54 protein-coding genes, 1 tRNA gene and 1 pseudogene (1 of these 56 cut by a window edge) are annotated in these 57,172 nt (G+C 56.0%); 27 read left to right on the top strand and 29 right to left on the bottom strand.

Annotated elements, in window-relative coordinates; translation table 11 throughout:
- Window positions 1-8: 8 nt before the first annotated feature.
- The 4 genes from AC2FLZ_RS11560 to AC2FLZ_RS11575 all read right to left on the bottom strand — a co-directional run bounded on the left by AC2FLZ_RS11560 (window position 9) and on the right by AC2FLZ_RS11575 (window position 5,051).
- Window positions 9-686, bottom strand: a complete 678-nt coding sequence (locus AC2FLZ_RS11560) for a TRAP transporter small permease (protein WP_209504065.1) — start codon at window positions 684-686, stop codon at window positions 9-11.
- Between the two features lie 116 nt (window positions 687-802).
- Window positions 803-1,804, bottom strand: coding sequence for a DctP family TRAP transporter solute-binding subunit (locus tag AC2FLZ_RS11565; protein ID WP_209504066.1), 1,002 nt, complete (start codon window positions 1,802-1,804; stop codon window positions 803-805).
- Window positions 1,805-2,091: 287 nt separating this feature from the next.
- Window positions 2,092-3,321, bottom strand: a complete 1,230-nt coding sequence (locus tag AC2FLZ_RS11570; RefSeq protein ID WP_480553379.1) for a sigma-54-dependent transcriptional regulator — start codon at window positions 3,319-3,321, stop codon at window positions 2,092-2,094.
- Window positions 3,318-5,051, bottom strand: coding sequence for a sensor histidine kinase (locus AC2FLZ_RS11575; RefSeq protein WP_496714451.1), 1,734 nt, complete (start codon window positions 5,049-5,051; stop codon window positions 3,318-3,320). The genes AC2FLZ_RS11570 and AC2FLZ_RS11575 overlap by 4 nt, the downstream gene beginning before the upstream one ends.
- Before the next feature lie 46 nt (window positions 5,052-5,097).
- Here AC2FLZ_RS11575 and AC2FLZ_RS11580 point away from each other — a divergent pair, with 46 nt between their 5' ends.
- Window positions 5,098-6,279, top strand: coding sequence for a cytochrome P450 (locus AC2FLZ_RS11580; protein WP_496714449.1), 1,182 nt, complete (start codon window positions 5,098-5,100; stop codon window positions 6,277-6,279).
- A 45-nt stretch (window positions 6,280-6,324) separates the two neighbouring features.
- On the opposite strand, the gene AC2FLZ_RS11585 is transcribed toward AC2FLZ_RS11580, so the two are convergent.
- Entirely contained in the window at window positions 6,325-6,807 is a 483-nt protein-coding gene (locus AC2FLZ_RS11585; RefSeq protein WP_480472511.1) for an Lrp/AsnC family transcriptional regulator, read from the bottom strand.
- Window positions 6,808-6,981: 174 nt separating this feature from the next.
- Here AC2FLZ_RS11585 and cobA point away from each other — a divergent pair.
- The 7 genes and pseudogenes from cobA to infC form a co-directional block, all read left to right on the top strand.
- Window positions 6,982-7,728 (top strand): annotated as a pseudogene (gene cobA, locus AC2FLZ_RS11590) (uroporphyrinogen-III C-methyltransferase); the annotation flags it as partial.
- Entirely contained in the window at window positions 7,728-8,042 is a 315-nt protein-coding gene (locus AC2FLZ_RS11595; protein WP_480472509.1) for a DUF2849 domain-containing protein, read from the top strand. The pseudogene cobA and the gene AC2FLZ_RS11595, both read left to right, overlap by 1 nt.
- 65 nt (window positions 8,043-8,107) lie before the next feature.
- Window positions 8,108-9,772, top strand: a complete 1,665-nt coding sequence (locus tag AC2FLZ_RS11600; protein ID WP_480623100.1) for a nitrite/sulfite reductase — start codon at window positions 8,108-8,110, stop codon at window positions 9,770-9,772.
- Complete coding sequence (locus AC2FLZ_RS11605; protein ID WP_480909271.1) at window positions 9,762-10,523, top strand: phosphoadenylyl-sulfate reductase; 762 nt, start codon at window positions 9,762-9,764, stop codon at window positions 10,521-10,523. Before AC2FLZ_RS11600 ends, AC2FLZ_RS11605 begins: the two co-directional genes overlap by 11 nt.
- On the top strand, window positions 10,520-10,927 hold the full coding sequence (locus AC2FLZ_RS11610) for a DUF934 domain-containing protein (RefSeq protein ID WP_480472503.1): 408 nt from the start codon (window positions 10,520-10,522) through the stop codon (window positions 10,925-10,927). Before AC2FLZ_RS11605 ends, AC2FLZ_RS11610 begins: the two co-directional genes overlap by 4 nt.
- A 107-nt stretch (window positions 10,928-11,034) precedes the next feature.
- Window positions 11,035-11,868, top strand: a complete 834-nt coding sequence (locus tag AC2FLZ_RS11615; RefSeq protein ID WP_209504075.1) for a ferredoxin--NADP reductase — start codon at window positions 11,035-11,037, stop codon at window positions 11,866-11,868.
- Between the two features lie 245 nt (window positions 11,869-12,113).
- Complete coding sequence (gene infC, locus AC2FLZ_RS11620) at window positions 12,114-12,575, top strand: translation initiation factor IF-3 (protein ID WP_480481680.1); 462 nt, start codon at window positions 12,114-12,116, stop codon at window positions 12,573-12,575.
- Window positions 12,576-12,633: 58 nt separating this feature from the next.
- Here the strand turns inward: infC and AC2FLZ_RS11625 are convergent, their stop codons facing one another.
- Genes AC2FLZ_RS11625 through AC2FLZ_RS11635 form a run of 3 tightly spaced genes read right to left on the bottom strand, consistent with a single transcriptional unit; the run spans window position 12,634 to window position 15,186 of the window.
- Complete coding sequence (locus tag AC2FLZ_RS11625) at window positions 12,634-13,092, bottom strand: hypothetical protein (RefSeq protein ID WP_480553371.1); 459 nt, start codon at window positions 13,090-13,092, stop codon at window positions 12,634-12,636.
- A 7-nt stretch (window positions 13,093-13,099) separates the two neighbouring features.
- Window positions 13,100-14,416, bottom strand: coding sequence for an aspartate aminotransferase family protein (locus AC2FLZ_RS11630; protein ID WP_496822459.1), 1,317 nt, complete (start codon window positions 14,414-14,416; stop codon window positions 13,100-13,102).
- Complete coding sequence (locus tag AC2FLZ_RS11635) at window positions 14,413-15,186, bottom strand: beta-keto acid cleavage family enzyme (protein WP_480472495.1); 774 nt, start codon at window positions 15,184-15,186, stop codon at window positions 14,413-14,415. The genes AC2FLZ_RS11630 and AC2FLZ_RS11635 overlap by 4 nt, the downstream gene beginning before the upstream one ends.
- Window positions 15,187-15,272: 86 nt before the next feature.
- Here AC2FLZ_RS11635 and AC2FLZ_RS11640 point away from each other — a divergent pair, with 86 nt between their 5' ends.
- Window positions 15,273-16,172, top strand: a complete 900-nt coding sequence (locus AC2FLZ_RS11640; protein ID WP_496882192.1) for a MurR/RpiR family transcriptional regulator — start codon at window positions 15,273-15,275, stop codon at window positions 16,170-16,172.
- Between the two features lie 64 nt (window positions 16,173-16,236).
- Here the strand turns inward: AC2FLZ_RS11640 and AC2FLZ_RS11645 are convergent, their stop codons facing one another.
- Both AC2FLZ_RS11645 and AC2FLZ_RS11650 read right to left on the bottom strand, forming a co-directional pair.
- Window positions 16,237-17,238, bottom strand: a complete 1,002-nt coding sequence (locus tag AC2FLZ_RS11645) for a molybdopterin-binding protein (RefSeq protein ID WP_480472491.1) — start codon at window positions 17,236-17,238, stop codon at window positions 16,237-16,239.
- Window positions 17,235-18,203: an XdhC family protein gene (locus AC2FLZ_RS11650; RefSeq protein ID WP_480516848.1), complete on the bottom strand. Its 969-nt coding sequence runs from the start codon at window positions 18,201-18,203 to the stop codon at window positions 17,235-17,237. The genes AC2FLZ_RS11645 and AC2FLZ_RS11650 overlap by 4 nt, the downstream gene beginning before the upstream one ends.
- Window positions 18,204-18,427: 224 nt before the next feature.
- On the opposite strand from AC2FLZ_RS11650, the gene AC2FLZ_RS11655 reads away from it, so the two are divergent.
- The gene (locus tag AC2FLZ_RS11655) at window positions 18,428-18,934 is read left to right on the top strand and encodes a hypothetical protein (RefSeq protein ID WP_480472487.1); all 507 of its coding nucleotides are present in this window, start codon (window positions 18,428-18,430) and stop codon (window positions 18,932-18,934) included.
- Window positions 18,935-18,938: 4 nt separating this feature from the next.
- Here AC2FLZ_RS11655 and AC2FLZ_RS11660 read toward each other — a convergent pair whose 3' ends face one another.
- Together AC2FLZ_RS11660 and AC2FLZ_RS11665 are read right to left on the bottom strand one after the other, a co-directional pair.
- A complete protein-coding gene (locus AC2FLZ_RS11660; RefSeq protein ID WP_480553363.1) occupies window positions 18,939-20,198 on the bottom strand; it encodes a vWA domain-containing protein in 1,260 nt (419 codons plus the stop codon).
- A 58-nt stretch (window positions 20,199-20,256) separates the two neighbouring features.
- Window positions 20,257-21,165: an AAA family ATPase gene (locus tag AC2FLZ_RS11665; RefSeq protein ID WP_496808553.1), complete on the bottom strand. Its 909-nt coding sequence runs from the start codon at window positions 21,163-21,165 to the stop codon at window positions 20,257-20,259.
- A 163-nt stretch (window positions 21,166-21,328) separates the two neighbouring features.
- On the opposite strand from AC2FLZ_RS11665, the gene pyrC reads away from it, so the two are divergent.
- On the top strand, window positions 21,329-22,366 hold the full coding sequence (gene pyrC / locus AC2FLZ_RS11670) for a dihydroorotase (RefSeq protein WP_480472481.1): 1,038 nt from the start codon (window positions 21,329-21,331) through the stop codon (window positions 22,364-22,366).
- On the opposite strand, the gene AC2FLZ_RS11675 is transcribed toward pyrC, so the two are convergent.
- Window positions 22,363-23,655, bottom strand: a complete 1,293-nt coding sequence (locus AC2FLZ_RS11675) for an MmgE/PrpD family protein (protein ID WP_480553361.1) — start codon at window positions 23,653-23,655, stop codon at window positions 22,363-22,365. The two genes, pyrC and AC2FLZ_RS11675, sit on opposite strands and share 4 nt — an antisense overlap.
- Before the next feature lie 37 nt (window positions 23,656-23,692).
- A complete protein-coding gene (locus tag AC2FLZ_RS11680) occupies window positions 23,693-24,139 on the bottom strand; it encodes a type II toxin-antitoxin system RatA family toxin (RefSeq protein ID WP_480553360.1) in 447 nt (148 codons plus the stop codon).
- Window positions 24,140-24,211: 72 nt separating this feature from the next.
- On the opposite strand from AC2FLZ_RS11680, the gene hpt reads away from it, so the two are divergent.
- Window positions 24,212-24,754: a hypoxanthine phosphoribosyltransferase gene (gene hpt, locus AC2FLZ_RS11685; RefSeq protein WP_480516838.1), complete on the top strand. Its 543-nt coding sequence runs from the start codon at window positions 24,212-24,214 to the stop codon at window positions 24,752-24,754.
- A 120-nt stretch (window positions 24,755-24,874) separates the two neighbouring features.
- Window positions 24,875-25,231, top strand: a complete 357-nt coding sequence (locus AC2FLZ_RS11690) for a hypothetical protein (protein ID WP_480553359.1) — start codon at window positions 24,875-24,877, stop codon at window positions 25,229-25,231.
- A gap of 11 nt (window positions 25,232-25,242) precedes the next feature.
- On the opposite strand, the gene AC2FLZ_RS11695 is transcribed toward AC2FLZ_RS11690, so the two are convergent.
- Window positions 25,243-26,394, bottom strand: a complete 1,152-nt coding sequence (locus AC2FLZ_RS11695) for an amidohydrolase (RefSeq protein ID WP_496882193.1) — start codon at window positions 26,392-26,394, stop codon at window positions 25,243-25,245.
- On the bottom strand, window positions 26,391-27,341 hold the full coding sequence (gene lipA, locus AC2FLZ_RS11700; RefSeq protein WP_480472469.1) for a lipoyl synthase: 951 nt from the start codon (window positions 27,339-27,341) through the stop codon (window positions 26,391-26,393). Before lipA ends, AC2FLZ_RS11695 begins: the two co-directional genes overlap by 4 nt.
- Window positions 27,342-27,602: 261 nt before the next feature.
- Here lipA and AC2FLZ_RS11705 point away from each other — a divergent pair, with 261 nt between their 5' ends.
- On the top strand, window positions 27,603-28,151 hold the full coding sequence (locus AC2FLZ_RS11705; RefSeq protein WP_496714425.1) for a peroxiredoxin: 549 nt from the start codon (window positions 27,603-27,605) through the stop codon (window positions 28,149-28,151).
- A 51-nt stretch (window positions 28,152-28,202) separates the two neighbouring features.
- Here AC2FLZ_RS11705 and AC2FLZ_RS11710 read toward each other — a convergent pair whose 3' ends face one another.
- A complete protein-coding gene (locus AC2FLZ_RS11710) occupies window positions 28,203-29,285 on the bottom strand; it encodes a DUF6456 domain-containing protein (RefSeq protein WP_480472465.1) in 1,083 nt (360 codons plus the stop codon).
- 241 nt (window positions 29,286-29,526) lie between these two features.
- Between AC2FLZ_RS11710 and AC2FLZ_RS11715 the strand changes: the two genes are divergently transcribed.
- Window positions 29,527-29,826, top strand: a complete 300-nt coding sequence (locus tag AC2FLZ_RS11715; protein ID WP_480472463.1) for a DUF6477 family protein — start codon at window positions 29,527-29,529, stop codon at window positions 29,824-29,826.
- Here the strand turns inward: AC2FLZ_RS11715 and AC2FLZ_RS11720 are convergent, their stop codons facing one another.
- Entirely contained in the window at window positions 29,827-31,371 is a 1,545-nt protein-coding gene (locus AC2FLZ_RS11720; protein WP_480472461.1) for a trimethylamine methyltransferase family protein, read from the bottom strand.
- A 301-nt stretch (window positions 31,372-31,672) separates the two neighbouring features.
- On the opposite strand from AC2FLZ_RS11720, the gene guaA reads away from it, so the two are divergent.
- The 9 genes from guaA to AC2FLZ_RS11765 all read left to right on the top strand — a co-directional run bounded on the left by guaA (window position 31,673) and on the right by AC2FLZ_RS11765 (window position 41,074).
- A complete protein-coding gene (gene guaA, locus AC2FLZ_RS11725; RefSeq protein WP_480553353.1) occupies window positions 31,673-33,232 on the top strand; it encodes a glutamine-hydrolyzing GMP synthase in 1,560 nt (519 codons plus the stop codon).
- Window positions 33,233-33,443: 211 nt separating this feature from the next.
- Entirely contained in the window at window positions 33,444-34,349 is a 906-nt protein-coding gene (locus AC2FLZ_RS11730; protein ID WP_480553352.1) for a DMT family transporter, read from the top strand.
- 124 nt (window positions 34,350-34,473) lie between these two features.
- Window positions 34,474-35,613: an OmpP1/FadL family transporter gene (locus AC2FLZ_RS11735; protein ID WP_480516822.1), complete on the top strand. Its 1,140-nt coding sequence runs from the start codon at window positions 34,474-34,476 to the stop codon at window positions 35,611-35,613.
- A 100-nt stretch (window positions 35,614-35,713) separates the two neighbouring features.
- Window positions 35,714-36,610 carry a DMT family transporter gene (locus AC2FLZ_RS11740; protein WP_496714418.1) on the top strand — a complete coding sequence of 299 codons (897 nt, stop codon included), beginning with the start codon at window positions 35,714-35,716 and terminating at the stop codon, window positions 36,608-36,610.
- 47 nt (window positions 36,611-36,657) lie between these two features.
- Window positions 36,658-37,530, top strand: a complete 873-nt coding sequence (locus AC2FLZ_RS11745) for an ATPase (protein WP_480516818.1) — start codon at window positions 36,658-36,660, stop codon at window positions 37,528-37,530.
- Between the two features lie 36 nt (window positions 37,531-37,566).
- On the top strand, window positions 37,567-38,484 hold the full coding sequence (metA, locus tag AC2FLZ_RS11750; protein ID WP_480516816.1) for a homoserine O-acetyltransferase MetA: 918 nt from the start codon (window positions 37,567-37,569) through the stop codon (window positions 38,482-38,484).
- A complete protein-coding gene (locus tag AC2FLZ_RS11755) occupies window positions 38,474-39,427 on the top strand; it encodes an alpha/beta fold hydrolase (RefSeq protein ID WP_496882194.1) in 954 nt (317 codons plus the stop codon). The genes metA and AC2FLZ_RS11755 overlap by 11 nt, the downstream gene beginning before the upstream one ends.
- A 49-nt stretch (window positions 39,428-39,476) precedes the next feature.
- Window positions 39,477-40,346, top strand: coding sequence for a polyphosphate kinase 2 (gene ppk2 / locus AC2FLZ_RS11760; protein WP_480553346.1), 870 nt, complete (start codon window positions 39,477-39,479; stop codon window positions 40,344-40,346).
- 113 nt (window positions 40,347-40,459) lie between these two features.
- Entirely contained in the window at window positions 40,460-41,074 is a 615-nt protein-coding gene (locus AC2FLZ_RS11765; protein ID WP_480476721.1) for a TetR/AcrR family transcriptional regulator, read from the top strand.
- A gap of 6 nt (window positions 41,075-41,080) precedes the next feature.
- Here the strand turns inward: AC2FLZ_RS11765 and AC2FLZ_RS11770 are convergent, their stop codons facing one another.
- From AC2FLZ_RS11770 to pyrH, 11 genes are all read right to left on the bottom strand, one after another.
- On the bottom strand, window positions 41,081-42,139 hold the full coding sequence (locus AC2FLZ_RS11770) for an adenylate/guanylate cyclase domain-containing protein (RefSeq protein WP_480472441.1): 1,059 nt from the start codon (window positions 42,137-42,139) through the stop codon (window positions 41,081-41,083).
- Window positions 42,136-42,504 (bottom strand): group I truncated hemoglobin, encoded by a 369-nt coding sequence (locus tag AC2FLZ_RS11775; protein ID WP_480493317.1) that lies wholly within the window; start codon window positions 42,502-42,504, stop codon window positions 42,136-42,138. Before AC2FLZ_RS11775 ends, AC2FLZ_RS11770 begins: the two co-directional genes overlap by 4 nt.
- A 232-nt stretch (window positions 42,505-42,736) precedes the next feature.
- A tRNA-Ser gene (locus AC2FLZ_RS11780) sits at window positions 42,737-42,826 on the bottom strand.
- 142 nt (window positions 42,827-42,968) lie between these two features.
- On the bottom strand, window positions 42,969-45,395 hold the full coding sequence (locus AC2FLZ_RS11785; protein ID WP_480553344.1) for a DUF3772 domain-containing protein: 2,427 nt from the start codon (window positions 45,393-45,395) through the stop codon (window positions 42,969-42,971).
- The gene (locus tag AC2FLZ_RS11790) at window positions 45,395-46,429 is read right to left on the bottom strand and encodes a cysteine synthase A (RefSeq protein WP_480553342.1); all 1,035 of its coding nucleotides are present in this window, start codon (window positions 46,427-46,429) and stop codon (window positions 45,395-45,397) included. The genes AC2FLZ_RS11785 and AC2FLZ_RS11790 overlap by 1 nt, the downstream gene beginning before the upstream one ends.
- Window positions 46,430-46,497: 68 nt before the next feature.
- The gene (locus AC2FLZ_RS11795; RefSeq protein ID WP_480553341.1) at window positions 46,498-47,613 is read right to left on the bottom strand and encodes an NUDIX domain-containing protein; all 1,116 of its coding nucleotides are present in this window, start codon (window positions 47,611-47,613) and stop codon (window positions 46,498-46,500) included.
- A gap of 27 nt (window positions 47,614-47,640) precedes the next feature.
- A complete protein-coding gene (locus AC2FLZ_RS11800) occupies window positions 47,641-48,081 on the bottom strand; it encodes a TrgA family protein (protein ID WP_496882195.1) in 441 nt (146 codons plus the stop codon).
- Between the two features lie 11 nt (window positions 48,082-48,092).
- Window positions 48,093-49,304: a class I SAM-dependent methyltransferase gene (locus AC2FLZ_RS11805; RefSeq protein WP_480472431.1), complete on the bottom strand. Its 1,212-nt coding sequence runs from the start codon at window positions 49,302-49,304 to the stop codon at window positions 48,093-48,095.
- A gap of 69 nt (window positions 49,305-49,373) precedes the next feature.
- Window positions 49,374-50,798 (bottom strand): cryptochrome/photolyase family protein, encoded by a 1,425-nt coding sequence (locus AC2FLZ_RS11810; protein WP_496882196.1) that lies wholly within the window; start codon window positions 50,796-50,798, stop codon window positions 49,374-49,376.
- A gap of 48 nt (window positions 50,799-50,846) precedes the next feature.
- On the bottom strand, window positions 50,847-52,073 hold the full coding sequence (locus tag AC2FLZ_RS11815) for an aminotransferase class V-fold PLP-dependent enzyme (protein WP_496808562.1): 1,227 nt from the start codon (window positions 52,071-52,073) through the stop codon (window positions 50,847-50,849).
- Between the two features lie 263 nt (window positions 52,074-52,336).
- Window positions 52,337-53,089, bottom strand: a complete 753-nt coding sequence (gene pyrH, locus AC2FLZ_RS11820; protein ID WP_209504110.1) for a UMP kinase — start codon at window positions 53,087-53,089, stop codon at window positions 52,337-52,339.
- Between the two features lie 97 nt (window positions 53,090-53,186).
- Between pyrH and miaA the strand changes: the two genes are divergently transcribed.
- The 3 genes from miaA to AC2FLZ_RS11835 all read left to right on the top strand — a co-directional run.
- On the top strand, window positions 53,187-54,080 hold the full coding sequence (gene miaA / locus AC2FLZ_RS11825) for a tRNA (adenosine(37)-N6)-dimethylallyltransferase MiaA (protein WP_480553334.1): 894 nt from the start codon (window positions 53,187-53,189) through the stop codon (window positions 54,078-54,080).
- Between the two features lie 352 nt (window positions 54,081-54,432).
- A complete protein-coding gene (locus AC2FLZ_RS11830; RefSeq protein ID WP_480472425.1) occupies window positions 54,433-56,103 on the top strand; it encodes an ABC transporter substrate-binding protein in 1,671 nt (556 codons plus the stop codon).
- 123 nt (window positions 56,104-56,226) lie between these two features.
- Window positions 56,227-57,172, top strand: partial view of an ABC transporter permease gene (locus AC2FLZ_RS11835; RefSeq protein ID WP_480472422.1) — the 5' portion only. 101 nt of this gene lie beyond the right edge of the window; the window shows 946 of its 1,047 coding nt (coding positions 1-946); its start codon is at window positions 56,227-56,229; its stop codon lies beyond the right edge, outside the window.

Consider the following 57,172-nt stretch of genomic DNA (forward strand, 5'->3'; position numbering starts at 1 on the left):
AACGTCCATCAGTCATGCACCCCTTGTTGTGCGCGGACTTCCTCAATCTCGTCCTCGACTTCGTGGCTGGCGACAAGGCGATCGGTCTCACCACGCCAGATTTGAACGGCGACCTGCGTAAACCGGATCACCAGCAGCAGCATGGATACAGGCAGAACCAGGTAAGGTACGACCTTGGGCAGTTTTTCATACCCCTCGCCATAGTTGATCAGGTCTTCCAGAAAGCGCAGCGGCGCAACCATGGGGATGTCGTCCACCTCGTAGAAACTCTGGCTGCGTGCGCCGAAATCAAACCCAGTCGGGAACCAGCGGCCCGATGTTGGCGGCAGATCTGCAAAGACGGCCCAATAATCATATGCCCCCTTGAGCATCAGCAGCGAAAACACCAGACAGCATCCGACCGAGACTAACGCCATTAGACGCCTCGGTGCTGGCGCTAGCATGTTTAGGATTGCATCCACGCCCAGATGAGCATGTTTCTTGACCGCGTAAGACGCGCCCAGCAGCACCAGCCAGCCAAACGTGAACACTGTCAACTCAAGCGCCCATAGGATATTGGAATTAAAGACAAACCGCGCGATCACGTTGGCAAATGTAACGACCGTCATAAGGCCCAAAAGCAACGCGATCAGGGTTTCTTCGATATGGTCGATCAGCCCGCCCTGGCCGGAGTTCGCACCAGACATCTTTCAGTCCCCGCATTTTATTGAAGAGAGAGTTGAGAATGGGGCGGGCCATTTCAGCCCGCCCGGCCTGCGCGTCGAATACTCCCCAGTCCCCGGACGCGCGGTCTTTGACCGGATCAGAAGCCGGCGTTGATGGCCTGTGCCGCGTCGATCTTGTCCTGACCCACGTCACCGGCGAATTTGTCCCAAACCGGTTTCATCGCGTCGACCCAGGCCTGACGCTGTTCAGGGGTCAGTTCACGGATGACGCCGCCCGCATCGATGATCGACGCTTTGGCCGCTTCGTTCACAGCAAAGGCTTCTTTGTTCCGGGTCTCGGTAACTTCGGCCAGAATGGTCAGGAACTGATCCCGCACCGCCGGATCAAGACTGTCCAGCCAATCCACCGATGTCACGACCAGATAGTCGATGATGCCGTGGTTGGTTTCGGTGATACCGTCCTGCACCTCAAAGAACTTCTTGCCGTAGATGTTCGACCAGGTGTTCTCCTGCCCGTCCACCACGCCCTGTTGCAGCGCGCCATACACTTCCGAGAACGCCATTTTTTGCGGGCTGCCACCAATGGCCTCCATCTGAGCCACCAGCACATCTGACGACTGCACGCGGAATTTCAAACCGTTTGCATCCGACGGATCAACCAAAGCCTTGTTGGCCGACATCTGCTTCATGCCGTTGTGCCAGAACGCCAGCCCTTGCAGGCCGCGGCGCTGCATGCTGTCTTTCATCGCCTGCCCCTCGGCCGAGGCCTGGAACGCGTCTACAGCGTCGACGTTCTTGAACATGAACGGCAGGTCAAACAGGCGGAACTGTTTGGTGAACTTCTCGAACTTCGACAGCGAGGGCGCTGCCAGTTGCACGTCGCCCTGCAACATCGCTTCGAGAACTTTGTCGTCGTTGTAGAGCGTCGAGTTCGGGTAGACCTCGACACACATCGTGCCGTTCATTTCGTCGTTGACCCGCTGCTCCAGCAGCGATGCCGCGATGCCCTTGGGGTGTTTGTCGGTGTTCGTCACATGCGCGAACTTAACGACGATTTCACCTTCGTCGCATGCAGCCATACCAGCCGTTGCGGTTACAGTCAGAGCAAGCGCAGTTGCTGCCGTTGTCAGAAGCTTCATCTGATATCCTCCCAGAGTTCCTTGAAACTTGCAGTCGACGCCGGGTAAGCGCCGTATGGCGTGCAGTGAAGCGACTCAGGGTAAAGCACACAACTTTTGACTGCGATTGCGGAAAGTGTCTGATTACATGTTTAATACCAAAGTGTTACAGCTTTGTTGGTTCGGGTTCTGCGCTTCACAGTCCCGAGCCGTGCGAAAACTCGCACATCCTCAGTGCGGCTTGTGCGGAATTCCGCACATATTCCGAATCACTTCATTCGAATCAGAAGTGCCAATCCAGTTCCCGCTCATCTGCGGTAATCCTCGGGACGAATCTGATAGCGCGCCAGCTTGTCGTAAAAGGTCTTGCGCGGCAGCTTCAGCGCCTTGGCCGCATCTGACGCTTTTCCATTGTGGCGGCCCAAAGCTGCAATCAACAAAGATCGTTCCACACGCGCCATCTGTTCGCTCAACCCCAGATCCGTTGCTTGTGTAACCTCCTCGGGCATTCCAAGAACAAACCGCATTGCTGCCGACATCAGCGAACGGGCGTTGCCCGGCCAGTCGCTGGCCATCAAGGCGGCCAGATGTTCGGACGAAATCTCGGGAATTGCGATGCCTGCCTGTTCGGCCGCTTGCGCCACATAGTGGCGAAAAATCACCGGAATGTCGTCGGGGCGTTCCGCCAATGATGGAACACGCACCCGCATCACATCCAAACGATAGAACAGATCTGCGTTAAACCGCCCTTCCGAACATAAAGCGGACAGATCAGCGGTTGTCCCTGCAATAATACGCCCCCCCGGACCGCGCTCGATGATCTCCAACGCCGCAAACTGCGTGGCTTGGGGCATGGCGGACACTTCGTCCAGAAACAGGGATCCACCCACTGCATCGCCGCAGCTTTGGGCAAGATCATCGGGGCTTAGGCTTGAAGCCGGACGTTTGACAAAAGGCCCCTGACCAGCGGGCGACATCAGGTGAACCACTTCGGCAACTTTGGATATGCCGCTGCCCGGCGGGCCGGTAACAAGAACTTCGGCCCCAGTCGGTGCAACAGTTCGCACACGATCCCGCAGTGCCTCGGCTTGCGGCGACAGACCAAACAGCAAACGTGCGGCCGGATCCCCCCTTTCAAGTTCAGATTTCAGGGCGCGCTGTTCCAAAACCTGAGTGCGGGCCGCGAATGCGCGTTCAAGAACGTCCATCAGGTCAGACGCAGCGCATGGTTTCTCCAGAAAATCGAACGCGCCTTTTCCCATGGCTTCCACGGCCATTGGGATATCGCCTTCTCCGGTCAAAAGGATCACCGGAAGCTCGGGGTCGATATCCCGAGCATAGGTCAGCAGATGGAAACCATCCCGCCCGGGCATTCGGATGTCCGAAATAATCACACCGGGGAAATCCCGCCGAATATGATCCTTGGCCGCCACAAAAGATCCGGCTGTTGTCGGTGCATAGTCCGCCAGTTCAATGGTTTGCGCCAGTGCCTCGCGAACAGCTGCGTCATCATCGACCAACAGAACCCTGCGCATCATGCTGCCTCTTCTTTTCCATAGGGTTCCAGTTCGACGGTAAACACTGCGCCATCAGTCGTGTTTGCCCCACGGATTTCACCCCCAAAGCTTTGAACCAGACCATATGATATTGAAAGGCCGAGCCCCAGACCTTCAGAGGATCCTACGCTTTTTGTCGAATAAAACGGCTCGAACACACGGTCGGGGTCTTCAATCCCCGGGCCGGTATCCCGCACAGAAACGCGCAACCGGTCTTCTTCGTGCATCACAATCGAAATGTGCCGTTTGGGTCGCCCCAGCATCGCATCCGCCGCGTTATTGATCAGATTAACAAAGACCTGCACCAATCGGACTTCACCCCCCCAAACATAAACCGCAGACTGTCCCGGCTCCCATTCCAGCGTCACATCATCGTCACGCAAACGGGTTTCGGTCAACTCGACGGCGGTTTTCAGAACCTGCACCAGATCGACCCGGCCCATTGGTTCGCTTTCGTTGCGGGCAAACGCGCGCAGATTCTTGATGATCCGGGCCATGCGGGCGGCCATTTCCGAAATACGCCCAAGGTTTTCGCTGGCCCTGTCGCCTTTGCCGCGTTCAAGAAAGGCCGTGCCATTGTCGGCGAATTGCTGGATTGCCATCAAGGGTTGGTTGAGTTCGTGGCTGATCCCCGCCGACATTTGCCCCAATGCGCTGAGTTTACCTGCCTGCACCAGTTCGGCCTGCGCTTTTTTCAGGGCTGCTTCGGCCTCCTGACGTTCTGCAACTTCGCGGCGTAACGCAGTGTTCGCTTGGGTCAATGCACGGGTACGCTGCGCCACCCGGCTTTCCAGAACCATGTTGGCATTAGCCAGCGTCCGTCGCCGCTCCATGGCAAGATACAGCATGGCACCAAACGCCAGACAGATCGCTGCGACCGCCGCCGCCTGCAACCCCGCAAGTCGCCGGGCCGGAGCCACGTCCACCAAAACCTCGGCGGTCATATCGATCACAGGCAGTTCAAGCGTTAGGTGCAACGCGTCGCGTGGCAAATACCGCCCCCAGTTCAGCCGCCACAATTCATGCTGGCCGACCCGCGTCGCTGCAAAATCCACCGACGCACCTTCTGGCGGTGTCAGCCCGGACTGGCCAGCCTCGCGGCTCCAGAACAGCAAGTCTGATCGGTTCGAGATGAAGACGACACCGTCAGAATCAACAAAGAACACGGCTTCGGTACTGCCCCGCCAGGTTTGTTCAATGTCCTGGACGTCGGCAACCACCATCACTGCACCTTCGACTTGCCCAGACGGAGCAAAAGTCGGAGCGGCATAGGAATATATCCGGTCGCCACTCTCTGGAACCACCTCATGCGCGGTACCCACCGCACCCTGCATGGCGCGCCTGAACGCTGGATGTGCGGACATGTCTCGCTGTGCCACTGGCTGTGCGGTGACCAGAACCCGACCGCTGCGATCCAGATACATCATGTTGACGGCCGCTGTCTTGTCGGCGACGTCCAGCAACATCGCTTGCGCGTCATGTACGTGTGTTGGTGTATCCAACGCGTGCAAAGCGGGATGTGTCGCCATCAGAACCGCCAGTTCCTGATAGACCTGCATCTGGGTGCTGAGCCGATCCGCCGCCAGTTCAAGGTCTGCTTCGGCCTTGTCGCTTAGCTGAGACAGCGCCTGACGATAACCATAAGACCAAACAAAACCTGACAGCAGCCCGACAGCGGACAAAAAACCGACAATGATCCAAACTCTCTGCATAGACAGGGTCTTGCATTCAACGCGGCTCGTGGCAAGTGTGCGTCGCATGAAGTCATTCTCGCAATCCCCGACAGACCCGTGTTTCGTTCAGAACCCCTACCCTTTCTATGATCATGCCCGCACTGCTGGAGATCTATTCTATTGGCGCGACTACAATATGGTTGCTGCAACGTCTTGTCAGGCGGTGCGGACACTTCTTCGCGACCGCCGGTTTGGGCGGGAAGTTCCGCCTGAATGCGCGACACAGGGCCCTGCCCATCTGGCCCCCTGGCTGGCTATCGAAGCCCACTCGCTGCTTGAAGCTGAACCCCCTCGACATACCCGCCTGAGAGCGCTTGTCATGCGCGCTTTCACGTCGCGGGAAATTTCTGCATTGCAGCCTTCCATTGAATCGCTATGCCACAGTCTTATCGAGACGTTTCCGAATACACCTTTCGACCTGTTGAGTGCCTATTGCACGCAGGTCCCGGTGATAACCATCTGCCGACTGCTGGGCGTTCCCGAAGACATGGCACCCAACCTGTTGCAGTGGTCGCATGACATGGTCGCCATGTATCAGGCCAACCGGACGCAGGCGACCGAGGATAAGGCGGCCAAGTCGTCTCAGGAGTTCACGGATTTCCTGTTGGGATACATTAACCAGCGACGCAATGATCCCCGTGACGATTTGATCACCCGGCTTATCAGCGCCGAGGAAGAAGGTGAAAAGCTGACCATCGACGAGTTGGTCGCAACATGCATCTTGCTGCTGAATGCAGGTCACGAAGCAACTGTGCATTCGCTGGCGAACGGTGTGAAAACTCTGTTGCAAACTTATACCAGCCCCGGCGTTCTGGCACCGGACCAGATCGACGCAACGATTGAAGAAATTCTGCGCTATGACCCGCCTTTGCACATGTTCACACGTTATGCATATGAAGACGTTGACATATTTGGGCATTCGTTCAGGCGCGGTGATCAGGTCGCACTATTGCTTGGCGCTGCAAACCGCGACCCTGCTGTCTGGGATGAACCCGAAAGGTTTGTTCCGACGCGCTCGATTGAGGTCAACACAAGTTTTGGCGGAGGCATCCACTTCTGCGTCGGCGCCCCTTTGGCAAGGTTGGAAATGCGCATAGCCCTGCCCATTCTGTTCAATAGCTGCCCGAACCTGCGGCTCGCTACAGAGCCAACCTATTCAGACAGCTATCACTTCCATGGTTTGGAACGGTTAATGGTTCAGGTCTGACCTGTATAAGGCGCGGCTCGATCCGGCGTTGGAAGCACCTGCCTTTTACGCCCCTTCAACCAATGCGTTGAGGGGAAGCATCGTTGTGGACTTGATTTCTTCCATCGACAAAAGCGCGGTTACGTTGTGCACCCGCACCTCCGATATCAGCGACTGGTAGAATTGGTCATAGGCGCGCGCGTTCTTGACCCGAACCTTGAGGATATAATCAATGTCTCCGGCCAGCCGGTGCGCCTCTTGCACTTCGGGATGATCGCGCAATGCTTTAAGGAACTTTCGCTGCCACTCGGCCTCGTGCTCCGATGTGCGGATCAAAACAAAGAAAGTCGCTTCAAACCCGAGCGCTTCGGCATCCAGCAAAACCGTTTGCTGACCTATTATTCCTGCACTCTTGAGCTTGCGTATACGATTCCAGACAGGCGTCTTTGAACTGCCGACCCGAGCCGCTATTTCATCCAGTGACTGCCCTGCATCGCGTTGCAGCTCGGCCAGAATTTTCCGATCCGTATCATCTATCCGCACCGACATTCCAATTTCCCTTCCACATCGAAGCTTTCGTTCCATATTTTCGCATAGATGGAACGTTTATCCTTATTTTAGCGCCCATATGGCGCTTTGGTGGGAATATTTCCTATATTGAGGGTCAAGTCAAACCACACCCGAGATGATCCGATGCAGGACGTTCGCACAACAGGCCCCAAAGGACATGTCGACTTTGTCGGCGCAGGTCCGGGCGACCCCGAGTTGCTGACGCTCAAGGCGCTGACCGCGTTTGAGCGGGCTGATGTTGTGCTGCATGACCGCCTTATCAGTGAACCCGTTCTGGACATAGCCGGTCAAAGCGCCGCCTTGGTTGATGTCGGCAAAGCCGGGTTCGGCCCATCCTGGAAGCAAAGTGATATTGACGCGCTTTTGGTCGAATATGCCCTGAATGGTAACCGCGTGGTCCGCCTGAAGTCCGGTGATCCCACTGTCTTTGGCCGTCTGGATGAAGAGATCGAGGCCGTCGAGGCGGCTGGCATTTCGTGGCAGATCGTTCCTGGTATCACAGCGGCCTCTGCCGCAGTGGCTGGCATCGGCCAAAGCCTGACTCAACGCGGTCGAAATTCCTCGGTGCGGTTCCTGACCGGGCACGACATGAAAGGTTTTGCCGATCATGACTGGAATGCCCTGGCACGGGCTGGTTCGGTTGCTGCGATCTATATGGGCAAGAAATCTGCCCGCTTTATCCAGGGTCGCCTGATCATGCATGGCGCCGATCGCGCCACCCCTGTCACGCTGGTCGAAAACGCCTCGCGCCCGAACCAACGGATACTGTCCACCACACTGGATCAACTGCCCGCCGACCTGGCCGCCGCCGAATTGGACGGACCGGCCCTGACATTCTATGGCCTTGCCCCGCGCGAAGCGGCGCAGGCCGTAACCGAATTCAATAAGGAGCTTGCCTGATGGCCCGCGCTTTTACCCCCAAAGTCGTCACCGCAAATGATTTGCTGGTAGGTGACGTCATTTACCAGACCGAAGATGACAGTTGGACGCGTGATCTGTCCCAAGCGGAACTGATCACTGACGAAGCACATGCACAGGTGCGTCTGCTGGATGCGGCGCGTCAGGCAAATAAAGTCGTTGGCGCCTATCTGGCCGATGCCGTTGCTGGCAAGAACGGCCCCGAGCCCACCCATTTTCGGGAAGATTTCCGCCGGACTGGTCCGTCCAACTATGCCCACGGCAAACAGGAAACTTCCCCGCAGCCCCGGGCCTGACCTCTGGCCATATCTCTCCCCTTCAAGGCCCCTAGGTTCGGGGCTGCAAACAAGGACAGCTAGACATGTATCGCTACTCCGAGTTCGACACAGCATTTTTGGCAGAACGTAACGCGCAGTTCCGCGCCCAGGTCGAGCGTCGCATTGACGGCTCGTTGACCGAAGACGAATTCAAGCCGCTGCGCCTGATGAATGGGCTGTACCTGCAACTGCACGCCTACATGCTGCGTGTCGCCATTCCCTATGGCACGCTGAACAGTGCGCAGATGCGTCAACTGGCGCTGCTGGCCGAGAAGTGGGACAAAGGCTATGGCCATTTCACGACGCGTCAGAACATCCAGTACAACTGGCCAAAGCTGAGCGACGTGCCGGATATGCTGGACGCGCTGGCCGAGGTTGGCATGCACGCCATACAGACCTCGGGCAACACCATTCGCAACGTGACCGCCGACCACTTTGCTGGCGCCGCTGCGGATGAGGTCGCTGATCCCCGCCCTTACGCCGAATTGCTGCGCCAGTGGTCGACCGACCACCCGGAATTCCAGTTCATGCCGCGCAAATTCAAGATCGCCATCACTGGTAGTGAAAACGACCGCGCCGTGATCAAGGCGCATGACATCGGCCTGCAACTGGTTGAGCGTGACGGCGTTCTTGGCGCTCGCGTCATTGTTGGCGGTGGCCTTGGCCGTACGCCCATGATCGGCAAGGAATTGTCCGAATTCGTCGCCTTTGATGACCTGCTGGCCTATCTGGAAGCCACCGTTTCCGTATGGAACCAGATTGGTCGCCGCGACAACAAGTACAAAGCACGTATTAAGATCACCGTGCACGAGCATGGCATCGACGCTATCCGCGCCAAGGTTAACGAACGCTTCCTGAAGGTCCGCCCGCAGTTCAAAGGCGCGGACATGAACCTGCTGGAAGAGATCAAGGACCACTTTGCACCGCCTGCCTTCCGCCAAGCTTCGGTCGCGTCGTTTGAAAGCTCCTATACCAACGATCCAGTTTTCCGCTCGTGGGTCGATACCAACATCGCGCCGCACAAGGACGCGGACCATGCGATCGTCACGATCTCGATCAAGAAGCATGGGGCAACGCCGGGCGATGCAACTGCCGAGCAAATGCGCGTGATGGCCGATCTGGCCGAAGGGTTCGCCTATGACGAGCTGCGCATCAGCCACGAGCAGAACGTGATCCTGCCGCATGTCCACAAATCGGACCTGCCCGCGATCCACGCCAAGCTGAAGGAATACGAACTGGCAACCGCCAATATCGGTCTGATCAGCGATATCATCGCCTGCCCCGGCATGGATTATTGCGCGCTGGCGACGGCGCGTTCGATCCCGGTTGCTCAGGAAATTGCGACGCGGTTCGAGGACCTGAAGCTCGAGCATGACATCGGCCACCTGAAGATCAAGATCTCAGGCTGCATCAACGCCTGCGGTCACCACCATGTCGGCCATATCGGCATTCTGGGTCTGGACCGCGCAGGCGTGGAAAACTACCAGATCACTTTGGGTGGCGATGCGACCGAAACTGCGGCAATTGGTGATCGCACCGGTCCGGGCTTTGCCTATGACGAAATCGTTCCTGCCGTTGAGCGCATTGTCGACACCTATCTGAACCAGCGTGCAAGCGCAGAGGAGACATTCCTGGAAACATATCGCCGGGTGGGCATGGCGCCGTTCAAAGACGCCCTCTACCCCGAGGCCCGAGCAAATGCCGCTTGACCTGATCCAGACGGAACTGGGCCGGGACAGACGCGAACTGACTGAACGTGTCGAAGACCTGAATGCCCGGTTCCGGCACCACAGCGCTCATGATGTCATGCATGGGGCGATTGATGAGATTGATGAGCTTGCTCTGGTCTCGAGCTTTGGTGCGGAATCCGTCGTGCTGTTGCATATGGCGGCGGTGGTGAACAAGGCAACGCCCGTTCTTTTCGTGGACACGCAAATGCTGTTCACCGAAACGCTGGAGTACCAGCAGGAGGTGAGCGAGCGTCTGGGGCTTACCAACATTCGCATCATCCGGGCCGAGGATGCAGAAGTTGAGCGCGAAGACCCATACGGTGCGTTGCGCCTGCGCGACACGGATGCATGTTGTAACCTGCGCAAGACTTTCCCGCTGCAAAAAGCACTGGTGGGGTTCGATGGCTGGATAACCGGACGCAAGCGATTTCAGGCCGGCACGCGCGCCGCGCTGGAATTCTTCGAGGTCGAGGACGGAACAGGCCGGATCAAAGTCAACCCGCTGGCCCATTGGGCGCCCGAGGATGTGCGGGCCTATATGGAAGAAAACAACCTGCCCCGGCACCCGCTGGTGGCCAAAGGATACCCTTCGATCGGCTGTGCGCCCTGCACCTCGCCGGTCAAAGAGGGCGAAGACCCCCGCGCCGGACGCTGGCGCGACCAGAACAAGGAAGAATGCGGCATCCATTTTGTCGATGGCAAGATGATGCGCGTCGGAGAGAAAACATGAACGTAATCGTAACGGATGAGGGCTTTTCGCCCGATGACTGGACCGACGGCTTTGTCACTTTGGATGACGCCGCCAATGACGTGGTCGCGCTGGACGTGAGCTCGGAGACAGACCCAGACGAACTGTATGACCGGTTGGGCGGCACCAGGCTGGTTCGGGTAGATTTCCCCTCTTTCGCAGATGGTCGCGGCTTTACCATCGCCCGCACATTGCGCCTGAAGGGCTACAAAGGCCGGTTGCGCGCCAAAGGGCATGTGCTTGCCGATCAATACGCCATGGCGCGCCGCAGCGGCTTTGACGAAGTCGAGATCGACGGAGAACTGGCAGACCGCCAACCCGAAGATCAGTGGCTGGCCCGCGCGAACTGGAAAGAGAATAACTATCAGGCCCGCCTGCGCGGCTAATCCCGCACTTGCCAGCTTGTGACGCAAAGGGGGCAATCTGTCCCCTTTTCCTGACTTGGATCAAAGATTAAACGGAGATGTCGGTTTAGCAGACCGGCAGGTAAACGATGACAGAGATGAAGCCCGTGAGCGAAGCAACCGCAGTAAAAGTCCCCGTCCTTCCGGACGCGCAAACCGTAACCGACGTCAAACACTGGACCGACAGCCTGTTTTCTTTCAAGGTGTCGCGCCCGGCCTCGTTGCGGTTCCGCTCGGGCGAATTTGTGATGATTGGTCTGCTGGGTGACAACGGCAAGCCGTTGCTGCGCGCCTATTCCATCGCGTCGCCCTCGTGGGATGAAGAGCTGGAGTTTTATTCGATCAAAGTTCAGAACGGCCCGCTGACGTCGAAATTGCAACATATCAAACCGGGTGATCAGATCATCTTGCGTCCCAAACCGGTTGGCACATTGGTGCATGACGCCCTGCTGCCCGGCAAACGCCTGTGGTTTTTTGCAACCGGCACCGGCTTTGCACCTTTTGCCTCGCTGCTGCGTGAACCACAGACCTATGAGGATTATGACGAGGTCATCATCACCCACACCTGCCGCGAAGTGGCAGAGCTGGAATATGGCCGTCAGCTGATCGACAGCATCCGTCAGGACGAACTGTTGGCCGAACTGATCGGTGAAGGATTTGCCGACAAGATCCGCTATTACCCGACCACCACACGGGAAGAGAGCCCCAAGATGGGCCGCATCACCACCCTTCTTCAGGATGGCACCGTATTTTCCGATCTGGGTATTGATGGCGGCATCAAGCCTGAAACCGACCGTGCAATGGTCTGCGGTTCGCTGGCTTTCAACCTGGATATCAAGGAAATTCTCGAGGGGTTTGGTTTGCGTGAAGGCGCTAACTCGGAACCCAAGGAGTTCGTGATCGAAAAAGCCTTTGTCGGCTAAAGCAACCCTGCGTTCAGGGCTTTGCCGCCTTGAACGCGAAAAACACCGGCAGAAAACAAGTTTTTTCGCATTACCCTGTATTTATGCCGCTTGAAGTGCGGTCTCGCCCGGTTTAAATTCCGGGCTCGAAATTCTGCAATCATCAAAGGAATGAACCCATAGCTCGCAGACCTCACAACGCGCCGCCTCAACGTGAAACCGGCCCGCGCGTAAATGAAAGAATCCGTGCCCCCGAAATTCGGCTGATTGGTGCCGAAGGTGAAAACGTCGGGGTGGTTCATCCCGCCAAAGCCATGCAGATGGCCGCAGATGCAGGTCTTGATCTAGTCGAAATCTCGCCTAATGCGAACCCACCGGTCTGCAAGATCATGGATTTCGGCAAGTACAAGTACGAAACGCAAAAACGCGAAAACGAAGCGCGCAAAAAACAAAAAGTCATCGAAGTGAAAGAGGTCAAATTCCGACCCAACACCGATACGCATGACTATGACGTCAAAATGAAGAACGTCTTTAAGTTTCTGGAAAAGGGCGACAAAGTCAAAGTCACCCTGCGCTTTCGTGGCCGTGAAATGGCACACCAGAACCTGGGTCGCGAATTGCTGGAGCGTGTGGCCGAAGACATAAAAGAGGTCGGCAAGATCGAGAACATGCCGAAGATGGAAGGCCGTCAGATGGTCATGATGATCGGTCCGCTTCCGCATAAGTAATCTGCTTCAAAGACCAAAACGATCAAAGCCCCTTCGCTGCCGAAGGGGCTTTTTTTGTTCAGGTCGCGCGTCTGCTTCGTAACCAGTTGACCGCATCCCTGAAATCGAAAAGCAGGGAAATTACGTCAACGATCAGAAGCACCCAAAGAAACTTGGCAAAAGCAGCGCTCAGGGTCGCATCGGAGAACAATAATAGCGCGACAATGACAACTAGTGGAATCCAGCACAGAATGTGCGGCAAGGCCATCGCGCCACTCATCCCGCGCGCAACCGCCATGATGGGTATGTTCAGCGCCATACCGGTAATCGCCAGAACAGCGATGAGCATCCCTTGTGGCTGATCCAGGAAAGCAAGCGGAACCAGATTAACCGGCACCAATATTACGGCCACCCAGATCTGCACCCAAAGGGGAAGCGCACGGAAACTGCGCCAAATATCCAGCACTATTGATTTCGCCTTTTCAGATACTTCTCCCGCGACATTAACAAATAAGCTGCGGGCGAACAGTGCGCTCACGGTAATGTCAAAGCACAGCAGAAAGGGCGCGTTCCAGTTTGCTGACGAGTTCGCCTATCTGTTCCTCTTCAATAACAAAGGGCGGCGCCAGCAGGACATGATCGCCGTTCCGGCCATCCCGCGTGCCAGCCATGGGATAGCAAATCAACCCTTCGGCCAGTGCTGCCTTTTTCACCTTACCTGCGATGCCACGTGATGGATCAAAAGGGGCCTTGCTGTCGCGGTCAGCGACCAGTTCAACACCACGGAACAACCCGCGCCCACGGATATCTCCCACGTTCGGGTGCTGTCCGAATGCAGCCTCGAGGGCGGATCGCAGCTTGTTGCCCATGACCCCGGCACGCGCAGGTAAATCCCGTTCGGTCAACTCACGGACTACCGCCAATGCGGCGGCTGTGGCGACCGGATGACCGACATAGGTGTGTCCATGTTGGAAAAACCCTGATCCGTCGCGGATCGCGTTATAGATTTTGCCGGTACACAGCATGGCTCCAATCGGTTGATATCCGGCCCCCAACCCCTTGGCGATACACAAAATATCCGGCGCGATGTCGTCATGATCGCAGGCAAACAGGTGACCGGTTCGGCCCATACCGCACATCACCTCATCCAAAATCAGCAACACACCATAGTGGTCGCAGATCTCGCGAATACGCTTGAAGTACCCTTCAACCGCAGGGACTGCGCCAAGGGTAGCTCCAACCACTGGTTCGGCCATAAATGCCATGACAGTATCAGGGCCCAGCCGCAGGATTTCGGATTCCAGCTCATTGGCCACACGCTGACCATAGTCAAAGCTGCTTTCGTCTTCCGATTTTTCGGCATATTCGTAGCAGGCAGAGATATGCGTCATCTCGATCAGCATCGGGGCGAATTGCGCCCGTCTCCATGCGTTACCCCCAGCGGACAAAGCCCCTAAAGTGTTGCCGTGATAGCTTTGCTTTCGCGCGATAACGTGACGGCGTTCAGGTTGTCCGATTTCTAGAAAGTACTGGCGCGCCAGTTTGATTGCCGCCTCGGTCGCCTCGGACCCGCCCGAAACAAAATACACCCGGTCCAGATCCCCCGGCGCGTGCCGGATCAACAATTCGGCCAAAGCCTCAGCCGGTTTTGATGTCATGAACCCTGTATGTGCAAAGGCAATCTGTTCCACCTGCTGCTGTACCGCTTGGATCACGGCCTGATTCGAATGGCCCAGACAAGATACCGCCGCATCACCGCAATCCAGGTAACGCTTGCCCTTTGCGTCGATCAGATAACAGCCATCGCCGCCAACCGCGACAGGAAGGTCCGATTTCGTGTGACGTGGGAAAACATGACTCATTTCTGTGCCCTTCCAAGCAATTCGACTAATGCTGCAACCGAGGCCGCGTTATCTGCCCACAGCCTGCCATCCGGCCCCGTCAGACTGTTTTCAAACCCAACCCGCACGTCACCACCGCGTCGCGCAGCCTCAGCCAGACAGGCATGTTCTTGCGTTCCAAAGGCGCACACCATCCAACGGGCCGGGCATTCTGGAAAGGCGTCGAGATCGGCAGGCACAGATTGCTGGCCATCGCTGTATCGCCCCAGAACAAGCAAACGATCTGTCTGATCCGCGTGTACGATGCCCAAAGCGAGCCACTGTTCCAGTAAACGTGCGTCCTCAGTATCGTACAAGATATGCTGAACCCGTGTGCCCTGATCCGCACATAGTGCATAGACCCTGGGCGCAAGGTTCAGATCGCGGGCGATTTCACGCACCGAGATTGATGCCCATTCAGGTCGCACCTTTTGCAAACAGTCCAGTTGCGATGCCACGTCGAACTGCCCGGCAGCTTCGGTCGTGATCTGTAGCTCCATTTTTGGAACCTCGCGCTGCAATTCCGCAAGCGTTTCCCGGTACAATCCGGCGTCCAGTGAATGCCGTCCGTCTGCATCCCTAATATGCAGATGCAACCCATCCGCACCTGCGGCATGGCAATCCCGCGCAGATATGACGATCTGATCAATCCTGAGTGGCAAGGCTGGATGATCCAACGCGTTCCGCCGGGCACCGTTTGGCGCAACTAGAACGTAGGGCCTGTCCGAGCTGTCAGTTGTTATTGATGTCATAGCACCACCCAAATCTTTGCCCTCAGTTAGAGTCGCTGGACGACGTATTCAATTTACACAAAAGAAAACATATGTTTCTTTTTGGTATGACACCCACCCTTACAGCCTTGACCAGCCAAATTCGACGCGAGATCGATGAGATGCCAGCGCAGATGCAAGTCGCGGCGAAATATATCATCGACCATCCCGGTGATTTCGGCCTGAACCCGGTCCGAGCGACCGCCGACCGGATCGGCATCAGCACCAGTGTTCTTGTTCGACTGGCGCAGCGTATGGGTTTCGACAGTTTTGACGCCTTTCGCCACCCATTTCGCCTTGCCCTCACAACCGACAGTGAAGACAGGATTGGTCAGGAATGGTTAACCACGTCACCCAGACAAGACCCTTTCAATGACGCACAGGCCAGATTTGCGCGCAATGAGATGAATGTTGTGTCCCGATCCCTGCGCCTGATGGAGCCGCAATTGGCCAAGCGTGCCGTTGAAGACATGGTGTCTGCACGTCGTTGTTATGTGACCGCCACAAGGTCCAGTCATGCGCTGGCCTATTATTTTCACTACGCCGGCCGCATGGCCCATCCCGGATTACAGCTGATACCAAGACACATGGGCTCGGCTGTCGATGACCTGGTCGAGGCCACGTCCGAGGATTGTTTGTTTGCCATCACCGTCCATCCCTATTCCGCAGATACGATCCATTCGATGCGTTTTGCCCGCGACCGGGCCATGAAGATTGTGTTGCTGTCGGAGAGCGAGGTGATTGCACCCGGCGTCAACCCGGATGTCGTTCTGCCCGTCAGCACCCGCACTTTACATCCGTTTTCTAGCTTTTCTGGCGCGATGGCGGTTCTGGAATGCCTGCTCGGACATCTCTTTGATGCAGGAGGAGACGCCGCACGGGATAGGGTCGAACAGTTTCAAAAAGCCCGGGAGGACACCGGCGCGTATTGGCGGCCCGGCGTATTGCCAAGGATGAGAAAACCCTAGAATATCAATAATACATTGGCCGCAAGTACGGTGTGATACGCCATATCGCGGACCTTGGCGGCGGTCAGTCGTTTCTTTTCGCCCGCGGCTGAGGTCTGGTCGGGATTTCCTTCAACAATCCGCCAACCCCCATTCCGGCAATATCGGCGCCTGTTGTTTCAATCCCGCATGCGACACGCGACAGCACCCAATCCGCCCCATTCAACGCCGGAGAGCGCGCGCATCCCGGCAAGCCGATCACAGGTCGGCCCTGCAAGTCCCCAAGAAACAGCAGGTTTCCCGGATCAACCGGCATACCAAAGCGATCAATCGTCCCACCGGCCTGCCGAACGGCCGACGGTGCGACATCGTTGGGATCCGAGGTGGCCGAACCCGTCAATATCATCAGAAGATCGCCCTTCCCCTTAGAAATCGCGCTGGTCAAGGAATCCGTTCGATGCGGAACAATCTGCACCTCCGCAAGCTCCATTCCCACTGCCTCGACCCGTCCCCGAATGGCCGCAATCCCCTTTTCGTTCGGTGGACCACCGGGAATTTCCGTTACAACAAGACCGGCTGTCCGATGAACAGGCCGCGCCAGACGCACAGCTCCTTGTGCCAGCCCGGCGGCGCGCTGAACATCAGCCTCTGGCACGGCATATGAGATGACCTTAATGGTCGCCATCATGCCGTTCGCCCCCATTTGCTGGTACTGTGGAACGGTCGCAACGGTAATCATCGGATTGACCAGATTGAACATTTCAAGTGCGTGAACATCGAGCACGGCAACCCCGGGCCCATCGGCCAAAAGGTTTACCCGCCCGGTAAATGCCTCGGTAACCCGCAAGTTGGCTGATGCTGGATCAGGTGCCAGCGCAGACGCCAGCTTACGTGCCGCCTGATCTTCATGGCAATCACCGGAATCCAGTCGGGCAACAATGACCTCGCTTAGACCGGCCTTTATCAGTTGCGCCACATGTTCCGAGCGCAATTCAAGCCCCTTGCGAAGCTTTCGCCCATCCGCTGTAACCGAATGCGCCAGAATGGCCCCCTCTGCCTGGGACACCGGCACAGGCCCAAATTTCATGCTTTCCCTCGCAGAACTGCAGTGATCTGCGCCAGTATCGCAACCGCGATTTCCGAGGGACCGGCGGCCCCGATATCCAGGCCAATGGGCCCATGAATGCCAGAGATTTGCGCATCGGTAAAACCCGCCGCTTTCATACGCTCAATGCGCTTGGCATGGGTGCGTGTTGACCCCAATGCACCGATATAGAACACATCGGCGGCCAACGCGGCTTGTAGCGCCGGATCGTCAAGTTTTGGGTCATGTGTCAGCAGGACAATAGCGGTCCGCGCGTCCAGTCCCAGCTTCGCAACGGCTTCATCCGGCCAATCCGTCAGGATCGTTTCACCGGGAAAACGTGCTCTGGACGCAAAGGCGTCACGCGGGTCGATAATGGTTGGATCATAGCCCGCAATCCGCGCCATCGGCACCAGAGCCTGCGCGATGTGAACCGCCCCAACGACCAGCAACCTCAGCGGTGGGTTATGTACTGCGACAAAGGTCTGGCCATCCTCTTCGAACCCTGACCGATCCATACGCAGCCTGTCGGCATAAGCATTGCGGCGCAACGCCCTGCGCCCGGTCTCGACATTGACTTCGTAGGCAACGGGCTCACGAGCGGCCCGAGCGGCAACCAGTTCCGCCAACATAGATTCGGGCAGGACTTCTCCTATGGGTTCGACAAGAATGCGTATAGTCCCCCCACAGGCCAAACCAACCGCGAAAGCATCGTCGTCACTGATCCCGAATTCAAGCAAACGCGCTTCGCCTTCATCAATGGCTTCAAGCGCCTCGACGATAACAGCACCTTCGACACATCCACCAGAAACGGAACCTTCTATCCGACCATCGCCACCAATCACCAATTGGGATCCCACCCGCCGCGGTGCACTGCCCCAGGTTTCGACAACTGTAGCGAGCGCCGCGCCGCGCCCGCTGCGGTGCCAGTCAAGCGCCGTTTCAGGACTGTTGTCGAATCGTTCCATCGGAACCTCCGGATGACCTATGACACCAACATAAGCGGGAATTGCGTGATGAAAAGCGCATCAGGCTTACCAAAAGGTCTATATTGAACCCCATAAGGCAACGCCATTGCCCGAGCCATATTCAACAAATCATAGCATTGATTGTTTGTGACCCGAGTTCTAGCCTGTGCAGGCAACCGACTTCAGGTCTGGCTTGCATACCATACAAATCATAGATCGGAGACATGCAGTTGAAACGTATTCTTGCATTGGGCGCGGCAGTTGGTCTTTTGACTTCAACCGCAGCGTGGGCTGACACATTCCAACGCTATGGAGAGGTTGAAGGCTGGAAAGTCTTCATCGACACTGAAAAGAAATCCTGCCTGATCGAGGCGGTGGATGATGCGGAAAACGTCGTTCAGATGGGCCTGACCGAAGATCGTGGCGTGGGATATGTCGGCATCTTCACCAAGGCTGAAACCGATATCAAACGTGGCGAGACGCAAGAAGTCGCCATCCTGCTGGGCGACAACATATATCTGGGTGAAGCGACCGGCATGAAAGGTAACATCACCAAAGGCTATTCCGGTGGTTATGTTCTGTCGGACAGCCCACAGTTCGCGGATGATCTGGCCAAGAAGAAGGTCATGATCGTGTTTCCCGAGACATCCTACGCCTTCACCGTCGATCTGACAGGCACTTACAAAGCCATGGAGATGGCCCGCAAGTGCAATGAAGAACAGCTGTCGTAAGCTGCTAGTCGGAAAGCGCGGCCATCAGCCGTGCTTTCTGCCCCTCATCGTCGGGTTGTGAAATCGCTGCGGCCAAGTCTTCGAGTGAGGCAATCGAATGCCCTGCGCGAAAACTGTCAACATGCGGTAGCATCGCGGCAACCCCTTGCGCCCTGGGCGCGAACCCGTCCCAACGCAACAAGGGATTCAACCAGATCAGGCGTTTTGAGGACAGGTGCAGACGCTCGATCTCTTTCCTGAGGAGCTCGGGATCACCCCGCTCGAGCCCGTCTGTGATCAACAGAACAACCGCCCCCTGCCCCATCACCCGGCGTGACCAGTCCCTATTGAATTGATGCAGGCACTCTCCGATACGCGTGCCGCCCTCCCAATCCTGCGCCTCGGCCCCTGCTGCGGCAAGTGCCGCGTCTACATCCCGTTGGTGCAGGTGGCGCGTTATGTTGGTGAGGCGTGTGCCGAATGTGAAGGCATGGACCTTGGCCCAACCCGCTCCCTTGGCGTTGGACACTGAATGCAGGAAATGCAGGATGATCCGACTGTACTGGCTCATCGAGCCGGAAATATCGCAAAGTGCGACAAGATTTGGCCAGCGTAGTTTGGGCTGTAGCCTGGCAATTTCGCGCAACTCACCCCCTTGCCGCATGGCCGCGCGCAATGTGCGGGCACGGTCGATGCGGTGCCCCAAATGACTTGTCTGCCCGCGGCGTGATTCAATTGGCTTTACCGGCAGTGTCATCCGCGCCAATACGCGCTTGGCCTGCGCGATTTCGGCCGTGCTCATCTGCTCGAAGTCCAGATTGCGCAGCCGTTCCTCGGATGAGGCGGTCTGGGTCGCGTCGATTTCGATCTCGGTTTCGCCTTCCTCTTGCCCGGCAGCGTCCGGCAAATCACGCTCAACCCCGTCCAGCAGTGCCTCAGCCGCGCGCTTTTCACCGGCGTCGGCCTTGCGCTCCTCCTGAACGCCCCGAATTGCAGGAAGCATCATCGCCATCATGTGTTCCATGTAACGCGGGTCTCGCCAGTACATTCGGAAGACTTGCGCAAAAATCACGCGGTGTTCCGGGCGGTTCACGAAACAGGCGTGTAAGGTCCAGTAGAAATCCTGTTTCTCGGAAAAACCTGCCGCCTGCACGGCACGAATAGCGTCGATCACGCGACCGGGTCCGATTGGCAGCCCAGCCTTTCTGAGTGCGCGGGCAAAATGGGTGATGTTGTGCGCCAGCTTTGGGTTGTCGGGTATATCCAGCGGAAGTTGTTCGGCCATCAGACGTTACGGGGGCTCTGCCCCCATACCCCCGGAGTATTTGGAAAAAGATGAAACATCAGACCGGTTCGAGCGTGGCCTTGGCCTCGTCGAGGATGCGTTTTGCCTCGGACCCTTGAAGTTTTTGAATGTCGTCCTGATATTTCAGGATTGCACCCAGCGTATCCCCGATCACCTCGGGGCTGAGGTTCATCACATCCAGCGCCAACAGGCATTTCGCCCAGTCAATGGTCTCAGCCACGCCGGGTTTCTTGAACAGATCCTCGGTGCGCAAACGCTGAACAAAGGCTACAACCTCGCGACTGAGTGCTTCCGCAGCTTCAGGCGCACGGGCGTGCAGGATTTCGATCTCACGCTCGAAGTCGGGGTAATCGACCCAGTGATAGAGGCAACGGCGCTTGAGAGCATCATGCACTTCCCGCGTCCGGTTCGAGGTGACAATCACGATGGGTGGTTCAGGTGCTTTTACAGTGCCAATTTCTGGGATGGTGACCTGAAAGTCACCGAGCGCTTCGAGCAGAAACGCTTCAAACGGTTCGTCGGTCCGGTCCAATTCGTCGATCAGCAGAACTGGCGCTCCGTTTTCGTCCGGGCGCATCGCCTGCAACAAGGGGCGTTCGATCAGGTATTCGTCCGAGAACAGTTCAGTCTGCAACGCGCCCCGGTCGGCCCCACCCGCGGCCTCAGCCGTTCGGATCGCGACCATCTGCGCCGGAAAGTTCCATTCGTAAACAGCTGACGACGCATCCAGCCCTTCGTAGCATTGCAACCGGATCAGGCGCCGGTTCAACCCGGATGCCAGAGCCTTGGCGATCTCGGTCTTTCCAACCCCTGCTTCGCCTTCCAAAAACAACGGGCGTCCAAGCTTCAGCGACAGGAACACAACCGTCGCAAGGGCACGACCGCAGACATAGCCCTGACGACCCAGCATCTGCTGCACGGCATCGATGGAATCTGGCTGTGTCATGGAACCCCTCTCTGCTTTAGGGATAAACAGGTCATGCAAGTGTCTGGGCGTCAAGGCCTCAACCTTGGACAGAGCTACGACGTTCAGGTCGGTTGACAAGATTTTTTTTGTGCCTTGCGCGGACGCAGTTGGTCTTTCGCAACAGCTATGCTAGCGGAAGGCCATGACCGACACCCTTACGCTCCGCCGCCCCGACGACTGGCATCTGCATCTGCGCGATGGCGCGATGCTACAGGCCGTCCTGCCCGAAACCGCGCGCCATTTCGCCCGTGCGATCATTATGCCGAACCTTGTACCGCCGGTTGTGCGCGGCGATCAGGCCGCCGCCTATCGAGACCGCATTATGGCGGCTCTGCCCGATGGTATGACGTTCGAGCCGTTGATGACCCTGTATCTGACCGAAGATACAGATGCCGCAGATGTCGCAGCGGCCCATGCCAACGGTCTGATCAAAGCCGTCAAGCTGTATCCTGCCGGGGCTACCACCAACTCCGCCTCGGGTGTGCGCGACTTCGACAAAGTGCGCCCGGTGCTTGAGAAGATGGCCGAAATCGGCCTGCCCATGTGTGTGCATGGCGAGGTGACGGATCCGGAGATCGACATATTTGACCGCGAAGCCGTATTCATCGACCGTGTTCTGGATCCGATCCGCAGATCGACTCCGGGCCTGCGTGTTGTGATGGAACATATCACCACGTCCAATGGTGTGGATTATGTCAAAGCCAACGCGGTTGATCTGGGTGCAACGATCACGGCGCATCACTTGATTATCAACCGCAACCATATCCTAGTTGGTGGCATCAAACCGCATTACTATTGCCTTCCTGTTGCCAAGCGCGAGGAACACCGTCTGGCCCTGCTATCCGCCGCAACATCGGGCGATGCGCGGTTTTTTCTGGGCACGGACAGTGCCCCGCACACGGATGCAAACAAGGAAATGGCTTGTGGCTGTGCGGGCTGTTTTACGGCGACCAACACCATGTCTCTGGTGGCTGAAATGTTTGACCGGGAAGGTGCATTGGAAAAGCTGGAAGGCTTCGTGTCGCTCAACGGGCCGGGTTTCTATCGCTTACCGGTGAACCAGGATATGATTACCCTGACCAAGGGTGAGCCCGTTTCGTATCCCTCAAAGATTGAAACAGGCGATGGACCAGTGACTGTATTTGACCCGGGCTTTCCGTTGCACTGGTGCGTGGCTTAACCCGCCATACGTTCGGCCAGATCGCGGGCACGTCCCCCAGTGCGCAGCATCGACCAGATCGTGTCCGCCTCATCCGCACCGATCAGCTTGGTCGCTTTGTCGCGCACGCGATCCTCACGGTCCGACAACGACACTGTGTTCAGCAGATCATGCGTCGCTTCGCGGCGAATGCCATCGCGACGCAGCAGGGACAGATGCGCCTGCGTTTCTGACAGGCTGTCATCTGCCTCGACCGTGATGCGGTCGCGCAAAGACGTTATACGCGGGTCGACGCAGACCTTGTCGGTGAAACTACCTGGCAAAGCCGTATCATATCCCAGCGCCTGCATCGCGATCACTGTCCGATAGGAAAACTTGGCCCCCAGTCCGGTTGTCGGTGACAGTTGATTGCACACACTCATCCAGCGCGGATGAGTCTTAATCTGGATCTCGGCGACCTCTGGCTCCGCTATGTCCAACTCCCGCGCGGCTTCCAGCGCGGCGTGAAGACCGTGGCAACAGGCGTGAAACTTGTGGCTGACCGTTTCAAACAGCCATTCATCGCCCAACCCATCCAGAGCAGTTTGATCCGCTGCACCTTGATGCGTTGCCCCAAATCCATAAGGACCCTCCAGCGCGTCGGCGTTGGCCTGAAAACCGCGCTGTACCAGCAAGGCCGTCTCGACCCCTGCTGAAGCGGCAAGTCCGGCGTTATACGGCTTGCCCATGGTTCCGAACTGCGCCTTCAGCCCCGCCGCACGCGTCGCCGTCAGACCCAGAACCATTCGCATCTGGTTTGCGTCAAAACCCAGCAAACGGCCAACAGCGACTGCCGCCCCAAAGGCACCGGATGTCGCCGTCTGGTGAAACCCTGCCTGATAGTGACCGCGCCCCAGCCACAAGCCAATTCGGATTGAGGTTTCCATACCCACCAAAGCGGCTTCGAGAAAGTCGACAAGAATACGGTCATCCCATTCGGCCACCGCAAGGGCTGCAGGCAAAATGGCGACGGAAGGATGCCCGATATGGGCGAAATGCGTGTCATCGTAATCCAGCGCGTGAGACACCGTGCCATTCACCAACGCCGCACCACGTAGCGGCGCCGGGCCGCCGCCAAAGAGATGCGACTGAGGGTTCCCGCCCTCGGAAAGTATCATGTCGCGAACCGTGGTTGAGACGGGTTCGCGCGCGCCTGCCCGGCCCACAGCGACCCAGTCAAGAACAGATAGCGATGTGACGATTCGCGCCTGAGACGACGTAGAAATCGGCCCTGCCGCAAAAGCGGCCAATGATACTGTAAATTCCGTCATACGCGTAGTCTAGCGTGCGCCTGACAAGGGTAAAGACCTAGCTGTAGAGTTCTTGCGCGCGCGCCTCGAACGCGCGCACGATCCGATGCATGGCTTCGTTGAAAACCACACCGATAATCCCTTGCAGGATGGCGTTCTTGAATTCGAAATCCACATGGAACGAGACGTTGCAGCCCCCATCAGGCGCGTCCTCGAACTGCCAGTCGGATTTCATGTATTTGAAGGGGCCGTCCAGGTATTCGGTGTCGATTTTCTTTTGATCCGCAAACAGGGTTACCTTGCTGCCAAATCGTTCCCGGAAAACCTTGAACGAGATGATCAGATCGGCCTCCATCACCTCAGCCTCTTCCATCGCATAGGTCTTGCGAATGCGGGCAGCAGCGCACCACGGCAGAAATTGGGGGTACTTGGCCACATCGGCAACCAGGTCGTACATCTGCTGGGCTGTATACGGCAGGTGGCGGGTTTCCGAATGGATAGGCATGAGGTCCGGTATTTGCAGGTGACAATGGCGCGTCATGTCGTATGTTGCGCGCCAAAGATCAAGGGGGCTGCGATGACTGACCGCGCATATGTGATAGATGAGATGATCTCGGCAAAGGCCATCGCCGCTCGAATCGAGGAGCTGTGTCGCGACATTTCGGCAGAGTTCAAAGAAACAGACAAGCTGGTGGTCGTGGGTCTGCTGCGCGGCAGCTTTGTTTTCATCGCCGACCTTGTGCGCGAACTTGACCTTCCGATCGAGGTGGATTTCCTTGAAGCATCTTCTTACGGAGACGCGATGGAAAGCAGCAGGGAAGTTCGCATTCTCAAAGACTTACGCGGCGCAATTGAAGGGCGCGACGTGCTGGTTGTCGAGGATATCGTTGACACAGGCCATACGTTGAACCATGTCACCAAGTTGCTGCAAAGCCGTAACCCCGCGCGCCTGAAATCCATTGCCTTGCTGGACAAGCCGAGCCGCCGCGAAGTGGATTTTCGATCAGACTGGATCGGTTTTGAGATACCCGACGAATTTGTCGTGGGTTATGGAATTGACTATGCTCAACGCAATCGCAACCTGCCCTATATTGGCAAAGTCCGCTTTACGGACGAATAGCCCGAGCGGGCCTTTTCCGGCCTCGTACTCAGACCCGATTAAAAATTCATTATTTAGAATATCAATGGACAACCATCGCCTCGTTGCTTTACCTTTCAGGTAGTCACAGGAGGATTTTTGATGAAGCGTCTTATCTCGATAGCGGGCGTCTTTTTGGTGATCGTCTCCCTTGCAAGCGCGTCATATGCAAAAGACAACAAGGGCAAAGGACAAGGTGCCAACAAAACCAAAGTAGAGAAATCCATTAAGTCAAACGGCAAGGCTGTTCCGCCCGGTCAAATCAAACGATACACCCGAGGTCAGAAATTACCGGACGACCTGCGTTTTGACTATGTTGACGACCTCGACAACTGGAAGCTCAAACCGCTGAAGCCGGGGCAACGGTATATTCGGGTCGACGACGAAATAATCTCGATATCAGATGATACGAAGACTGTAATAGAAGCTGTTGGAATCGTTGGCGATCTGATGAATTGAAAGCCTCGGTCCTAGCAGTCGCGGCCTAACACAGCTTCGATGGCCCTCAGAAATATCCCGGTCCCAATCGGAATAAGCGCATCCGGGAAATCATAGTCCGGGTTGTGCAACTGGGGTTGGTCACTTCCCGACCCCAACCAGAACATGGCGGTTTTCGCGCTTTTTCCAAACTGGCCGAAATCTTCTGAAAACCGCTGTGGCTGATCGACCAATCTGCAAAAAACGCCCTGCTCCGTGCAGGCCTTGGACAGGATCGAAACTGCTTCCGGGTGATTGGCACAAGCCTCAAACACTTCGTCATAACTGATTTCGACCGCCAGCCCTTCGGCTTTGGCCGTTTCGTGGACCAACGATTCAGCGTCGCTGATCAGCTGCGCCATTCGCGCGTCCGTGACTGTGCGAAGCGTCACCCACAGCTCGGCCTGCCCCGGTGCTACTCCGACCGTGCGCTCACCCAACGTGGCATGTGTGACGGTGGTCAATGCGTAGTCGTCATTCAGATCCCCTCCGCCACCTAACGCGGTCAAAGCCGGCATCAGACTTGCCAGCGCACTGGCAGGTGACACCCCATCTTGCGGAGCAGCGGCATGCGACGTCTTTCCAGTCAAAACAATCTGCATCCCGCGTGAGGCACAGTTAGAAGGACCGTCACAAATTTCGACCGCGCCCAACTCCAATCCTGGTAAGTTGTGCAAAGACAGTACGAGGTCGGGCGCAACCCCGGCGAACTGGTGATCAGCCCGGAAAGCGATTGCACCATGGCCGGTCTCTTCTGCTGGCTGGAAGATCAATACGACGCGGCCCTTCTTGGGGCGGTGATGTTTCAACCCGTCTGCTACGCCCAGAACCATAGTCATATGCCCGTCGTGGCCGCATAAATGACCTTTGCCCGCGACCTGTGATACATAGGAATGGTCCGCCAACTCCTGGATCGGCAACCCATCCAGTTCGCAGCGAATGCCCAGGGTGGGACCAGGTTGGCCACTTTCGAAAACGGCGGCAATCCCGTGCCCACCTATTCCGGTCAGGACATGGTCAGCGCCTGCGTCGCGCAGAAGTTCAGCCAACCGTGCTGCGGTATTCTTTTCCTGTCCCGAAAGTTCAGGCTGTTGATGCAGCTCGTGGCGCAGACATGTCAGTCGCGCGATCTGATCCGGTGTCACGCGTGTTGCAGCTTTTCTAGACGCGCCGCGCGCAGCCGGGCAAAATCATCACCAGCGTGATAGGAAGACCGGGTCAACGGTGACGCAGATACCATCAGAAAGCCTTTGCCGTAAGCTGCCTTTTCGTATGACGCGAACTCGTCGGGTGTTACGAAACGATCAACACCGTGGTGTTTCGGTGTTGGTTGCAGATACTGGCCAATCGTCAGAAAATCGATATCCGCCGCGCGCATGTCATCCATGACCTGACGCACCTGCTGTTCGTTTTCGCCAAGCCCAACCATGATGCCAGACTTGGTAAAGATCGACGGATCAAGTTCTTTCACCCGCTGCAAAAGACGCAGTGAATGGAAGTACCGCGCGCCGGGGCGAACTTCGGGGTACAAACCCGGTACGGTTTCCAGATTATGATTGAAGACGTCCGGCTTTGCCTGAACCACAATTTCCAGAACGTCAGCATCGCATTTCAGAAAATCGGGCGTCAGAATCTCGATCGTGGTTTTGGGAGAGCGGTGCCGCACCGCGCGGATGGTCTGAGCAAAATGCTCGGCACCGCCATCACTCAGATCATCCCGATCAACGGAGGTGATAACCACATGGTTCAGGCCAAGTTTTTCGACCGCATGTGCCACCCGGCCGGGTTCAAAGGCGTCAAGGTCGTCTGGGCGGCCAGTAGCGATATTGCAGAATGTGCAGCCACGGGTACAGATCTCGCCCATGATCATCATGGTGGCGTGGCCCTGGCTCCAGCATTCGCCGACATTGGGGCATCCCGCCTCTTCGCAGACTGTGACCAGATTATTGTCGCGCATGATCCGGCGCGTATCTGCATAACCTTTGCCGCCGGGTGCCTTGACCCTGATCCAGTTCGGTTTCTTGGGCTGCGCATTATCCGGGCGGTGCGCTTTTTCCGGATGGCGCTGTTCGGGGATCTTCAGATCTCGCACGGGCAATATTCCTGACTTTAGGTCAATCTTGTCGCTCATAACATAAACAGATGTGCAGTGTTACACCAGCGGCGCATAGCCGCTATGCAACGCCGCCGCGCATGAGCGAAAACGAGATTGTAAAAATCCGTTTCACCGCATGTTTTCAATGAGTAATGAGAAGAGGTTATTAATTCAAAATGCGGCATATCGTCGATTGAAGGCAGTTTAGAACTGTTTTAAGTCACGGCAAAATCACAGGTGAATCACAGGAGCTTGAACATGAAATCCGGCGCAATACTGCCCAACGTGACCTTTCACACCCGTGTCCGCGATGACTCAATCGAAGGACCAAACCCATTCCTTTGGGAAGACAAGACCACCGCTGACTATTTTGCCGGAAAACGCGTGATCCTGTTCTCATTGCCCGGCGCGTTCACGCCCACCTGTTCGACATATCAACTGCCCGGCTTTGAAAACGGATATGGCGATTTCATTGCCCAGGGTGTCGATGAAATCTACTGCATGTCTGTCAACGACAGCTTTGTGATGAACAAATGGGCGCAAGATCAGGGCCTGACCAACGTCAAGGTCATTCCGGATGGATCGGGCGAGTTCACCCGTAAAATGGGTATGTTGGTTGACAAGGACAATCTGGGCTTTGGCATGCGGTCATGGCGCTATGCTGCCATCGTAAACGACGGTGTTGTCGAAGCCTGGTTCGAAGAACCTGGCCTGATGGATAACTGCCCCGAAGATCCCTATGGCGTGTCTTCGCCCGAAAACCTGATGAAACATCTTCAGGCGATGGCAGAACCCGAACTGGCTTGAGTAATAACAAGACGAAAAAAGGCCCGTTTTAACGGGCCTTTTTTTGTACCTTCAGCCAATCATGCGGTCGCGTTCAGCCTGATCCCGATAGTGACGTTTCAGCCGTTGTAACGCGATCCGCAGAACAATCTTTCCGGATCGTGCCGACCAACCCATGCGTTTTTCCGCCAGTTCCAACCCTTCGAGATAGCAACAACACCGCAGGGCAACATCACTTAGTCCGGGGCCAAGGTCAGACAGGGCCCGCGCCACGCGGTCCCGCGCATCCGATGATCCCTTTCCTCCGTGGCTTTCACTGTCATAACTGCTGCGGCCACCAGCCGTTAGAAACCGCTCCCAGTTCTGTGAAACCTGAGGACCAATCTGCGCCAACTCGAAATCTTCGCGCAACCGCTCTCCTGCGCTGACAAGCGATTCATCCAGAAAAGGCTTGCCATCGCGGTCGCGTCTGCGTGCAAGGGCAACCAACGGGCTTTCCGTGGCGCTATAGCGAATGCGCCTGATCCGGTCAGTCGCCCCACCCGATGTTTTTGCCTGAAACAACGACTGAGCTTCGGCAAATCCGACTTCGGTCCCCACCCGCGCCTTGTTTTCCGCTTTTGCGATCAGGTGGCTCAGTGCCGTTCGGCCAGCCGCAGAAATTCTGTACCGTGAAATGCGACCGGGGTTATCGCAGGAAATCCAGTCCTTTAAGGCCAGAGCCTGAGCGATCTCGCAATCGACGACCGCGGTTCTGGTCGCTCCGGCGTTGCCGGTGTCACGAACGACTACCGCTTTGTCCATTTCTTCAGCCACGGCAAGAACCGAACCTGTCTCGCTCAGGCGGCGCAGAATGCGCAATGCCTCTCTTTCGAACGCCTCTTCCTGGGCAGCTTCATCCGCGATCACGACCGAGTCGCCTGCGTCGTCGGGCATGGAAAAATGTGTTTCTGCCAGCGACTGCAACGCCGCATCCACCAAAGGATCGTCACGGCGCATCTCGATACGCCGGATTTGCCGGAGGATGGTTGACGCATGGCAACCTGCCGATCTCGCGATATCGCGGATCGAGCGTCCGGTTTCGGTATGAGCAAGGTATCTTTGCGCCCCCTCTGGAACCCATGCCGGAATGGTGAAAGCCATGTTGTTTTCCATGATTATTTGCCCTCGTCGACAAAACAAAATGTCACTTTTCGCCCTCGGATAGCGGGTTAACCAAATCTAACTAGAGGTCCATTCGTTACTCGTTCGTTAACCGCACAAGGCACGAACCAGATTTGATTCAAAAAGATAAACAGTCGTGAAACCATCGTTCGGAGAGGCTGTCACGCAGGCAACACCCGCTTAGGTTGTGCATTAAATAGTCCGGTAAACCTTCAGACACAGGACACGTAAGATGCAGGACCTGATGACAATGATCTCAACGCTTCACCGCCCACGCATGTTGGCAAGAGCCGCCAATTTCGGAGCGAGAGAGTACAACCGGGACAGGCATTTGCAACGTATTCTGGGATACGGGTCATTGCCGGGTTCAGGTCAGGCCCTACTGCGACTGATGGAGATGGAAAAAGAGGTGAATGAACTGCGCAAAGAAGATGATGCCGCATACTCTCTGGTCCGGCATCTCGACATTCTTATCGCGCTGTTGGGTGAGGCGCGGCTGTATCAAGCCAACCGCGCCCCGGTCCTTCAATAATTAGGAAAACGCATCCGGCATGGAGGCCTTTTTCTCGGCGATATAGGCTTCCAGCGCTGCGGCTGTATCCGGCTCCATATGCGGTTGCTGATAATTCGCCAGCAGGTGTTCAACCCGCACAGAGGCTAGAGCCCGCGTATCACGCGCACCTTCTTCCTGCCAGGTTTCATATGGCTTGTAGTCCAGCAGATCGGACTTCCAGAACGATTCCTTGAAGTTCGCCTGCGTGTGGGCGCATCCTAGATAGTGCCCGCCGGGGCCAACTTCCCGGATCGCATCCATGGCCTGCGCGTTGTCATCATAGGCCACGCCCTTGGCCAGCGAATGCAAAACGCCCAACTGGTCGGCATCCATAACAAATTTCTCGAAGTCGGCCACCAGGCCACCTTCCAGCCAGCCGCAGGCATGCAGCATGAAGTTCACGCCAGCCAACAGACCCATGTTCAGCGAGTTCGCTGTCTCATAAGCCGCCTGCGCATCCGGAAGTTTCGAGCCGCAGAACGACCCTGCGGACCGATACGGCAAGTTCAGACGCCGCGCCAGCTGACCCGCGCCATAGGTGATATGCGAAGCTTCCGGCGTACCGAAGGTCGGCGCGCCAGAATTCATGTCGATCGAGGTCACGAATGCCCCAAAGATCGCGGGAGCACCAGGACGGACGATCTGGCTGTACGCCACACCGGCAAGAACCTCGGCCAGAACCTGGGTCAAAGTACCGGCCACCGAGACCGGCGCCATCGCACCGCCCACAATAAAGGGCGAGATGATGCAGGCCTGATTGTTGCGGGCATAGACTTCCAGCGAGCCCATCATCACATCGTCGAATGTCATCGGCGAGTTTATGTTGGTCAGCGACGTCATCACCGTGTTTTGCTGGACGAATTCCTTACCGAACAGGATTTCGCACATTTCAACCGAATCCTGCGCCCGGCTGGGATCGGTCACCGAGCCCATGAAAGGCTTGTCCGACAGAGTCATATGCGCCTTCAGCATATCCAGATGGCGCTTGTTCACCGGAATGTCGGTCGGTTCACACACCGTACCGCCCGAATGGTGCAGCCACTTGGACATATAGGCAAGTTTCACGAACTTGTTGAAGTCGTCCATCGTCGCGTAACGACGGCCGCCTTGTGCATCGCGCACGAAAGGAGGGCCGTAAACCGGGGCCAGAACCATGTTCCGGCCACCAATCACGACCGACTTCTCGGGGTTGCGGGCATGTTGGGTGAACTCGCTGGGCGCTGTTTTAATCAGCTCACGAGCAAGGCCGCGCGGAATGCGCACGCGTTCACCGTCGATATCCGCACCCGCGTCGCGCCAGCGTTCCAGAGCGGCAGGGTTATCAACAAAGTTAACACCGATCTCTTCCAACACGGTTTCCGCGTTGTTTTCAATGATCTCCAGTGCCTCTTCGTTGAGGATTTCAAAGTTCGGAATGTTGCGTTCGATGTATTTCGCGGTCTCGATACGAACTGCAGTCCGCTCGGCACGGCGGGCAGCGCCACCGCCACCTCTCGCCCTGCGCCGGGTGTTTGCCTCGGTCATGAGAAGATCCCGTGTTGTTGGTTAGATTGAGCGTTTGATACAGGTTTGCCGGGGCGCAAGCATAGGGATTGCGGCACGTTGGGGGGAAAAGCGACATTGCCGCGCGGCAATCCGGCGAACCGGCCGCCAAGGGTGAAATCTGGAATTGGAAAGCGTACCCTTCTGCCCTGTCCATGTGCGCCGACGGAGCCACCGGTGGAAACCCTCGTGTCAAAAATCATTGCAGTGATCTTTTTTGATTCCCGCGCTGGAATCGGACCTCGCTCTTGCGAAATGTGCGGGCTTGCCCTAAGGCGCTGACATGACCCAGACATCCCACGACCGCCTTCTGATCATCGACTTCGGCAGCCAGGTTACGCAGCTTATTGCCCGCCGCCTGCGTGAGCTGAATGTCTATTGCGAAATTCACCCTTACCAGAATGTCACGATGGATTTCGTGCGGGAAATGGCCCCGCGCGCGGTGATCTTCTCGGGCGGGCCGGACAGTGTGACGCGCGAGGGCTCGCCCCGTGCTCCGCAAGAGATTTTTGACTATGGCGTGCCGATTCTGGGCATCTGTTATGGCCAGCAAGTGATGATGCACCAGCTTGGCGGCAAGGTCGAAAGCGGCCATGGCACGGCCGAGTTTGGTCGGGCTTTTGTCACGCCAAAAGACAAACTGGCAATTCTGAACGGCTGGTTTGACGACGGGGATGAACAGGTCTGGATGAGCCACGGCGACCACGTCAGTGAAATCGCACCGGGGTTTCAGGTCTTCGGCACATCGCCTAACGCGCCCTTTGCGATCACAGCCGATCCGTCGCGTCACTTCTATGCCGTGCAATTCCACCCCGAGGTGCACCACACGCCCAAGGGCGCGAAGCTGTATGCGAACTTCGTCAAGCTGGCCGGTTTCAAGGGCGACTGGACCATGGGGGCCTATCGCGAAGAAATGATCCGCAAGATCCGCGAGCAGGTTGGCGACAAGAAGGTCATCTGCGGTTTGTCGGGCGGTGTTGACAGCTCGGTCGCGGCGATCCTGATCCACGAGGCGATTGGGAACCAGTTGACCTGCGTCTTCGTCGACCACGGGCTGTTGCGCAAGAACGAGGCGACAGAAGTCGTCGGCATGTTCCGCGACAACTACAACATCCAGTTGATCCACGCGGACGAATCCGAACTGTTCCTTGGCGAGCTTGAAGGGCAAAGCGACCCGGAAACCAAGCGCAAGATCATCGGTAAGCTGTTCATCGACGTCTTCCAAAAACACGCTGACACCATTGAAGGGGCCGAGTTCCTGGCGCAAGGGACGCTTTATCCGGATGTAATCGAATCGGTGTCATTTTCGGGCGGGCCTTCTGTAACCATCAAATCGCACCACAATGTCGGTGGCTTGCCGGAAAAGATGGGCCTGAAGCTGGTCGAGCCCCTGCGAGAGCTGTTCAAGGATGAGGTTCGCGCGCTTGGCCGCGAACTTGGCCTTCCACAGAGCTTCATCGGACGTCACCCTTTCCCCGGCCCTGGTCTGGCAATCCGCTGCCCCGGTGAAATCACCCGCGAAAAACTGGGCATCTTGCGTGAAGCTGATGCGATCTTTATCGACCAGATCCGTAAACACGGCCTCTATGACGACATCTGGCAGGCTTTTGTTGCCATCTTGCCAGTGCGGACCGTAGGTGTCATGGGCGACGGGCGCACCTATGACTACGCCTGCGCGCTGCGGGCCGTAACATCTGTCGATGGCATGACCGCGGACTACTACCCGTTCAGCCATGAATTCCTGGGCGAAACCGCAACGCGGATCATCAACGAAGTCAAAGGCATCAACCGGTGTACCTATGACATCACATCGAAACCCCCCGGCACCATCGAGTGGGAATGACCGGCGGGTGTCTGCGTAAAACTTAACTGATTGAGCGGCAAAACGCCCTACTCGTTCAAGCCTTTGTACCGGGCAGTCAACTATACGACCTTGAAACTGGCGCACCTTCGGCGTTTGAATAGCCGGACGAACCTAGTCTGCTTATCATAAGCGCTTGGCTTTGCGGTCTTTTGGCAGCGCGGCCCCGCGACGAACCTGAGGGACGCTCGAAATGAGCCATGCGCAGAAAGACGTAATCAAGGCCGGTCTATGGATGACCGGCGCGATCGCCTCATTCTCTTCCATGGCGGTTGCAGGGCGTGAACTGAGTTCTGCGCATGATACCTTTGAAATCATGATGTATCGCAGCATCGTTGGGTTCGTTGTTGTTGCAACTGTCCTGACTGTGACTCGCAACTGGCAGCAAGTTTCGACGGAACGGCTGGGATTGCACGCCTTACGAAACACCTTACATTTCACGGGGCAAAATCTCTGGTTCTACGCCGTGGCAGTGGCTCCCTTGGCGCAGGTATTCGCGCTGGAGTTCACACAGCCGCTTTGGGTAATCCTGCTCTCGCCGCTGTTTCTGAACGAACGGTTGACGCCGCTCAGGTTGATAGCGGCGCTTATCGGGTTTTCGGGCGTTCTGATCGTCACGCGCCCCGGCGCTGCCCCTTTGAGCCCCGGCCTTATGACAGCCGCCGCATCCGCAGTATTCTTTGCGTTTACAACGATTACCACCAAGAAGCTCACGCGATTTGCCAGCATTGGGTGTATTGTTTTCTGGCTGACTACAATGCAAGCAGTCCTTGGGGCCACAGCCGCTGGCATCGATGGTCAGATTGCGCTTCCGACAATGCAGACCGCTCCCTATCTGATTTTGGTTGGGCTGGCGGGTTTGCTGGCGCATTTCTGTATTACCAATGCCCTATCCATAGCCCCGGCAACCGTGGTCATTCCCTTTGATTTTGCACGTCTTCCGACAATCGCAGTAATCGGGATGCTCCTCTATCATGAACCCATCGACCATTGGGTACTGATCGGCGCTGCCGTCATCTTTACTGGCATTTTCCTGAACATCTGGTCCGAAAATCGTAACAGTTTGGCAACAGTTCAGAACTGTAGTGGCAACAAGTAACGCACCGTCACCAGTTGACCTTAAACTAACTGAAAAGAAAGTATCGCGCATTACACACGGGTAAGCGCTGGACTCACTCAATTCTTCGCCAGGCAAATACTCGAAAAAAGTTCGGGAGGACATAATGAAAACAACACTACTCGCAACGTGCGCATTGTGCGTTGGAGCAACGGCTGGTTTTGCAGGCGGTCTGGACCGCAGCGGTCAGGGTATCAACCTGATCTTTGAAGAAGGCTCTGCAGTTCAGTTTCGGTTGGGGTATACCGACCCAAGCGTGACCGGCACGATGCCAGACATTTTTGGTACAAACGGCGGCCAACCCATTAGTTCAGGTGAAGTTGCGAACGACTTTTTTACACCGCACCTTGGGTTCAAAACGGCGCTTACCGAAAAGCTTGATTTCGCACTGATCTATGATCAACCCTACGGTGCCGATATTCAATATGCGGCCGCCTACCCGCTTTCGATCAACCCGGTTAATCCTACAGACCCCCGCGTGTTGCAGGCAACTGCTGACACTGATGCGATTACCGCTTTGCTACGGTACAAATTCGACGGTGGATTCAGTGCGATCGGCGGTATTCGCGCGCAGCGCGTCGAGGCTTCGATTACTGTTCCCATTACCGCAGGCTATCAGGTGAATACTGACGCAGATACCGCATTCGGGTATGTCGTGGGCGTCGCCTGGGAAAAACCTGAGATCGCCGCGCGCGTATCTCTGACCTATAACTCCAAGATCAGCCACGATCTTTCACAGACAGAATCCAGTGCTTTGACTGGAGGGTTGCCTGTAAACACTTCGAGTGAGATTGAAACACCGCAGTCTGTGAATCTGGATTTTCAAACGGGCGTGGCGCCCAAGACATTGTTGTTTGGCTCGATCCGTTGGGTCGACTGGCCACAACTTGTGTATAATCCGCCAAACTATCCGCCGACCAGCAACCTGGTTGACTATGACGACGCCACGTTCACCTACTCGCTGGGTTTGGGTTATCAGTTCTCGGAAGAGTTTTCTGGTGCTGTGACACTGGGCTACGAAACTTCCCAAGGTACGCCGGTTTCGAACCTCGGTCCGACAGATGGGTTCTGGAGCATCGGTCTGGGTGGCACGTATTCGCTTGAGAAGGCAAAAATCTCGGGCGGTGTTCGTTATACCGACATCGGGGATGCCACCGCGAATGGTGCTGGTCCCGCGGCACGTGGTACGTTCACAGGCAACAGCGCCTGGAGCGTTGGTTTCCAGATCACATACGCTCTGAACTGATCTGAGTAATCTTATGTAACTGTAAAGCCCCGCAGTTTCTGCGGGGCTTTTTCGCATGAACCGGGTCGCCGTTGGTTAACATCAATGAAACAGTGCCCGCATGAACGAACAAAAACACCTCTCTCTCCGCGCCTGGGCCGAGCTTTTGCTCCTTGGACTGATCTGGGGCGCCTCCTTTGTTTCCATCCGGGTCGCTCTGGACACGCTTCCCGTGATGACCTCGGTTTTGCATCGCACATTCTGGGCCATGCTGGTTTTGTGGCTGGTAACTTGGATCAGGCGGATCAAGGTGCCGCGCGCGCCCCGTATCTGGGGCACTTTTCTGGTCATGGGGCTGTTGAACAACGTCATCCCCTTCAGCCTGATGGCTTGGGGGCAGCTTTACATTGACACGGGTCTGACGGCGATCCTGAACGCGGCGACTGCGATCTTCGGCGTTTTGATAGCAGCACTGTTTTTTCGCGACGAGCGATTGACAAAAACCCGGCTACTGGGTGTCTGCCTGGGCTTTCTTGGTGTCTCAATCGCTATTGGAGTGCTGAACTTCTTGAGTTTCAGCCTGCAAAGCACCGCTCAGCTTGCAGTGTTGGCCGGAACAGTTTCCTACGCATGTGCCGCGGCTTGGGCGAGGCAGACTTTATCGCACCTTCCCCCGGTGATTGCCGCCGCCGGTATGCTGACGGCTTCGACAGTGCTGGTATTGCCAATAACACTAGCAGTTGATGGAGTACCCAGCTTGGCGTTACCCGCAATAACCTGGGTGGCCATCGGGTACTATGCGATTGTCGCAACGGCCGGCGCATATCTGCTTTACTACCGGGTTTTGGCAATGGCCGGCAGTGGCAATCTGATGCTGGTCACACTTGTCATACCTCCGGTCGCTATTGTTCTGGGTGCATTACTGCGCGAAGAGTCCCTGCCCCCAAATGCCTTTCTGGGCTTTGCCGTTCTGGCGATTGGCCTTTTGGTTCTCAATCGTTCGTCCCGGCCCAATTGACGCCGTGCGCTGCCCGATTTAGCTAGGGCAAAAAAGGACAGCGCAAAATGATCTACACCTCAGCCAATGACTGGCGCACGGCAAGCCGAAAGAAAGTGCTGTTCTTTGGCATGTCGGGGTTGGGCAAGACCTACGTATCCAACATCCTCAGAGATTCTGGGAACTGGTTCCACTACTCGATCGATTACCGGATTGGCACGCGCTATATGGGCGAGTACATCACCGACAATGCCAAGGCCGAGGCCATGAAAGTTCCGTTCTTGCGTGAACTGCTGTTGTCGGATTCGATCTATATCGGTTCGAATATTTCATTCGCCAACCTGACACCTGTTGCCGCTTATCTGGGCAAGCCGGGAAACCCCGATCTGGGCGGCTTGGACATGCCGGAGTACCGCCGCAGGCAGGAACAGTTTCGCTTGGCCGAAATTCATGCGCTGCTGGACACCGAATACTTCATCGACCGCGCCGAGCGTCTGTACAAATATCCTCACTTTATCTGCGATACGGGCGGATCCATCTGCGAGTGGGTAGATCCCGAAGACCCAAGGGATCAGGTTTTGTCCGAACTCGCGCGGCACACCCTCATGATCTGGCTGAAGGGTGACGAGGGTCACACAGCCGACCTTGTGCGCCGTTTCGACAAGGCCCCAAAACCCATGTCCTATCAGGCTGATTTCCTGACACGTTCCTGGACCGAGTATCTGGATCAACACGGCTGTGCAGAGGCCGAGGTCAACCCCGATGATTTTGTCCGCTGGACCTATGCGCAAGCCCTGGCCCATCGTCAGCCCCGATACGAGGCGATGGCAAAGAACTGGGGCGTGACGATTGATGCCAACGACATCGGCAAGATCCGCGATGCGGCCGATTTCGATGAGTTGATCGAACGCACCCTTGAGGCCAGACGCAATAACGCCTAACTACCAGTTTTCCCTAATCTCTTCGAAGTCAGACACATGCCCATCAAAATTCCCTCTGATCTGCCCGCCTTTGACGTCCTGAACAAAGAGGGCGTTATGGTCATGTCCGAGGATCAGGCAATGCGTCAGGATATTCGCCCCCTGCGCATCGGGCTGCTAAATCTGATGCCGAAGAAGATCCAGACGGAAAACCAGTTTGCGCGCCTGATCGGTGCAACCCCGTTGCAGATCGAACTGTCATTGATCCGTATGACGGAACATCAGACAAAAACCACTGCCGCCGAGCATATGTCCGAGTTCTATCAGCCTTTTCAGGAGGTCAAGGACCAGAAATTTGACGGCCTGATCATTACTGGCGCGCCGATCGAGCATCTGGAATTCGGTGATGTCACCTATTGGGATGAAATCAGCGAAATCTTCGACTGGACCCAAACCAACGTTCATTCAACCTTTGGTGTTTGCTGGGGAGGGATGGCGATGATCAACCATTTTCATGGTGTTCGAAAGCACATGCTGGATGCCAAGGCCTTTGGCTGTTTCCGCCACCGCAATCTGAACCCTGCATCACCTTTTTTACGTGGGTTCTCTGACGATTGCGTTATCCCGGTCAGCCGCTGGACGGAAATGAAACAAGATGAGATCGACGCCGCGCAGGGTTTGACGACCCTGCTGGGCAGCGATGATGTGGGCCCTTGTCTGGTCGAAGATCCCAGCCACCGCGCGCTGTATATCTTCAATCATTTTGAGTATGACAGCGACACGCTGAAACAGGAGTATGACCGCGACGTCGCCAATAACACGCCCATCAACGTGCCGATCAACTATTATCCGGATGATGACCCATCCAAGACACCTCAAAACCGTTGGCGCAGTCACGCGCATCTTCTTTACGGAAACTGGATAAACGAAATCTATCAGACGACGCCTTTTGATATGAGCAAAATTGGCCACTAAAACCTTGATATCCTTTAGCCTCATCATTCTGGGCCTTGTCGCTGTGACTGCGTGGCGCAGCGCCCGGAATGAAGCACATGCAGAAGCGGCTTTCCCACCCGAAGGCCAGATTCTTGATGTCGACGGAATCGCGGTTCATGCGGTTGTCATAGGGAATGGGCCGGATGTTGTCCTTCTTCACGGCTCAAGCGGCAACACCCGCGACATGACCTTTGCGCTGGCACCTATTCTGGCGGAAAACTACCGCGTCATCGTTTTTGACCGGCCCGGCCTGGGGTTTTCAGAAAGTTTCACCCCAGACGGTGAAACGATCACGGAACAAGCGGATATCCTGCAAAAAGCTGCTGCCCAGCTTGGGGCGGACAAGCCTGTCGTGGCGGGCCAAAGCTATGGTGGTTCAGTGGCGCTTGCATGGGCGGTCACCAGGACCGACGACCTCTCAGCACTTGTTCTGATCGCACCCGCCGCCATTCCGTGGGAAACGCCGCTGGATGGGTTTAACCAATTAGCGTCTACCACGCTCGGCAATTCGCTCGCCCTGCCTCTGATTTCTTCCTTTGTGCCCGATTGGTACGTAACGCGGGCATTGGACAGTGTATTTGCGCCCCAATCGGCCCCCGCTGGATATGCTGAACATTTTGGGCCCGGCCTGACCATCCGGCGCAGTTCCATGCATGCAAATGCCAAGCAACGGGCCAACCTATTGGATGAGATAACCCAATTGCAGCCGCGATACGGTGAGATTTCAGTGCCAACCGAAATCGTTCACGGCACCGCCGACGACACTGTCGGCCTTGAATGGCATTCGCAACGTCTGATCCAGCAAATCCCGCAGGCCGAACTGGTCGCGTTACCGGGGATCGGTCACATGCCGCAGGTTGTCGCAGCGCCCGAGGTTGCTGCCGCAATTGATCGTGCAGTGCAGCGTGCAGGTTTGCGTTAATCCAAGCTCTAATCCATAGTCGGATATGGGTTTTATCGCGAGGTGACATATGGCTCGGACCGAAAAAGGTTCTATCGAGAAGTATTTTCAGGATAGCGCGCCCAAAGCTGTGCGGGATGAGATCGAGAATTCGAAGAAAGGCGATATCCTGAACCCGACCTACCCATATAGCGAGAAGATGAAACCCAAGGACTATGATGAGCAGATGGAACTGCTCCAGATCGAGCTGGTCAAAATGCAGTCTTGGGTCAAGGACACGGCGCAACGGATCGCCATCATCTTCGAAGGCCGCGATGCTGCCGGTAAGGGCGGAACGATCAAACGGTTTCGCGAAAACCTGAACCCGCGCGGAGCGCGCAATGTGGCGCTCAGCAAACCCTCGGAAACTGAACGCAGTCAATGGTACTTTCAGCGCTACATCCCGCACCTGCCTGCAGCCGGCGAGATCGTGTTCTTTGACCGCAGCTGGTACAATCGCGGCGTGGTCGAAAACGTCTTTGGTTTCTGCACCCGGGAAGAGCGCGAGCGGTTCTTTCGTCAGGTTCTGCCGCTTGAAACGGGTCTGGTCAATGATGGCATCAAACTCTTCAAGTTCTGGCTCAATGTCGGGCGCGCTGAGCAACTGAACCGTTTTCTGGCCCGTGAAACCGACCCGTTAAAGCAATGGAAACTCAGCCCGATTGACGTGGCAGGGTTGGACAAGTGGGACGAATACACACAGTCGATTTCGGAAACTCTTACCCGGTCACACTCAGACATATCTCCTTGGACAATAGTCCGGTCCGACGACAAGAAACGCGCCCGTCTTGCAGCAATTCAATCGGTCCTGCACACGCTGGACTATGATGAGAAGGACGCAAAAAGCATTGGTGACATTGATCCCCTGATCTGCGGTGGTCCGGATGTCTGGGAAGCGTAGGTTGCGTTTTCGCCCTGCCCGGCCAAGGCTTTCAAGGGCAAGTGTTGGACGACCGGGTGTATTTGGTCTATCCCCTTGTCTTCCAATACCTAATCGAAGAACCTGAGGCCGGGATGTCGAAACGCGGTTATCATCACGGAAACCTAAAGCAAGCTCTGATCGAGGCAGCCTTGTCCCTGATCGAAGAAAAGGGGCCGACAGGTTTTACGTTATCTGAAGCCGCCAAAACCGCTGGCGTAACACCAGCCGCAGTCTATCGCCATTTTGAAGGGCGCGAAGACCTTATCGCCGAAGCCGCACGGCAGGGATTCGAGATGTTCGCGGACCTGATGCAATACGCTTATGACACAGGCCAACCCTCTGCCCTATCCGCCTTCGAGGCAACCGGGCGGGCCTATCTGGCTTTTGCCCGGAAGAACCCCGGCCACTACATCGCCATGTTTGAAAGCGGAATTTCGTTGAATCGCACCCCAGAATTATCCATGGCCGCCAATCGGGCCAAATCGGTTCTCGAGAAAGCAGCCGCTGACTTGTCGCAACATATTCCACCAGAAAAGCGCCCGCCCGCGTCGATGTTCAGCGCGCACATCTGGGCGATGAGCCATGGCGTGGTCGAATTATACGCGCGCAATACCGGGGCGACGTCTCCCTTCCCCCCTGAAGACCTGCTGGAAAGCGGCATTGGTATCTATCTGCGAGGGCTGGGTCTGATCCCTCAGGACGACTGACACCTTTCAAAAAGTTCGACTGCTTTGCGGTAAGCTCAGCCCGGACGTTACGTTGATAAGATTCATCTCGCCCATTCCCTTTATGTCGACACGTCCCAGGTCCGAGACCTGAAACTCGTCAATCAGGGCGTATTTCATCTCTTCCGGCGCAACGATTTTCATAGGATTGGCGAATATTTGCAGTCGGGACGCGATATTTACCGCCGGACCGAAAACGTCGTAGACGTATTTCTGAATGCCCACGACAGACCCGACTGCGGCCCCCATGCCCAAACCGATCCGGGCCTGCCATTTGTGCGGATGGCTTTCGTTACGGCGTTCGAGATAACGCAGGAAACGTACCGCGCAATGAGCCACTGCAGTCGCGTGATCGGGTGTCGGGTCAGGCATGCCTGAGACCGCAAGATATGCGTCACCTATTGTTTTGATCCTTTCACACCCGAATTGTTCAACGATCCTGTCAAACGCCGTGAAAATGTCGTTCAACTCACTCAGGGTCACTGTCGGGTCGGTCTTGGCCGCGAAATCGGTGAAACCCACAAAGTCCAGCATGACCACAGACACCTGCTTGTAGAGCTGCGGAGTGACAACACCGAATGTCTTGAATTCTTCATAAACCGCCCGTGGCATCAGGTTCAGAAGCAGGCGTTCAACCCGTTCTTTCTCGCGTTCCAGTTCTCGTGTGTTGCGTTCGACCATGGTGGAATAGCTGTCGATCATGCTTTCCAGCTCGCGAATGCGCGTGATGTTCTGGCATTCGACAATCAGAACCTGCTCGGACAATCCGCTTGCCAACGAAACTGCGACCGCAAAGATCAAGGTCCGCCGCTTTGGTTTGATCTGCAACTCAACCGAATATCTCAGGCCCGATTGCTTGACGTCTTCCAGTTCTTTGGGATCAAGGGCAGGCAGAATGTCCGTAAGAGTACTGCCGTTCTCGGGGGTTCCAAACCACTCTGCGAAAGGTCCGTTATGAAACACGAACTGAAGATCCGAGGCGCGCACCACGGCAATGCCGACACCGATGGCGCGTAACAGCTGTTCGTTTATCGCATGAATGCTCATGCCGCGTTTCGGGCGACGATAATTGAACGCTTCCCTTCAATTGCAGCCAGCGCGGTTTTGATATCCTGATCGGACATACCATGCACGCTCAGCGCTTCGCCAAACAGCTCAGCCATCACATCAAATTCGTCGTGTGAAATACCCAGATGCCTGTGAACGGCTTCGATCCTGTCATCACTGAATGACGCCGGTCCGCCAATCAGGGACGATACGAATTTCGTCTGATGATCAATCAGCCGAGGCATGTCGATATCTTCAAAATAATGGCCGATATCATCCGAATCCAACGCCATTTCATAGAAGGTCATCACGACACGGCTGATCGTTTTGAAGCCACCGTATTTGTCATAAAGCGTTTGTGTCACACGAAAACCCAAGCGATACAGAACAAAAACACTATAACTCTATATCAAATTGATATTTTTGTTAATGTTTATGGTGTTTTTTATTTTCCGGTTTACCGGGTATTCTTTTAAGGGAAAGCAATAGCGACCAGGGTACACGATCCTGGGCTTTCGGAAATCTGGCGTGGTTCACGAAACTGCGTTGCACAGCCAAGACGCCGGGGCAGACATAGTTCTCTGTTAAAAGGGGCAATGGCGGAGAGACAGGGATTCGAACCCTGGAGACGGTTCCCCGCCTACACACTTTCCAGGCGTGCGCCTTCGACCACTCGGCCACCTCTCCGTGCCGGCGATGTTTGGACCAATGTCATGGAATTTGCAAGGCCCCAATTCGGCGAAATCACGGGAAAGATCAATTAAATCCGGTCGCCTTTCCGGTGCGCCAAACCACCGGAAAGGCTACCCTTCAGCTTTCGGACAGGTCGTCAGAATTCATCGCCAGCGTCGGGGTCCAGATCAGATTCGGTCAGTTCAACTGGCTCTCTTGTCGTCGACTCATCTGCCTTCTGTTTGGACGCAGAACCAGCCGCTTTCACCTTGTTTGAGGTCTGCAAAGCTTCGGGATTACGCAACCAGATATCACGCTGTGCAAACGGCACCTCGATGCCTGCTTCAAGGAAGCGTCGGTTGATTTCGTGGTTCATGTCGGATTTGACGGACAGAACCCAGTTCACATCCCGCAGGATCGCCCTGATTTCAAAATCCAATGCATCCGCTCCAAACCCCTGAAACACCACACTGGGTGCCGGGTTGGCCAAAACCATCGGGTGGTTGTTCGCAACCTCACTCAGGATGGTCTCGACCAGACGCGTATCAGTGCCATATGCGACGCCGACCGGAACAATCACCCTGCCGATTGTATTGCCACGCGTATAGTTGGTGACAACACCGCTGATCAGGTCCGAGTTGGGAATGATCACATCCGATCTGTCGAACGTCTCGATACGGGTCGAGCGGACGGAAATGTCACGCACGTAGCCCATCATCCCGTTCACATCAATCCAGTCACCCTTGGAGATTGGCCGTTCCACCAGAAGGATGATGCCGGACACAAAGTTGGACACAATCGTCTGCAGGCCAAAGCCAATACCGACAGACAGTGCACCAGCAACAATTGCCAGCGATGACAGGTCGAACCCCGCGACCATGATCGCAGCCAACGCAGCCAGAAAGATCCCGATATACCCCGAGCCAGCGACAATCGCATTCTGCCCGCCCGGATCGATGCTGGTTTTGGGCAACAGCGAGTTGCGCAACCCGCTTTGCAACAACCGTGTCAGCGTATATCCGATTGCGAATACAGCGATAAATGTCAGGAAATTGCTGGGCGAGATCATGACACCGCCGATGTCAAAGCCAAGCAGCAGACGTGACCACACCTCTAGCAGGTCCGTTTCACGCGCACCCCAGTATATTGCCAGAACAGGCAGCGCGACGATGGCCAGTGCAAAGCCCACCAAGACTGAAAAAAGAGAGTCGCGCGCAGCGTCGCCCTGCCCTGTGATCCATCCGTATATCTGACTGACGAACCGTTGAAAAATTGCCAGTGCGGCAATCAGAACCAGCGTTTTTACCGCCGGAAACACGATCGCTTCGGCCGCATTGGTATACCCGGCGATTGCCAGAACGGGTGTTGCAATCCCCAGCAGGAACATGGCCTTGCGCAGGAATTCCAACAACTGGCTGAATCCGGCGGCCCGCGTAGACGCCGTCTGGTCCAGCAGGCGGTCGTTCGTTCGGGTCTGCCGCACGCGGAGCAAAAGCAATGCCGTTCCGACGATCACGGGAAAGCTAATAACCGCACGGGTCGCATCCGAGACGTTTTCGATCTGCTGAAACAGAAGCGCCAGTTCGTGCAGGATCAACATCAAAGCCAACAGATCAATGTATATCCGCAATTCGGTAATCCTAGCAGCAGACAGGCGCTTGAATCCTTGTGAAGCGCCAATCACGTAAATCTGTCGGCCAATCCAGTCGTAGAAGAAGGCAATTGCCGCCCAGTAGGGGATTTTTTCCAGCAACAAACTGCCCCGCAGACCCGGAATACCCGAAAGACTGATCGCGGCGATGGCGGCAACGACACCGATCCATGGCAACAGAATCCGCAACAGAGAAATGATGAAGGACCAAACACCAGTGCCCGCTCCGCCCAGCAACCTCAGATAGTCGCCGCCCCGCTCGGACCAACGTTTGCCGAAGATCAGTAAAACCGCGGCCAGGATCACCAGAAACAGGATTCCCAAGCCACGATCACGGATACGTTCTTTCACTACGTCCGAACGCAGGTTGGTAATTGTTTCATTTGTCAGGCTCTGAAGCGCCTCTTTTACGTCTTGCCATGCAGGTCCCCAATATACGGGGTTGATCGGTGACGGCCCGCGCTCAAAGAATTGTTTTGTCTGCCGCGTCCGGATGATCCGATCGATTTCACTGATCAATCCATTTGCGCGGGTATAAGCTTCTTCGGAAATGATGCGCGGCACCCGCAAACTGTTGAGCTGCTCATTAAGATGAGTTCGCAATTTAGCGATGTCTTCAGGTTCGGCCGCGTCCCCTTCGGGTTTCGGACCAAGCGCCTTGATCTGGCTTTCCAGCGTTGCGATACGGTCTGTGTTGGCGCTGCGTGCCTTGTTAAAGTCCTCTCGGTAACCGTTTATTTCAGAACGTAAATTCTCAAACGCAGCGTTTGACGCACGGTTCGCTTCAATCACGGACTCGGCACGGTCAGCCGTTTTTATCCAGCCCCGGTAATACTCACTTTGCCTGTCGGTCAGCTGCGCGACAGCACCGCCTGCGAGCCCGACAAGACACAGGAATACCAGTGTCAGAAACAGGCGAACGTGCCCAGGCATCACACGTCCTCGAAAACGCCGGGAATGCTGCGCGGTGCTTCAGTCATCCAATCCGGCACCGGCAATTCTTTCTCGCGCAGGAAATCCGGGTTGAACAGCTTGGACTGATACCGCGTGCCATAGTCGCAAAGGACAGTCACAATCGTGTGGCCCGGCCCCATTTCCTTGGCCAGACGCACGGCGCCCGCCATGTTGATCGCGGTTGACCCGCCCATAACCAGCCCCTCTTCACGGAGCAGGTCAAAGATATAGGGCAACGCCTCGGTGTCAGTGATCTGATAGGAATGATCCGGCGTGAACCCTTCCAGGTTCTTTGTTATCCGCACCTGTCCGATACCTTCGGCAATCGATCCGCCCTCCATCGCGATTTCACCGGTGGTGTAGTAAGAGTAGAGACCCGCACCCATAGGATCGGCCAGACCGATTTTCACACCCTTGGGCTGCAACGCTTCGGCAACCCCGGCCAACGTACCGCCCGACCCGACAGCACAGATAAACCCGTCGACCTTACCTGCTGTTTGTTCCCAGATTTCGGGCCCTGTGGTTTCAACATGGGCCTGACGGTTCGCCACGTTGTCAAACTGGTTGGCCCAGATCGCCCCATTAGGTTCCGTCTGCGCCAATTCCTCGGCCAGACGGCGGGAATAATGCACGAAATTATTGGGGTTGCGATAAGGTGCGGCCGGAACTTGAACCAGTTGTGCACCTGCCAGCCGCAGCATGTCTTTCTTTTCTTCCGACTGGGTCTCCGGGATCACAATCACGGTCTTGAACCCCATTGACGCACCCACCAGCGCCAGGCCAATACCAGTATTGCCTGCGGTGCCTTCCACAATGGTGCCGCCGGGCTTCAAATCGCCCCGCGCAATGGCATCACGGATAATATAGAGTGCAGCACGGTCCTTGACCGATTGACCGGGGTTCATGAATTCGGCTTTGCCGAGAATTTCGCAACCAGTTTCTTCACTGATGCGGCGCAGCCGGATCAACGGTGTTTTTCCTACTGCGTCAGCAAGATCTCGTGCAATGCGCATGATGGCCCCTTGTCGTTTTGTACCATCGAAGATTTACAGCCGCACCGCCGCGACCACAAGCGGGATAGTCACCCGCGCAATCTGTCCCGATGGCGGGCCAGCCAATAAGCCAGAGACACCAATTGTAGATCCTTGAAAACATGACGATCCGTCAAGTCTATGAATTCATCGAACGGCAAGATTTGACTACGGATGTCTTCACCTTCTGTGTCCAGGCCGCCAGTGATTGTGGTGTGTGTCAACTCACCCAGGCCAACATAAAGATACATGAACCCGGTGGAAGATCCGCTCGAGGTATAGGCCCCGCCGGCATATTCCAGCCTGTCAAAACGAATACCTGCCTCCTCCATCGCCTCGCGATGCGCGGCCTGTTCGGGTGTCTCGCCCGGATCAATCATCCCGGCCACCGCTTCCCAAAGCCAGGGTTCCGGATCGTTGTTCAGGAAAACCGGCGGTCTGAACTGTTCCACGATCAAAACGGTATCGCGGACCGGATCATAGGGCAGAACGCCGACCGCACTGCCCTGCAACAAGCTTCCACGGCGCAGCACCGGACCCATGCTGCCGTCATGCCGCCGGTGTTGCAGATCGATTTCCTCCATCCCGAAATAATCGAGGTACACCCGGTCATGGCGATGCACGATCACGTCTTTTGCGATGTCCCGCGGATCACCGGTTCGCCGCTGCCCGGCCATAATCTTTGACCAGGCACGCGTTTGAGTGGCGCGAATACTGCGGGCCATGACCTGGGGGGCGACCTTCCCAAAATAGGCCATCTCTTCCTCAGCCGCGAGCGTTGTGAGTTCGCCCAATCTGTCCGCCCAGTTCTGAAGCGACCACAAATCACCCGGTCTCCATGCATCGGGTGCCGGAAAAAAGACCTGCGCTTCGGCCTCGGTCCCGTCTTCTAATTCGACTTTCAAAGGCTTCAGATCATAGTCGAAAGACCCTTCGTAATAATCCAGCCTGGCCAGATCCTCAGGCGACAAGTCCTGCACGAGCAACCCTTCGGCACTGGCGCCTTCCGTTTCCAGGATCATCGGGAAATCCTGCCCCTGAACAGAATGGACAGCATGGCCTCGAAGTCGGGCGGGCCGTGCTTTGCTTTCGCTCAGAGGATGACCAAGAACGCGTTCCAACAACGGCAAGTGCCGCAGCGTTCCATAAAAAAACAAATCAGACAAATTCGATCTCTCTTGTAAGGAAACGGATCAGCGCCACGAACGGTTGGCCTGTTCTGTGGCCAGCCCCGAGACAACGGCACCAATCAGGAATGCAATCAGGATTTCCGGATAAATCAGCAGCTTACCGTACTCAATCCCGATTTTGAAAATGGCCAGTATGGCCTCGAACGGGCCACCGTAACGATTGCGCATGGCAAGCCGGAACATTTCATAACAGCCCTGCACGAACAGCGCCCAGAAAATCAGCGAGGCGACACCAGTCAGCCCATTGTTGATCGCAGCAGTCCAACCGCGCCCGGCCCGCTTACCCATGATGCCCCACCCGCAAACCGCACCAAGGGCCATGTTGACCACGGTAAAGTACCCATAATCCTTACCTTCTTCACCGTTTTCGATGATCATGCCAGAGACAATGAAGGCCAGCACGATGAGGCAAATGGCGGCTACGAGACGCGAGGCAGTGGGCATATAACGGTCCGTCAGTTAACTTGCTTTACTACGGTGATCTGTGTCACATCGCAATTGCGCGTGTCAAAGGCTGCGCCACAGGCAGTCAAATAATAATTCCACATGCGGCGAAAACGCTCATCAAACCCCAAATCTGCGATCTGTTCCCATTTTGCGTTGAACGTTTCATACCATCTCCGCAGTGTCAGATCATAACTTTTGCCGAATTCTTTCGACTTCACCACATTCAGACCGGCCTGATTGATCTGCTGCCGCAGGATCGAAGGTGATGGGAGCATTCCGCCCGGAAAGATGTATTTCTGAATGAAATCTACACCGTTCTTGTAGTAATCCCAGCGGTGGTCACCCACCGTTATGATTTGCAAGGTCGCTTGTGCCCCCGGCTTCAGTCTCTCACGAACGGTTTCAAAATAAACCGGCCAGTATTTTTGGCCCACCGCCTCGAACATCTCGATTGAGGCGATGCCATCATATTGTCCACGCTCGTCGCGATAGTCCTGCAACTTGAACGTCACTTGATCCGAAAGCCCTGCTTTTTCAATACGCTCTTTCGCATATTTAAATTGTTCCTCACTGATCGTAAGGCCGGTTACATGCAGGCCCCGTTCTTTCGCGGCATATTCGGCAAAACCGCCCCATCCGCATCCGATTTCCAGAATGTGGTCGCCGGGTTTGGCCCCCATCTCATCGACAAGGCTGGCGTATTTGGCAGTTTGCGCCTTCTCCAGACTTTCTTGCCCGGTCTCAAAAATGGCACTGGAATAGGTCATCGTGTCATCCAGCCACAAACCGTAGAAGTCGTTACCTAGATCATAGTGGTACGAGATATTCTTCTTCGCCTGCGTCCTGTTATTACGGTGAAGCCAGAACCGCAGCCGTTCATAGGCCTGAACAATAAATTTCCCAGTGAATCCGTCATAGACGGTCTCAGACCCCAAATGGACCAGATCCATGAATGAGCGCAGGTCTGGCGTGCTCCAATGTCCCTCAAGGTAGGCATCAGAAAAACCCAGTTCGCCTTCGCGGATCAGGCGGGCAAAAACATCTCCGTTGTGAATGTCGATCTGGGCGACGGGCCCTGCCTTGGGCCCCTCAGCGCGAAAAGTGCGGCCATCGGGCAATGTAATGTCCAACCGCCCCGACTCCATTCGGGTCAGCATCTTAAAGACCTGGGCGAAATACCTGGGCAAATCCGACTGCCCCTCTGTCGTCGTCAGCACCATCCGCTCTCCCCTCTGCGGTACAGTTATCAGGCTAGGGCGCGATTTTGTTTCTGGCAAGTTTTCAGTTCCTTAGTGGGATTTTCGGCTTTCATACGCACGCAAGGCGCGGTTTCGACCGTCCGCCAGTTTCACGACAGGTTCGGGATAATCCGCCTGCGGACACAGGTTCCATGACCGGGGAACCGCAGCAAAATAAGAAAGCGCAATGTCACTGGGTTTCGTCTGGCCTTCGGCGATCCAGCGCCGCAGGTAAGACCCCTGCGGATCAAACTTTTCCGCCTGAGTTTGAGGGTTGAATATGCGAAAGAAAGGTGCCGCGTCGGGGCCTGACCCAGCAACCCACTGCCAGCCCATGGCGTTACAGGCCGGGTCCCAGTCAATCAGGCAATCCTCGAACCAACTCATCCCGATTTTCCAGTGTGTCATCAGATGTTTGGTCAGGTAGCTGGCAACAATCATCCGGGCCCGATTATGCATACGGCCTGTCACATACATCTGTCGCAGGCCAGCATCGACGACAGGAATTCCGGTTCGGGCCTGCCTCCAGGCGGCAACTTCAGGATGGTGCGGATCGACGTTCCAGGGGAAATCATCCCATTCCGCTTTCCAGTTTTCGGTCAGCAGATGCGGTGAGTGATACATCAGGTGATAGGCAAACTCACGCCAGACCATCTGCCGCAGAAATGCCTCAGTGCCGGGGGTTCCCATCATCGCAGCCTGTTGAACCCTGTGCCAGACTGTACGTGGCCCGATCTCGCCCAATGAAAGGTATTCTGACAGGTTTGATGTTCCTTCCAGATCCAACCGGTCACGGTCAGTGGAATAACGGGGGATATGGTCGAGAAAGTGCTTAAGGCGATCGCGGGCGGCCTGTTCGCCGGGTTGGACATGGGGACGCACGATTGCAGCACCCCGATTCATGTCCGCACCCATCTGCCAGGTGCTTAGTCTGTCACTGGAAGGCCAGGTCGCTGGCGCTGCCAAGCGTGACACCAACGCATCCGGCGCGGGCACGTCCCGCCGCTGAACCGCGCGCCACATAGGGGTATAGACACGAAACGGCTGGCCCTGTTTTGTTGCTACCGTCCAGGGCTCAAAAAGCAAATGACCGGAAAAAGACTTTGCGCATACCCCCAGTTCGGTCAGAGCCGTTTTGATCTGTGTATCGCGTGTGATCGACGCCGGATCATAGGCCCGCGACCAATAGACAGCCTTTGCGCCCGTCTCTTTAACAAGTGTCTGCAAATGCTCAAGCGCATCGCCACGCCGCAGGATCAGGCGGCTACCCAGCCTCGTCAGAGCGTCGCTAAAGACCCCCAGACCCAGCCCCAACCGCCATTTCGGGGCCGCGCCAAGGTGTCGCACAAGAGGGTCATGAACAAAAACTGGTATGATCGGACGACCGCTTGAGACAGCTGCAGTTAATGCCGGATGGTCCGACAGGCGCAGATCCCGTCGGAACCATAAGATGATCGGAGAATGCTCGTTTTCCATATCCGCCCTGTGGTTTTCTTCATTCTACGAATCCCGGCGGAAAGTGGATTACAAAACGCGTTCAAGCGCCTCCAAAAGCTGATCAACCTCCTGCTGCGAGGTATAATGCGTAAAGCTGACCCGCAAAACGCCCTGTGCCGGATCTACTCCCATCGCTTTCAAGGGGCGCACAGCATAAAAGTCGCCGCCTCCGGCCATAACGCCGTATTGCGCTAGTTCCGCTGCAACAGGTTCAGCCGGGCGGTTCAACGACAGCGCAACGGTCGGCGCGCGCCGGGTGGCGTCTGATGTGCCGATCAGACGCACCGCATTGCGATCCTTTACCGCATCCAGAACCGGTTGCAATAAGGACACCTCATGCGCTCTCATCAGATCATGGGCAAAGGCACCCTGCTCTGCCGCGTCCATGTCAGGCCCGCCGTGATGAGCACACAGGAGCTCGACGTAATCGGCCATACCTGCACTTGCCGCAATCTGGGCATGATCCGGGCCCGCCGGGGTAAAACGTTTATACAGAACATCGGCGTTGAAATAATGCGCCTGGTTGGGCAACAACTCTCCTAATGTTCGGCGAATGACCATGCAGCCTTGATGAGGGCCGTAAGTTTTATAGGCCGAAAACAGATAGATATCCGGTCCCAGATCGCCAATATTCGGAAAACCATGTGGGGCATAAGATACGCCGTCCACACAGACAAATGCGCCTGCAGCGTGGGCAATCGCAGTGATCTCGGTGACCGGGTTAATTTCTCCCACGACATTGGAACAATGCGGGAAACAGACCAGACGCACTTTTTCGTCCAACATGTTTTCCAGATCCTGCGGGTTCAGTGATCCGGTCTCCGGATCGATCTGCCACTCCCGCACCTCAATCCCTGCCTCGGCCAGACGGCGCCAAGGGCCCGAATTTGCCTCGTGATCCTGATTGGTCACGACAATCGCCTCGCCAGGTTTCATCCACTGCCGGAATGCCTGCGCCAAAACATAGGTGTTTTGAGTTGTCGATGGGCCAAAGCTCAGCTCATCGGTTTCAACACCCAGTATGGCGGCCATGCGCGTGCGTGCCTCATCCATCTCTGCGCCTGCAAGACGGCTGGCCTCGTACGGGGCGTAGGGCTGAACCTTTCGCTGTGTATAGAACCGAGTCAGACGGTCGATCACCGGCTTGCAGGTATAAGACCCGCCCGCGTTCTCAAAAAACGCCTGTCCTTTCAGGCTGGGTTCGGAAAAAGCCGGAAACTGTGCCCGAACGAAATTGATATCCAGAGAGCTCATGCCTCATTGCTCCTTAGTTGTGCTGTCATATCAACAAGATGCCCGCTCATGTTTCCGGACATCTCAGAAATCATGGCAGGTCTTCCAGCCCAGCCTGTGCTTGCGTCATGGACTGACGAAACACCGGGCAGCCCTTCACCGCAGAAGGACACCGTTACTTAGACAGCGCCATCCGCGACCGTCAAGCTGAAGCAAAAGAAAAAGCCCCGGCGGGACTGCCAGGGCTGAGTTGCTCATACTCTGGGCCAAGTCTCGTTCGGGCCTCAACCCTGAACCTTGGTATACGTCCCCTCGCCTGCAAGAATACCACGGAAACCACCGGGCTCATCCAGACCGAAGACGATCAGAGGCAGGTTGTTGTCACGCGCCAGCGCGATGGCCGACGCATCCATGACCCGCAAGCGCTTGGCCAGAACGTCGTCATAGGTGACCGTGTCATAGCGCACCGCGTCGGCATGTTGCTTGGGATCCTTGTCGTAAACGCCGTCGACACCGTTCTTGCCCATGAAAATCGCCTCGCATGCCATTTCATTGGCGCGCAATGTCGCCGCGGTGTCGGTGGTGAAATACGGGTTACCGGTTCCGGCAGCAAAGATGCACACCCTTTTCTTTTCAAGGTGCCGCACGGCACGACGGCGGATATAGGGCTCGCACACCTCATCCATCCGAATGGCCGAGATAACCCGCGTGAACACCCCAATCTCTTCCAGGGCTGACTGCATACCCAGTGCGTTCATCACCGTGGCCAACATCCCCATATAGTCTGCTGTGGTCCGCTCCATACCCTGAGCAGACCCACTCAGGCCCCGGAAAATGTTTCCGCCACCGATAACCATGCAGATCTCAACACCCAGATCGTGAACCGATTTCACCTCTTGCGCGATGCGCTGAACGGTTGGAGGGTGCAGGCCAAAGCCCTGATCCCCCATCAATGCCTCTCCTGAAATTTTCAACATGACACGTTTGTATGTGGTTTTCGGGGTTTCGGCAGTTTCAGAAGACGGGGAAAGGCTCATGTTGCGCTCCGGGCTGGCACGGGGTTAATTTCCGGCGCAAAATGAAGCAAAAGCTCCGCAGGTTCAATGCGGTTGGTGAGGATTGAGGCAACCGCATATGACCCGGCGATCAACAGACGCGATATTTCGGCAATTGCCCCCTATTCCCGATGACAAGCCTGTCCTGATTGCAGGGCCCACAGCATCCGGGAAATCAGCGCTGGCACTGGAGATCGCCGAACGCCATGGCGGGGTCATCGTCAATGCCGATGCAAGTCAGGTTTATGATTGTTGGCGCGTGATTTCTGCCCGACCATCTGCCGAAGAAGAAGAACGCGCACCGCATCTGCTCTATGGTCACATCGCCTATGATCAGGATTATTCAGCCGGTCACTGGCTGCGTGAAGTGGTGCCACTGCTGACCGGGAGCCAGCGGCCAATCATCGTCGGCGGCACAGGATTGTATTTCACGGCCCTGACCGAAGGCATGGCCGAGATCCCTGCTACCCCAGTGCAGGTGCGGGCCGAAGCAGACTTACTGACCCTTGCTGATCTTGTTGCCGGGGTTGACGAACAGACTCTGGCTGGTCTGGATATACAGAACCGCGCGCGCGTGCAGCGCGCTTGGGAAGTGCAGCGTGCCACGGGGCGCAGCCTGATGTCCTGGCAGGCCGATACTCCACCGCCAATCTTACGGCTGAAAGATGTGGTTCCAATCGTTTTCGACGTCGACAAAGCGTGGCTTCTGAACCGGATTGAACGCCGTTTTGACCAGATGCTGGAACTGGGCGCAATCGACGAAGTTCGCGCCATGCGGGATCGTTTCGACCCCGTTCTTCCCGCCTGCAAAGCCATTGGTGTGCCAGAGCTTATGGCCTATCTGGATGGAAAACTGACTTTGGATCAGGCCCGTGAAAGGGCCACAATCTCGACCAGGCAATTTGCCAAACGCCAACGCACGTGGTTCCGGGCCAGAATGAAAACATGGAATCACGTTGATTTCTCAAAGTGATATCTAGTGTTGTTCATTCCACAAGATTTGACAACCAAAGTAAACGGATCAACGGAAACGAATTAGTTTTTCGTCTGTTATCAGTGATTTGACACAGAATCTCCGCAAGGATTTCTCCTGACGAAGCGCCACATGACAAAATCCGCGCCAAAGTATCAACACTGCGGGAACGTCGCTTTTGTGCATTTTATGTCGATTCCGAACGTTGACGTTAAGTGAATTCTGGTGCCGAATAGCGGCATGGGGATGCACAGAGTCCAAAAACCGGAACCCTTCTTTCTTTCGACAGGACAAGCCCGTGTCGCTTAGAACAATAACAAATCAACAAAATCAATGTCACAGGGAGACATTTATGACCAATACGGCAATCACCACAGACAAGGTGCACTGGGCGGCCGAGATGCACGCGCAGGAATACCGTGACGGCAAGCTTAGCCGCCGGGAATTTCTGGCCCGCGCGACGGCGCTGGGTGTCGCGGTACCGGCAGCCTATGGATTGATCGGTCTGCAGTCGCCTGCGGCGGCGCAAGAGCCGCAGCGCGGCGGCACCATCCGCTATCAGATGGAAGTGCGCGCGCTCAAAGATCCGCGGACTTATGACTGGACGCAAATTGCTACTTTCACAGCAGGCTGGCTGGAGTACCTCGTCGAATACAACAACGACGGCTCGTTCAAGCCGATGCTGCTGGAAAGCTGGGAAGCCAACGCCGATGCCACCGAATACACATTGAACGTTCGCAAGGGCGTAAAGTGGAACAATGGCGACGATTTCACAGCCGAAGACGTGGCCCGCAACATCGCAGGATGGTGTGACGCTGGTCTGGAAGGCAACTCGATGGCATCGCGTATGGCGTCGCTTATCGACGAAAGCACTCAGCAAGCTGCGGACGGTGCAATCACCGTTGTCGACTCCCATACTGTCAAACTGAAGTGCAACGCGCCTGACATCACGATCATCCCGGGCATGGCGGACTATCCCGCTCCTATCGTTCATAGCAGCTTTGATGCAAACGACATGCTTTCAAACCCGGTCGGCACAGGCTTCATGCTGCCCGACAGCCACGAAGTTGGCGTCAAAGGCGTACTGGTGCGCAACGAAGGCTTCGAATGGTGGGGTTATGAGGCCGGCAAAGGCGGCTATATAGACCGCATCGAGTTCATCGACTACGGCACTGACCCGGCTGCATTCCTTGCGGCTTATGAGGCCGAAGAGATCGACATGAACTGGGAGTCTGTTGGCGAATTCGTCGACATCTTCGACGGCATTGGGCTTGTGCGCTCGGAAATCCCGTCGGGCTTCACCATCGTTATCCGACCGAACCAGTTGGCGGAGGACGAAAACGGTAACAAAATCTACGGCGACAAGCGCGTTCGTCAGGCTTTAGCCATGGCGGTGGACAACGAAGTGTGTCTGGAACTGGGTATGTCGGGTTATGGCATTCCGGCTGACAACTGCCACGTCGGGCCAATGCACCCTGAACATGACTCGGCCGTAACTCGCATTCCGTATGATCCTGCCGGCGCGAAAGCCCTGATGGACGAAGCGGGTATGGGTGACTTTGAGCATGAAGTGCAATCGATCGACGATGACTGGCGTCGTAACACCACAGCTGCGGTTGTAGCGCAACTGAACGACGCTGGCATCAAGGCCAAGCACACAGTTCTGCCGGGATCAACTTTCTGGAACGACTGGACGAAATACGCCTTCTCGTCGACGAACTGGAACCACCGCCCATTGGGCACCCAGGTTCTGGCGCTGGCCTACAAGTCAGGTGTTGCCTGGAATGAATCAGGTTTCGCCAATGCAGAGTTCGACGCCTTGTTGTCTGAAGCAAACTCGATCGCGGACGTAGATAAGCGTCGCGAAGTGATGGCCAAACTGCAGGCGATCATGATCGACGAAGGTGTCACGATCCAACCTTATTGGCGGACTGCGATGCGCCATCATCGCGACAATTTGGTGGGTGTTGAAAAGCATATCGCTGACCTGCCGCAGCTTTATAAGTTCGGCTTTACGTCCTAAGCCAAAACACAAAAGGCCGCGCCACCTCGGCGCGGCTTCTTCGTCCTGAATGCGGCGAACAAATAATAACAGCTAAGCGTGGCGTTCCATGAAACCCGCGCTAGCCGACCCACAGGGGCAAATATGGGACTTTTCATTCTAAGGCGCGTTGGCATCATGCTGTTGACGGCATTGTGTCTGACATTCCTGGTTTTCTTCTTAACCAACCTCTATCCGAACCTCGAAAAGCTGGCGAAAACGCAGGGCAACTTTCGGATGTCGGATGAGCAGGTTGAGAGCTACCTGAACAAAAATGGTTACCTCCAATCCACTCCGATAAAATACGGCGAATGGCTGGGTGTCCTGCCCTCATATCGGTACACGAATGAAGACGGAACCGTTCAGGGAAGATGCATTCTGCCGGGCAAAACCGCCGAGGAATCTCCGAATTTTTGCGGAATCCTGCAAGGGTATTGGGGATATTCGACCGTCTTCAAAGAAGAGGTTTCGACCGTTGTTGGCAACAGATTGGCTCTGACTGGCCGTCTGATGCTCTGGGTCATGCTGCTGATGGTTCCGTCTGCGTTGATCCTTGGTGTTTTGGCAGGAATGAAAGAAGGATCTGCCACCGACAGGACGTTGTCGACCTTCGCCATCACAACGACGGCGACACCGGAATACGTCTCGGGCGTGATCTTTATCGCCATCTTCACCTCTTCTGCAGTTGGATTGAAGTGGTTCAAGGGTACGGCCACGCAAGCGATGGAGAACCCGACCTTTGAAAACTTCTTCCTGCCGGTCCTGACCATTGCGCTTTATGGGATGGGTTATATTGCCCGGATGACCCGCGCCTCGATGACTGAAGTGATGACCGCCCAATATATCCGGACGGCGCGTCTGAAAGGTGTGTCCTTCCCCAATATCGTCATGAAACATGCGCTGCGTAATGCGCTGATCGCACCGTTCACCGTCATCATGCTGCAATTCCCCTGGCTGCTGAATGGCGTGGTGATCGTCGAGACCCTGTTCAACTACAAGGGCTTCGGCTGGGCGCTGGTTCAGGCCGCGGGCAATAACGACATTCAGCTGT

It is taken from the genome of Ruegeria sp. YKSF131, assembly GCF_059612645.1.

What these genes read in the sequence shown, in the direction of transcription:
- AC2FLZ_RS11575 (WP_496714451.1), bottom strand. Translation starts at nt 5,051, where the DNA reads ATGCAGAGAGTTTGGATCATTGTCGGTTTTTTGTCCGCTGTCGGGCTG.
- AC2FLZ_RS11730 (WP_480553352.1), top strand. Translation starts at nt 33,444, where the DNA reads ATGAGCCATGCGCAGAAAGACGTAATCAAGGCCGGTCTATGGATGACC.
- AC2FLZ_RS11720 (WP_480472461.1), bottom strand. Translation starts at nt 31,371, where the DNA reads ATGACCGAGGCAAACACCCGGCGCAGGGCGAGAGGTGGCGGTGGCGCT.
- AC2FLZ_RS11635 (WP_480472495.1), bottom strand. Translation starts at nt 15,186, where the DNA reads ATGACATCAATAACAACTGACAGCTCGGACAGGCCCTACGTTCTAGTT.
- AC2FLZ_RS11830 (WP_480472425.1), top strand. Translation starts at nt 54,433, where the DNA reads ATGACCAATACGGCAATCACCACAGACAAGGTGCACTGGGCGGCCGAG.
- AC2FLZ_RS11705 (WP_496714425.1), top strand. Translation starts at nt 27,603, where the DNA reads ATGAAATCCGGCGCAATACTGCCCAACGTGACCTTTCACACCCGTGTC.
- AC2FLZ_RS11665 (WP_496808553.1), bottom strand. Translation starts at nt 21,165, where the DNA reads ATGACACAGCCAGATTCCATCGATGCCGTGCAGCAGATGCTGGGTCGT.
- pyrH (WP_209504110.1), bottom strand. Translation starts at nt 53,089, where the DNA reads ATGAGCCTTTCCCCGTCTTCTGAAACTGCCGAAACCCCGAAAACCACA.
- hpt (WP_480516838.1), top strand. Translation starts at nt 24,212, where the DNA reads ATGACTGACCGCGCATATGTGATAGATGAGATGATCTCGGCAAAGGCC.
- AC2FLZ_RS11645 (WP_480472491.1), bottom strand. Translation starts at nt 17,238, where the DNA reads ATGAAATTTGGGCCTGTGCCGGTGTCCCAGGCAGAGGGGGCCATTCTG.
- AC2FLZ_RS11765 (WP_480476721.1), top strand. Translation starts at nt 40,460, where the DNA reads ATGTCGAAACGCGGTTATCATCACGGAAACCTAAAGCAAGCTCTGATC.
- AC2FLZ_RS11565 (WP_209504066.1), bottom strand. Translation starts at nt 1,804, where the DNA reads ATGAAGCTTCTGACAACGGCAGCAACTGCGCTTGCTCTGACTGTAACC.
- AC2FLZ_RS11735 (WP_480516822.1), top strand. Translation starts at nt 34,474, where the DNA reads ATGAAAACAACACTACTCGCAACGTGCGCATTGTGCGTTGGAGCAACG.
- AC2FLZ_RS11580 (WP_496714449.1), top strand. Translation starts at nt 5,098, where the DNA reads ATGAAGTCATTCTCGCAATCCCCGACAGACCCGTGTTTCGTTCAGAAC.
- AC2FLZ_RS11815 (WP_496808562.1), bottom strand. Translation starts at nt 52,073, where the DNA reads ATGAGCTCTCTGGATATCAATTTCGTTCGGGCACAGTTTCCGGCTTTT.
- AC2FLZ_RS11745 (WP_480516818.1), top strand. Translation starts at nt 36,658, where the DNA reads ATGATCTACACCTCAGCCAATGACTGGCGCACGGCAAGCCGAAAGAAA.
- ppk2 (WP_480553346.1), top strand. Translation starts at nt 39,477, where the DNA reads ATGGCTCGGACCGAAAAAGGTTCTATCGAGAAGTATTTTCAGGATAGC.
- AC2FLZ_RS11690 (WP_480553359.1), top strand. Translation starts at nt 24,875, where the DNA reads ATGAAGCGTCTTATCTCGATAGCGGGCGTCTTTTTGGTGATCGTCTCC.
- AC2FLZ_RS11770 (WP_480472441.1), bottom strand. Translation starts at nt 42,139, where the DNA reads ATGAGCATTCATGCGATAAACGAACAGCTGTTACGCGCCATCGGTGTC.
- AC2FLZ_RS11790 (WP_480553342.1), bottom strand. Translation starts at nt 46,429, where the DNA reads ATGCGCATTGCACGAGATCTTGCTGACGCAGTAGGAAAAACACCGTTG.
- AC2FLZ_RS11660 (WP_480553363.1), bottom strand. Translation starts at nt 20,198, where the DNA reads ATGGCCGAACAACTTCCGCTGGATATACCCGACAACCCAAAGCTGGCG.
- AC2FLZ_RS11810 (WP_496882196.1), bottom strand. Translation starts at nt 50,798, where the DNA reads ATGGAAAACGAGCATTCTCCGATCATCTTATGGTTCCGACGGGATCTG.
- miaA (WP_480553334.1), top strand. Translation starts at nt 53,187, where the DNA reads ATGACCCGGCGATCAACAGACGCGATATTTCGGCAATTGCCCCCTATT.
- AC2FLZ_RS11655 (WP_480472487.1), top strand. Translation starts at nt 18,428, where the DNA reads ATGCAGTTGAAACGTATTCTTGCATTGGGCGCGGCAGTTGGTCTTTTG.
- AC2FLZ_RS11675 (WP_480553361.1), bottom strand. Translation starts at nt 23,655, where the DNA reads ATGACGGAATTTACAGTATCATTGGCCGCTTTTGCGGCAGGGCCGATT.
- AC2FLZ_RS11570 (WP_480553379.1), bottom strand. Translation starts at nt 3,321, where the DNA reads ATGATGCGCAGGGTTCTGTTGGTCGATGATGACGCAGCTGTTCGCGAG.
- AC2FLZ_RS11595 (WP_480472509.1), top strand. Translation starts at nt 7,728, where the DNA reads ATGGCCCGCGCTTTTACCCCCAAAGTCGTCACCGCAAATGATTTGCTG.
- AC2FLZ_RS11715 (WP_480472463.1), top strand. Translation starts at nt 29,527, where the DNA reads ATGCAGGACCTGATGACAATGATCTCAACGCTTCACCGCCCACGCATG.
- AC2FLZ_RS11600 (WP_480623100.1), top strand. Translation starts at nt 8,108, where the DNA reads ATGTATCGCTACTCCGAGTTCGACACAGCATTTTTGGCAGAACGTAAC.
- pyrC (WP_480472481.1), top strand. Translation starts at nt 21,329, where the DNA reads ATGACCGACACCCTTACGCTCCGCCGCCCCGACGACTGGCATCTGCAT.
- AC2FLZ_RS11605 (WP_480909271.1), top strand. Translation starts at nt 9,762, where the DNA reads ATGCCGCTTGACCTGATCCAGACGGAACTGGGCCGGGACAGACGCGAA.
- AC2FLZ_RS11710 (WP_480472465.1), bottom strand. Translation starts at nt 29,285, where the DNA reads ATGGAAAACAACATGGCTTTCACCATTCCGGCATGGGTTCCAGAGGGG.
- AC2FLZ_RS11640 (WP_496882192.1), top strand. Translation starts at nt 15,273, where the DNA reads ATGACACCCACCCTTACAGCCTTGACCAGCCAAATTCGACGCGAGATC.
- guaA (WP_480553353.1), top strand. Translation starts at nt 31,673, where the DNA reads ATGACCCAGACATCCCACGACCGCCTTCTGATCATCGACTTCGGCAGC.
- AC2FLZ_RS11630 (WP_496822459.1), bottom strand. Translation starts at nt 14,416, where the DNA reads ATGAGTCATGTTTTCCCACGTCACACGAAATCGGACCTTCCTGTCGCG.
- AC2FLZ_RS11650 (WP_480516848.1), bottom strand. Translation starts at nt 18,203, where the DNA reads ATGGAACGATTCGACAACAGTCCTGAAACGGCGCTTGACTGGCACCGC.
- AC2FLZ_RS11560 (WP_209504065.1), bottom strand. Translation starts at nt 686, where the DNA reads ATGTCTGGTGCGAACTCCGGCCAGGGCGGGCTGATCGACCATATCGAA.
- AC2FLZ_RS11585 (WP_480472511.1), bottom strand. Translation starts at nt 6,807, where the DNA reads ATGTCGGTGCGGATAGATGATACGGATCGGAAAATTCTGGCCGAGCTG.
- AC2FLZ_RS11800 (WP_496882195.1), bottom strand. Translation starts at nt 48,081, where the DNA reads ATGCCCACTGCCTCGCGTCTCGTAGCCGCCATTTGCCTCATCGTGCTG.
- AC2FLZ_RS11680 (WP_480553360.1), bottom strand. Translation starts at nt 24,139, where the DNA reads ATGCCTATCCATTCGGAAACCCGCCACCTGCCGTATACAGCCCAGCAG.
- AC2FLZ_RS11740 (WP_496714418.1), top strand. Translation starts at nt 35,714, where the DNA reads ATGAACGAACAAAAACACCTCTCTCTCCGCGCCTGGGCCGAGCTTTTG.
- AC2FLZ_RS11610 (WP_480472503.1), top strand. Translation starts at nt 10,520, where the DNA reads ATGAACGTAATCGTAACGGATGAGGGCTTTTCGCCCGATGACTGGACC.
- metA (WP_480516816.1), top strand. Translation starts at nt 37,567, where the DNA reads ATGCCCATCAAAATTCCCTCTGATCTGCCCGCCTTTGACGTCCTGAAC.
- AC2FLZ_RS11805 (WP_480472431.1), bottom strand. Translation starts at nt 49,304, where the DNA reads ATGGTGCTGACGACGACAGAGGGGCAGTCGGATTTGCCCAGGTATTTC.
- AC2FLZ_RS11785 (WP_480553344.1), bottom strand. Translation starts at nt 45,395, where the DNA reads ATGCCTGGGCACGTTCGCCTGTTTCTGACACTGGTATTCCTGTGTCTT.
- AC2FLZ_RS11615 (WP_209504075.1), top strand. Translation starts at nt 11,035, where the DNA reads ATGACAGAGATGAAGCCCGTGAGCGAAGCAACCGCAGTAAAAGTCCCC.